Below are 43509 nucleotides of genomic sequence, written 5' to 3' on the forward strand. Positions count from 1 at the left end.
GCTTTCCAGTGGCGCGGGAAACAGCAGCGGCGCTGGAACCAGCCGCAGCCGCAGCCTGCTCCCAACGCCATCCACTCCGGCGCCGCAGGCCTCGCCCGCGCCGCCGACCCAAGAACCGCCGACCCAAGAACCGCCGACCCAAGAACCGCCGACCCAAGAACCCCCGGTCGCGCAGCAGGACAACAGACAGCCGATGAACGACGTGCTCCGGCAGCTCTTTAACCGGTAGTCGACGACCAACCCGCGAGGCTCCTTGCCGGTCTTCCTCCTTCCGCTTTTTCATCCGAACGGATGAAGCGAAAGCAATGCTTCCTGCGACAATTCACCGCCCTGCCGGCCCGCCATGCGTCCACGGCAGGTAACCACCCCGACCGGTCCACCAGCCCCCTGGCCCAAATTGTGATAGAAGGGCGCCCGGGCCTATGCGGCCCGTAGCGCCGACGTCGGCCGCGGCGCGAGAGGGATCCGGATGGCGGCAGCGAAAGACAAGACAAGGTTTCTGCGCGGGGGCCTGTTCGCCAAATACGTCGTCTCCCTCGTCGGCCTCGTCGTATTTGTCCTCGCCGTCAACGGCGCGATGGAGACCTGGATCTCCTACCGCGCCACCAAGACACAGCTGACCGACGGGCTTGAGGACAAGGCGCAGGCCGCGGCCCGGCAGATGGAACAGTCGATCTCCGAGCTCGAGCGCCAGATCAGCTGGGTGACGCGGGCGAGCCAGGACACGCTCGAGAAGCGCCGCGCCGACTACGCCCAGCTGCTGCACCAGGTCTCGGTCGTCAACCAGCTGTTCCAGCTCAACGGCGACGGCCGCGAGGTGCTGCGCGTCTCGCGCCAGTCGACCACGACCGGCAGCAATGCCGACCTCTCCCGCGACATGCGCTTCACCGACACCGTCGCCCGCGGCGTCAGCTACGCGCCGGCCTGGTTCTCCGACCGGACGCCGTTCATGTCGATCTCGGTGGCGCATTCCGGTTTCAACGCCGGCGTCACCGTGGCCGAGCTCGACCTCAGCTTTCTCTCCGAGTACCTCTCCGACGCCCAGGTCGGCAAGGCCGCCTTCGCCTATGTGGTCGATCCGCGCGGCCGCGTGCTGGCCACGTCCTCGAAAGGGCCCGATGTCGGCAAAGATCTCTCGAAGCTGCCGCAGGTTGCAGCCGCGGTCGCACCGGGCCACGAGCCCGACGATTCGGGCACCGACTTCAACGGCCATGCGGTGCTGAGCGCCGCGAGCACCGTGCCGAAGCTCGGCTGGAGCGTGATCTTCGAGCAGCCGACCACGCAGGCCCTGATGCCGATCCGCGACCAGCTGGTGCGCATTGCGCTTTTGATCGGCATGGGCCTGATGGTCGCGATCCTTGCCGGCACGCTACTGGCGCGCCGTATGATCATTCCGATCACCGCGCTGCGCGACGGCGCTCACAAGCTCGGCGAGGGTGATTTCAGCCACCGCATCGACGTCCACACCTCCGACGAGCTCGAAGATCTCGCCGGCCAGTTCAACCGCATGGCCGGCCAGATCCAGGAGACTTATTCGGACCTCGAAACCAAGGTCGAGGAGCGCACACGCGATCTCGCGCAGTCGAACAACGAACTCAAGGTCCTGGAAGAAGTCGGCCGCGCGGTCGCCTCCTCGCTCGATCTGAACGCCGTGCTGCCGACCATCGCCGCGCGTGCGATCGAAATCACCCATGCCGACGCGGTGCTGATCTACGGCTATGACGCCGAGGCGCGCCGCTTCAATCTGGTCGAGGCCAACGGCATCGACAAATCCGCCGAAGGCGCCCATGTCACCATCGACGAAGGCCAGAACATCCTGAGCGATGCGGCCGGGAGCGGCGAACCGATCGAGATTGCCGATCTCGACCAGGCCTCCGGGCAGCCGCTGCGCGACGTCGCGATCGAGGCCGGCTTCCATTCGGTGCTGGTGGTGCCGCTGGTCGACCAGCAGGGTACGCTCGGCTCGCTGGTGGTGCTGCGCCGCGCCAGCGGCGAGTTCGCCCCAAGCATCATCGGACTGATGCGCACCTTCGCCAACCAGGCCGTGCTGGCGATGCGCAATGCGCGGCTGTTCACCGAGGTCGACCACAAGGGCCGCGAGCTCGCGGCTGCGCACGAAACCGTGCAGCAGCAGGCCGCCAAGCTCCAGGAGCAGACCGAGCAACTACGCAACTGGAACCGCTCGCTGGAAGAGCGCGTCGAGAAACAACTCGGCGAGATCGGCCGCATCAAGCGGCTCGAACGTTTCCTCGCCCCGCAAGTGGCGCAGCTGATCGCATCGTCCGACGGCCACGACGCGCTGCTCGACAGCCACCGTCGCGAGGTCACCGTCGTGTTCTGCGATTTGCGCGGCTTCACCTCGTTCACGGAGGCAACCGAGCCGGAAGAGGCGATGAACGTGCTGCGCGAATATCACGCCGCGCTCGGCGAGTTGATCCACCGCTATGAAGGCACGCTCGACCGCTTTGCCGGCGACGGCGTGATGATCCTGTTCAACGCGCCGATTCAATTCGCCGACCACACCAAGCGCGCGGTGAAGATGGCGGTCGAGATGCGCGACGTGATTGGCCAATTGACCGAGAAGTGGAAGAACCGCGGCCATTCGCTCGGCTTCGGCGTCGGCGTCGCCATGGGCTACGCCACGCTGGGCCAGATCGGCTTCGAGCAGCGGCTCGAATATGCCGCGATCGGCAGCGTCACCAATCTCTCCTCCCGCCTCTGCGACGAAGCCAAGGCCGGCCAGGTCGTCGTCAGCCGCCGCGTCTACGGCATGGTCGAGCCCTGGGTCGAAGCCCGCGCGCTCGACGATCTCGTGCTCAAGGGCTTCAACCACCCCGTGCTTGCGATGGAGATCCTGTCGTGGCGCGAGGAGGTGGAGAACGTCGTGGATGCCGCCGCGGCAAGGCGGCGCGGCTAGCCAAAACAAAAACTGCGAAAACAACCCCATGCACAGTAGCCGGGGCCTGCAAGATCAATGGGTTACGCGGGCACGGAATTGGCCGGAAGCCGTTTGACTCGTCGGGCAAAACACCGGCAGGATGGCATCATCCCCACGAACCACATCTCTCGTCCTCGCGACTAACGATCGCCTCCGCGTCGAGGCGAAAGTCCGGATGGAGCCGACCTGTGGCGCTTGCCTTGCCGTCGCGTGCGTATGATTTGCAGATGCTGGACCGGCCCGCCGATCGCGCGCGTGATCATGGTTGGGTCTACGGCCTGCCGCCGGGCATCACGAGCAAGCAATGGCCGCTCGACCCAGTCACCGGGTTTCCTCTGATGCATGGTTTTACACTTCTGCTGCCGAAGGATTATCGCGTACACGGCGAGGATATCGTCGCGGTGTCGTTCTTCGCGACCGCACCAGATCACAATGACGGCGGGGCAGCCGACGATCCCGAGATTCGCGAGGCCGTGCTGGCGCGACCAGCGCACCCGCGGCTTTCGCGCATGACCGACATCCTTGATTACGAATATGCCGCGCTGCTGCTGACGAAGCATGAGTACGAGGGCCCGTTCGCGACGCCGCCCGCGCCGCTTCCGCTTGCGACGGCGGAGCGGCCGCGCTGGCTCGATGTCGGCGGCGCCAGCGCTTACTTCGAATCCGCCCCGCCCTTCGCGCAGAAGATGTTCGCCGGCCCTCCGCGGGGTGACCTGGCGGAGAACCTCGCGATCGCCTTGATGCCGCGCGCGACCGATCCCAATGCCGGCAAGGCTCCGCAGGACCCGCACCTCCCGCGCAATCCGCCGAGCGACTATCAGTCCTACTACTACTTTATCGACGGCGTCCCGACCACCGAGAATTTCCGCTCGCACGACTGGGGCAAGGACCACGCCCACAACCATCTCGGCGGCACCATGCGGCCCTGCCAGGCGGTGCTTGAGATGAGCCCGTTCTACATCGAGTTCGAGGAATATTTCGGCGGCTACAATTTCGGCAGCGGCAACGCGGAGCTCGACTTCAAGGACATGAAGTTCGAGTGGGCCTGCGGGTGATCACACGCCGCGCTTCGGCCCGATCGCCTCGAACCCCGCCTTCTGCTCGTCGCTTAAGTCGGCCTCGAAATCGTCGAGCGCGTCACTAACGCCGTTCACCGCCTGCAGCATCGTCTCCAGCCGCGCCTTCGCGGCGGTGAGGCGGGCCTGTGGTGTCGGTGCGGCCTGTGACGGACAGGCGCTCAGCGTTTCCATGGTGCGCAGCGTGGTGTCCTGGAGCACGTCGAGGCGGGCGCGGGCGGTGTCGTCGAGCTTGAGCGTGGAGGCGATCTCGGCCGCGGGCCATTGCTGCTGAATGAGCTGCTCGTATTGGCGCTGCAGCTTCTCGTCGTAGCGGGGATCGCTGTCCGCCTGACAGGCCGATGCCGCCTGGGGATTCTTTTGCTGCATCGCTGCAAGCGCGGCGCGGCGGTCCTTGGCCAGGCCGTCGAGCTTGGCTCTCTGGTCGTCGTCGAGGAGATCGACGAATTTTGCCAGCGAAGGTGCGACCGCGTCCGTCGCCTTGATCATGGCCTCGATGCGCTCGCGCATCAGGCCGAGGCGCTCCATCGCCGTCGCGGGAACCTGCGCCGGACAGGCGGCGCGGATGGTGTCGCGCGCGGATGCCCACGCGGTCGCGAGCTCGTCGAGCGCAGTGCGCTGCAATTCATTCGGCTGCACGATAGCGGCAATGCGATCGACCGGCAGGCCGCCGGTGTCGCTGGCATCGCAGACAGTCTCCGCGGTCGGGACTCGCCGTCCGCGCCGTCCTTGCGGCGCGGTGTAGGCGGCAAGCTCGGTGGCCGCATAGGGTGCGAAGATCGCGGCATAGATGTCGCCATAGCCATAGAGCGAGAGGCTGGTCGCATCGCCGAGGATGATCGCGGTGGTGAGGTCGTCATGCGCGAACGGCCAGAACACCGGGCCGACCCAGCCGTAGCTGCCGTCGGGATGACGCCACCAGCCCTGCGGACGGCGGCCGCCGTGCCATCCCGACAGCGCAGCTTGCGCCGTCATTGCGGCACGAAGGACGTAAGGATTCGCAGGCTGGCCGCGCTCTGCGCCGCGAGGATCTTGCGACCTCAACGCTGCGGAGCGGTATCGGCTGCCCCGCACCGTCATGCGGGCATGGCGCAAGCGAGACATGCCGATCATGTGGCCGACGGCAAAGCGCGCAACACCGAGCGGGCCGCCGCGGAAGCCGAACTGCGCCTCGGCGCGACTTGGCAACAGCACCGCCAGAATCACGAGGGTTGCGCCTGATAGCGCCAGCCCCAGCCTTGGCCTGAGCGCCAAGCGTGATCTCGACATGACCACTGACCTGTCCACCTTGGCCCTCCTCCGGCGCCAAGCGCGCATCGCGTCGCATCACAACGACGCGCGAGGGAACCAAATGTTCCGGAAGCGTACAGGGCAAAGCGTCGCAACGCGCAGCGGCAGAGCCGATGCGGTGTTACTCCGCCTTCTGCGGCAGTACGAAAGTCTGGCCGGGATAGATCAGATTGGGATTGTGGATCTTGGCGCGGTTGGCGTTGTAGATCACCGCAAAGCGGGCGCCGTCGCCGTAAGCGAGCCGGCTGAGCGCCCACAGGCTGTCGCCGCGGGAGATCACCCGGCTGCCGCCTGTTTCCGCCGGTGCACCGCTGACGATTTCCGCCGGCGAGGCCGATGCGACGGTCGTGGCCGCGGGCGCCCGCGCCATGACCCCCGACCCGCCCTTTGGTTTCGGTGAGCCCATCAATCTCGGCCGGGCCGCAGGCCTGTCCGATACCGATGCCACGACGTCCGACTTGTCGTCGGGCTTCTCGGCCTTCGCTTCCTGCTTCGTCTCTTGCCTCGCGGCCGGTGCAGGGCGCGCGGGCGAAGGCGCGGCTTCGGCGATCACCACCGGCATGCTGCGGCCGGATTGCGTGACGGTGCCGTCAGGCGATTTCGCCCGCAGGGTCAGCTCATAGGAACCGGCGGGAAGCTGCGGCGGCGTCATCACGAATTGGCCCGACGCATCCGCCACGACACTGTCGATCGGCTTGCCGTCGCGCAGCAGCTCGACCTTGGCGCCCGGCGTCGCCTGGCCCGCGATCACCGCCGCCTCGCCGTGATCGTCGACGCGCGCGACGTCGAAACGGGGGCCGGTATCGGCAACCGCCGGCGGCGGCTTGACCGGTGCAAGATCGGCAAGCGCGGCCGTGACCTGCTTCTGGGATTCAGCCAATGCACCCGCCTTCGGCTCGGGGGCCGGTGCCGGAGATGCAGCTGGCGCCGGCGGCGCGACCGCGGCGAGCTTGGGCTCTTCCGGCTTGAGTTCCGGCTTGGATTCGACCTTGGGCTCGACCTTGGGTTCCGGCTTGGCGGCGATGTCGGTCTTCGCCCCTATCGGCAGCAGGCGACGCAGCTCGGCGGGGCCGATCACCAGCACGGTACCGCCCACCGCGAGCAGACAGAATGCAATGAAGGCCTTGGATGCGGTCACCATCGGAAACGAACCTTGATCAGGAAGAACCTTGCAAATCAATCGAGCCGGCAAGGTGCGCCGTTTTAGCCACGGCAGCAAGACGGTCGATAGGATGATGAGCCGGCGCCGGGGATGAACCGGCGCACCCCCGCCGACGTCAAATGATCGAGGCCGCATCGCGGTATTTTTCTCGAGGAATTTTCACTGTGAACGCATTTTGCCGTCCCGCACAATTGCCGGTACTTGGGCTGGTGGTGGGGCTCACGCTTGCCCCCACGCTGGCCGCAACTCCGGGGCTCGCCGCGTCCGGCCCGCCGCCGGATTACATCCTCACCGGCAATGCCGATCTCGCCTTCACCTCGCCCGACGGCGCCACCGGGATCGAGCAGTACATGAAGGACAGCGGGGATTTCGACGTCAAATGGCAGGCCTGGGCGAGGCGTGGCGAACAGATGACGGAGCTGAAGCCCGAGCAGGGTTACGGCGCCGGCTTCCGCTTCACGCCCGACTCGCAATGGCTGGTGCGGATGCAGAAGACCGGCTCCGGCGAGCAGGACCTCTATCTCTACCATGTCGAGAAAGGCGCCTTCGTCAGCGCGACGAAGACGCCGTTCAGCGACTTGGCCTGGGCCTATTTCCACAGCCGCCCGGACACCGGGAAGATGAAGCTCGACTACCACATTTCGGCCAATCTCGTGAAAGGCACCGAAGAGGCTTATCGCGGCCTCGGCGTGCACTGGCCGGACAACCGTTACCTCGTCATCTCGCTGTCGGGTGAAATGGACAAGCACTCGAAGAACGTCGCCGTGAAGGGGTTGGCCGACTGGCGCTGCCGCTATGATCTCAAGACCGGGACCTTCGACGTGCCGGCGATGTTCGCCAGGACCAATGCGGAAGCGTTGAGATGGGAAATCCGACGCTGAGGGAACCATGGCCCACCGCGCCTTCAGACAGCGATGGAACCAACCCTCTGATTACGCTCCGATTCATGTTTTCCTAACCCTTACTGGTAACGCGGTCTTGTCGGTTTTGCCGCATCTTGCATCCCACGGGAGGGCTGCATGGGCACATCGATCCGATGGAGCGCGCGCATGCGCGCGTTGCTGCGCCGTTGGCGCGGCGCGCCGCTGACATGGCTGATCGCAGGCGGCTTCGTGCTGATGGCCGCAATGGCGATCGGCACCGCGCTTACCGTCGACCGCTTCCGGCAGAATGCAATCGAAAGCGGCCGCGACAGCCTTGAGAGCGCGGTCCGCTTGCTCGCCCGCCATTTCGACCGCGAGTTCGAGGACTTCGCGGTGCTGCAGAAGAGCATCATCTCCGAGCTCGAAAGCCACGGCATCGAATCCGCCGATGTCTTCCGCAGCGAGATGGGCACGCTCGCCGTGCACGAAGTGCTGCGCGCCAGAGCCAGCGGCTGGTCGGACGTTGCCGGCGCCAACGTGTTCGACGCCAAGGGCGTGCTGATCAACTCGTCGCGGCGCTGGCCGGTCGCCGATGTTTCGGTCGCCGACCGCGGCTACTTCAATCGCCTCAAGAACGACCCGGCTTCGCAGGAGGAGGTCGAGGTCGTGCCCGGACGGTTGGGCAGCGGACCGGCGATCGTGTTCGCGCGCCGCGTCTCCGGTCCTCACGGCGAATTCCTTGGGCTGGTGTCGCGCGCGATCGCGCCGGACCAACTCGAATCCTTCTTCGCCTCGAGTGGGCTCGGCGAGGAATCCTCGATCGCGATGCACCACCAGAACGGCCAGTTGCTCGCGCGCGTTCCGCATGTGGACGCGATGATCGGGCAGAATTTCCGCAATGGAACGCCCGAGCAGATGGCGGTGTTCGAGCGCACCTTCGTCACGACCCAGCTCGCAAGTCCGATCGACGGCAAGGATCGCATCGTCGCCGCACGCCTCCTGACCGGCGAGCCGCTGGTCGTGGTTGCGACCAGGTCGCTGGATGCGACGCTGGCGACATGGCACACGCAAACCAAATTCTTCGTGGCCGTAGCCGTGCTGTCGATCGGCCTACTCGTGCTCACGCTCTATTTCATCTTCCGCCAGATGACCCGCCGGCTCGCCGTGGAGAAGCACCAGCTCGACACCGCGATGAACACGATGACGCAGGGTCTCCTGATGTTTGACCAGGACGAGCGGCTGATCGTCTGCAACCGGCGCTACATCGAGATGTATGGCCTATCGGCCGACGTGGTGAAGCCCGGCGCGTATTTCCGCCAAGTGATCCAGCACCGCCACGACACGGGTTCGTTCCACGGCGACGTCGATTCCTATTGCGACGGCATTTTGGGCAATGCCGGGCAGACGCAGAGCACGATCGTCGAGACCTCCGATGGCCGCCTGATCGAGATCAAGAACCAGCCCGGCGCCGCCGGCGGCTGGCTCGCGACCCATGACGACGTCACCGAGCGCATTCGCGCCGACGAGCGCATCGCGCATATGGCGCATTACGACGCGCTGACCGACCTGCCCAACCGCGTGCTGATGCGCGGCCATCTGGAGCGGCGTGTCGCGGAGCTTGCCCAGGGCAAGCCGTTCGCGATCCTCTATATCGACGTCGACGAGTTCAAGGGCGTCAACGATTCGCTGGGACACGAGGTCGGCGACGAGCTGCTGCGCCAGGTCGCGAACCGCCTGCGCGCCTGCATCAGCGGCAACGACATGGTGGCACGGTTGGGTGGCGACGAATTCGCAATCGTCAAGGCCGGCACCCGCGACGTGGCCGAGCTGACGGCGCTGGCCGAGCAGATCCTGAAGGCGCTGCGCGCGCCCGTAAACTACAATGGCCAGGAAATCCCGACCGATGCCAGCATCGGCATCGCGATCGCGCCCGACCACGGCGACAATCTCGACGATTTGCTCAAGCGCGCGGATCTCGCGATGTATGCGGCGAAATCCGAGGGCCGCCGCACCTTCCGCGTTTTCTCGCCCGAATACGACGCCAAGGCGCGGCTGCGCCGCCAGCTCGAGTTCGATCTGCGCCAGGCGCTGGCCCGCGGCGAGTTCGAGGTGCACTACCAGCCGCTGGTCGATCTTGCGGCCAACGTGGTCACCGGCTGCGAAGCGCTGCTGCGCTGGCACCATCCGGAGCGCGGCATGGTCTCGCCCGCCGACTTCATCCCGGTTGCGGAAGAGACCGGATTGATCGGCGAGATTGGCGAATGGGTGCTGAGGCAGGCCTGCACCGAGGCCGCCTCTTGGCCCGGCGACATCCACATCGCGGTCAATGTTTCACCGGTGCAGTTCCGCTCGCGGACGCTGGCGCTGAAGGTCGCAGCCGCGCTCGCCGAGTCCGGTCTCGCACCCGGACGGCTCGAGCTCGAGATCACCGAGACGGTCCTGATCCGCGACGACCAGGAGGCGCTGACGATCCTGCAGCAGCTGCGCGAGCTCGGCGTGCGCATTGCGCTCGACGATTTCGGCACCGGCTATTCGTCGCTGAGCTATTTGCATCGCTTCCCGTTCGACAAGATCAAGATCGACCGCAGCTTCATCTGCGACATCGGCCAGTCTGAAGATTCCTCGCCGATCGTGCAGGCGGTGGTGCACATGGCCGCCGCCCGCCACATGGCGACGACCGCCGAAGGCGTCGAGACGGAAGCGCAGCGCGCGGTGCTGCTCCAGCTCGGATGCAGCCAGATGCAGGGCTGGCTGTTCAGCCCGGCCGTGCCGGCGGCGAAACTGAAGCAGCTGTTGTCGGCACAGGCGGCCGCGGCCTAGCGCGCCCCGGTCATCGCCGTCGCCTCCGTTTGGAGGATTTGTCGCCGAGCCGGGCAAGGCTTGTCCGTCTTGAAATCCAACCGTTCCACGCCACGAGCGTGCCCGATCGCGACATCGATGTGGCGGCCGTGTGGCGGCCTGCGCCCTTTTCTCACAAGCACTTCTCCTCCTCGGCCGCTCACCGTGCGTTCGCGAAAGCGCGGGCCGGCTTGGAGCAGGATCGGACAAAGCATGGCGGGTTCAGGAAATACGCACCGCAACCGCGGCGCATAGAACACGCGCCGTTCCGTACAAATACGGACGACTGATCGAAAGCCCGAGCTGATCAGCAGGAGCCACACCATGACCGGGAACACTGCACTCATGCGCAATCCCTCGCACAAGGGCTTGCCGCCCGCACCCGACGCACAGCCTGACGACCGCTCGACGTCCGAGCGGCGCGCCGCCGACGGGGAGATGGCGCGCGTGCTCAGGACCCAGCCGTTTCGCATGGCGCTGGACTCCTCCGGTGCCGGTATCGCGCACTGGAAGCATGATCCGCTGCACGACGTCGTCGAGCCCATGCGCCACCACGTGATCATGGCGCATAAAGGCGTGATGCAGCGCATGGAGCGGCGCTCGGGAAGATCGATCGCGATCGGCACGTTTCGTCCGGGGGTCGTGAACATCGTTCCGGAAGGGTCGAGCTCCCGATGGGACATTCCGAAGCCCGTCGACGTCGTGCAGCTTTACCTTCCCGACGCAACGCTGCAGCGCATCGCCGGCGAGGCCGGGACCGCCGGGCCCGCCGAATTGATTGAGCGAACGGCGCATCCCGACACGATCACGTCCCGACTGCTCCTGAGCGCGGCGGATTCGCTAGAGAGCCATGGCGTCCTTGATACGCTATTCCGGCATCAGCTCACGGATCTTCTGGCCACGCGCCTTTTGGCTGCGCATGCAGGGTCGCCAACCACGTTCCACCCGACCATGGGCGGACTGGCGCCGAAGGTCCTGCTCCGTGCGATCGAACGATTGCGCTCCGACAGCGAAGCGGACGTCTCGCTCGATGCGCTGGCGTCCGATGCAGGTTTGTCGCGCTTTCATTTCTGCCGGTCCTTCAAGGAGAGCACCGGGCTGTCGCCGCATGCCTGGCTTCGCCAGCACCGGCTCGAGCAGGCCATGAACATGCTGCGGGAGAGCGACGAATCGATCGTCTCGGTCGCCGCGGCGCTTGGTTATTCCTCGCAGACCGCCTTCGCCGCGGCATTCAAGAAGCTGACGGGCGAGACGCCGAGCGATTGGCGCAGGCGCGTGCGTTAGCAGCAATCTCTCGACAGCGACGGCAATCGCGCTGGGGCAACGGCAAATCGGGTCGGCTACATCATCTCCATGTCCAGACCAATCGAGGGAGACCAAAGATGACCTGGAAAAACTTCGTCAGTCGACGGTTGATCTCATCACGCCGCCGGAGCCTCGCAACCGCGACCTTGTACGGACTCTCGCTGGCCGTTCGCTTCACGTCGGCGACGGGCGAGGAAGTGGAAATTCCGGCTTACACCATGCACCCGGCACAGCCGCCCGTTTCCATCATGATCCGAAATGGCCCCGGGCTTCCCTATCAGGACTGGAGTCGAGGTGAGCTTCAGCCCGTCGTCTTGGGCTACGGCCAGCCGCCGAGATCGGTGATGGCACGCTGCATCGGGCCCTAAGCCAGCGACCCAACCCACCCACGCGCCGACGCCGGCCGCTGCCCTGAACGCAGCAGCGCGGTCGCGCGCGGTCTTTCGAACAGCAACCAAGGAGAAAATCCATGCGACTCGTCATCATCGGCGCCGGCTTCGCCGGCATGTACGCCGCCCTTTCCGCAGCGCGACTGCGCGACATCCGGGGGGTCTCGCCGCAAGATCTGCAGATCGCGATCGTCTCCCCGGAGCCGACGCTGGTGGTCCGTCCGCGGCTCTACGAGCCGAAGCCGGAAACCCTGACGGCCCCGCTGCTAGAGGTCCTCAAGGCGATCGACGTCGACTACATTCAGGGCAGCGCCGAGACGATCAACACCGAGGCCCGAACGGTGCAGATCACGCCCGCGAAGGGCCCGCGAAAGACGCTGTCCTACGACCGCCTGGTTGTGACCACCGGCAGCCGGCTATTCCGTCCGAACATTCCGGGCCTCGCCGAGCACGGCTTCAGCGTCGATTCGCTCAACGATGCCGTTGCGCTCGACAAGCATCTGCATGGCCTCGCGGAGCGGCCTGCCGTGAACGGACGCGACACGGTCGTCGTCGCCGGCGGCGGCTTCACCGGGATCGAGGCGGCCACCGAAATACCGGCGCGGCTGCGCGAAATCCTGGGCCCCAATGCCAGGACGCGCGTCGTCATCGTCGATCGCAACACTGCGATCGCACCCGACATGGGTGCAAGCGCCCGCCCCGTCATCGAGGAAGCCTTGCGCAAGATTGGCGTCGAGACACGGCTCGGTGCCGGCGTCGCCGCGCTCGACGAGACCGACGTCACCTTGTCCAGCGGTGAGCACATCGAAACCGAGACGGTGATCTGGGCGGCGGGCATGCGTGCAGCGCCGCTGACCGGGCAGATTCCCGCCGAGCGCGACAATTTCGGACGGTTGCTGGTCGAACGCTGCTTGCAGGTGCCAGGCGTTCAGGGTGTCTTCGCGGCCGGCGACGCAGCACGCGCCGCCTGCGACGACGAGGGCAATTACGCACTGATGTCGTGCCAGCACGCCACGCGAATGGGCGCCTTTGCCGGCAACAATGCCGCGGCCGAATTGCTTGGCGTTCCGACCAGGCCCTACCACCAGAAGGCCTACGTCACCTGCCTGGACCTCGGCGAAGCCGGCGCGCTGTTCACACGCGGATGGGAGCGCAAGGTCGAGCTGGTCGGCGACGTCGCCAAGAAGACCAAGCGTGAGATCAACACCGTCTGGATCTATCCGCCGAAGGCGGAGCGCGCCCTGGCGCTCGCGTCGGCCGATCCGGAACGAGTGACCAGCCTCTAGCGCACCAAGCGATCACGGCTGCGCACTCCCCGGCGGCGCTGCCTGCTCAACCACCAGCCGGAAGCCCCTATCTTTGAAACAGGAGACCAACATGAATCTGCACAACACCTCGTATCCCGTGTCATCGGGACCCGAAGAGCTCGTTCCGTCGCGCTACGCGCTGAAGATCGGCGAGATCGACGTGCTGGTGGTGAGCGACGGCGTGCTGCCGCTGCCGACCACAATGCTCGCGCACAACGCCGACCCGGCGGTGCGAGCGACCTGGCTGCACGACATGTTCCTGCCGCAGGATGCTTTCGACTGGGCGCTGAACGCCGTCATGGTCCGCAGCGGCGGCAAGACCATCCTCATCGACGCCGGGCTGGGCTCGGACCCGAACTTGAACTTGCCGCGCGCCGGGCAGTTGATCAGGCGACTGGCGGCCGCGGGCATCGATCTTTCGGCGGTAACCGATCTGGTGCTCACCCATCTGCACATGGACCACATTGGCGGGCTGCTGGTCGACGGCGTGAAGCAGCAGCTGCGCAAGGACCTGCGGATTCACGTCGCGGCCACAGAGGTCAAGTTCTGGGAAACGCCTGATTTCTCCCGCACTGCCATGCCGGAAGGGTTCCCGGACGCGCTGCGATCGACCGCCAAGCGGTTCCTGAAGGAGTACGGCAGTCAGCTGCGGCTGTTCGATGACGAGCAAGAGATTGCGCCTGGCGTCGTCGCCCGTCGCACCGGCGGTCACACCCCCGGACACAGCGTGGTTCGCATGGCGGCCGGCGACGACGCGCTGACATTCGCCGGCGACGCCGTGTTTGCCGTCGGGTTCGAGCAACCCGACTGGCACAACGGTTTCGAGCACGACCCCGAGGAGGCCGCGCGCGTTCGCATCGGTCTGTTGCGACAGCTTGCCGAGACCGGCGAAATGCTGGTGGCCACGCACCTGCCGTTCCCGTCCGTGGGCCGGGTCGCAGCCGACGGCGACGCCTTCCGTTGGGTGCCGGTGTTCTGGGACTACTGACCGCTTGCCGGGTTAGAGCTGAAGCAGGGCGCGGACTCGATAGGTCCGCGCCCTTGAAAATAGGATCAAACATCGACCCTCGCGGTTATCGCCCCGCTGAGACGGCTGGAACCGGTCGGCGGCGCCAGCCAGCATTGCGTCACGTGCCGCGCAGGCGGCTCCTCGTCTGCGCTCGTGCGCGCGCGAGATCGAGCGAGGCGATATGGCGATCGCGGCATTCAGGATGGTCACTCTCGTAGCGGTTACTGCCATGATCGGCCCATCCGTGCAGGCCCGCGACGACGGTCGCTACGCAAACTCTCCCCTCAAGGGCTGGTTCGAGAGCCTGCACAGCAAGGGCGGCGGTCCCTGCTGCGCCGACGCCGACGGCACCGCGCTGGACGATGTCGACTGGGACACGAGCAACGGACATTATCGCGTGCGACTCCTGGGCGACTGGATCGAGGTGCCCGACGACACCGTCATCACCGAGCCGAACCGCGCCGGCCGCACCATGGTCTGGCCGTATTACGTCAACGGCCGCGCCAAGATCCGCTGCTTCATGCCGGGCAGCATGATTTGAGATTTTGAGTTCTGATGTCCCGGCTCGGCCCAGCATACGATGATGCGCCGCTGAACCGGCCGGCGCGGGCTCACTTGACCTGCTTGGCCGCGTGGATCTCGACGAACTCGGCATCGGGATGCGCGACGATGGTCGCGAACATGATGCCGCTGATGATGAGCGACCAGGCGGTGTCCCAATAAATCCAAAACACTGCCAGCCTCCGTTTCGATCTGCTCCGCCCGCGGGATCAGGGTAACGGCAAGGCGAGGCTGCCGTTCCCAGTGCGCGGGCGGCGCGGGCGAGGTGCTATTTTGGTTTGGTCGGCGCGGAGTTGGGATCGGTTTGGCCGGTGTGGCGCTTTGCCACGACGTCCTCGTCGCGCTCGCCCTGACGCGGGCGCGGCGGCAGCTTGGGCTGGCCGGCCTGACCGCCATGCTTGCCGCCCATGTCGGGCTTACCTTCGAGATCGTTTTCACGGGGCATGCCGGATCAATGCGCTCGCGCGGCATTGGTTCGTTTCGGCTGTGAACGAGTTCATAGGATCGCGGCGATTTGCAGTGCACGATCGCCAGGCCCGCCCCCGGGAGCATTCTCATTCATATGACTGACGGATACGGCCTGATGCGGAAACCACTCGTCGCCTGGACGATCCTGACCTGCGCGCTGCTCGCGGTCACCGTGTGGACCGTGCTCGGGCCGCCCCACACTCCGCCCGGGCCCCATCTGCCCTCCCGCACAGCGGCGATACGGTAGATCTCCCACCGATACCATTACGGCATTGATCGATCCCAATTGGAGTTTGGTGCGGCGGGGCGGCTGCCGCTATCCTCACCGGCAAAACGACAAATGCCGCACCGGCATCCAGGAGGACCCCCATGGTGAGATCGACCCGACGCATCAGATCCGGCGTGCCCCGTGCCGCGATCGCCACCACCCTCGCTTTCCTCACTCTAATTTCTGGAGTCCGCCCCGGCATGGCCGAGACCTTCGCCTATGTCGGCAATGCCGACAGTAACGACATCAGTGTGTTCAAGATGGCCGAGAGCGGCGAGATGACGCCCGTGCAGACGGCCGCCTTCACCGGCGTCGAAAAGCCCGGCTCCTCGACGCCGCTCGCGATCACGCCCGATCATCGCGTGCTGATCGCCGGTGTCCGCTCGCAGCCGTTTCTCGCGGTGAGCTTTGCGATCGATCCCAAGACGGGCCAGCTCAGCCATCTCGGCAACGGCCCGCTCGCCGACAGCATGGCCAATATCGCCATCGACCGTAGCGGCAAATTCCTGTTCAGCGCCTCCTATGGCGGCAACAAGGTCGCGCTGAATCCGCTGCTCGCCAACGGCGTCGCAGGCGAGCCGAAGCAGGTGATCCCGACCGGGCTGAACGCGCACGCCTTCCTGCCCTCGCCCGACAACCGCTTCGCGTTCGCGACCAATCTCGGCTCCGACCAGATCCTGGCCTTCGCGTTCGACGCCACGACCGGCACGCTCACACCGAGCGATCCGCCGGCTCACAAGGTGCCGGAGAAATCGGGGCCGCGGCATTTCGTATTCCACCCCAACGGCAAGTTCGTCTATCTCCTCCACGAGCTGAACGGCGACGTCGCGGCGTTCGCCTATGAGGCCAAGGGCGGCGCATGGGACGAGATCCAGCGCACCAGCGCCTTGCCGGAAGGATTTACCGGAAAGCCCTGGGCCGCCGACATCCACGTCACCCCCGACGGCCGCTTCCTCTACGCCTCCGAGCGCACCACCAGCACGCTCACCGCCTACAAGATCGATGCGACAAATGGCAAGCTGACCACGATCGGCAGCGTGCCGACCGAGAAGCAGCCACGCGGCTTCCACATCGATCCCGGCGGGCGCTACCTTGCCGCAGTGGGCGAGCTCTCCGACAGCATGACGGTCTATGCCATCGACCAGAGCAGCGGGGCACTCGCCAAGCTGAAATCCTACGCCACCGGCAAGAAGCCGAACTGGGTGGAGTTCTTGAGCCTGCCGTGAGGGGGCTCCGCTGCGAGATGAGTTCGGCCTGCATGGTTCGAGACCCCCGCTTTGGCGGGCTCTCCTCACCATGAGGGCCTGACATCCCGTCGCGAAACACGACCTCATCCCGAGGGCCCGCCGCAGGCGGGCGTCTCGCAGGATGGCCGCCGGGACGGTGGAAGACAGCGAACCTTGGCGCCGGTCCCGAAGACTAAATCAACGGGCGGCATCGCGCCGCCCGTGCTGCGGCGGCATTCTCATCCGCCGGCCCTGATGTGCCATTGGCTCGCAGCGATCACTTCTGCTAACGATGAGGCCGTCAAGGCCCCAACCGGAATGACCCATGCGTTCATTGCCTGCGCGTTCTGTTTCCAGACATCTCGTTGCGCTCGCCGGACTGCTGTTGCTGTCGGCCCAGCCCGCTGCCGCCGCCGATGACGACGCGCCCAAGGGGCCGGCGGTCACGGTGCTGAAGGTCGCAAAATCCTGTTTCTCCGACATCGTCGAGGGCACCGGCACGATCATCGCGCGCGAGGCAAGCTCGGTGCGGCCGGAGCGGCCCGGCCTGAAGGTAACGGAGGTGCTGGCGGAAGCGGGCGACACCACCACCGCCGGCCAGGTGCTGGCGCGGCTCGCACTGCCCGAGGGCGGCACGCTTCAGGTCACCGCCCCCGTGGCAGGCGTGATCGCGACGTCGACCGCGCAGATCGGCAACCTCGCCTCCGCCAAGGGCGAGGCGCTGTTCACGATCGTGGCGCGCAGCGAGTACGATCTCGTCGCCCTCGTCGCGACCAGCGATATGCGCAAGCTCGCGGTCAACCAGATGGCGACCGTGCGCATCGCCGGCGCCGGCGATATCGACGGCAAGGTGCGCCGCATCGGCCCGACGGTCGAGCCGAACATCCAGCAGGGCATGGTCTATATCGGCATTTCCGCGCAGAAGCGGCTGTTGCTGAATGCGAGCGGCCGTGCGCTGATCAAGTCGGGCCAGAGCTGCAACGTCGCGGTGCCGCTGACCTCGGTGCAGTATTCCTCCGCCGGCACCGTCGTGCAGGTGATCCGCCGCAACCGCGTCGAGACCAAGCGCGTCGAGGTCGGACTGATGTCGGGCGGCAATATCGAGATTCGCGACGGCCTCAACGAAGGCGATATCGTCGTCGCCCGCGCCGGCGCGCTGCTGCGCGAAGGCGATCCGGTGCGCACGGTGATGGCCGCAGAAGCGGCGAAGTAGTCCCCGCGATCGTCATTGCGAAGAGCAAAGCGACGAAGCAATCCGCTCGCAATGACGGTGGAGAGGCAGATGTACGTTAAACACGCGGATCGTAGGGTGGGCAAAGCGAAGCGTGCCCACGTCTTCTATCGACCGCGTCTTCTATCGAAATGTTGGAAAGATGGTGGGCACGGCGCGTTGCGCCTTTGCCCACCCTACAAGACCTAAGAAAAACTAGCCGCCGGCTTCGCCGAAATGGACGTCCTCGAGCAGCGAGGAGGAGACGGTCGGGACCTGGTCGCCTTCGCTGGCGCGGGAGATCGCAAGGCGGGTCTTGTTGAAGACGCTCTCGGCGCTGCCCTGCGCATTGAGGTTGTTGAGGAACTCGCTGACCAGCACGCTGTGCTCGCCCTTGCCGTCGTCGACGACCTTGCCGGGCGAAGCCGAGGAGAGGATCAGCGCGTTGTCGGTCGCGCTGATCGGCGCGAGGCCGTGGCTGTAGGAGCGGAAGCGGCGCTCATAGGGATTGCGGCGGGAGGCGTCGACCACGACGAGCTTGGCCTTGGCGCCCTGCTCCTTCATCATGTCGAGCACGCCCTCGATGGAGACGCCGTGACGGCGGACATCGCTTTCCTTCCAGATCACGGCATTGACCGGCAGCATGTAGCTCTCGCGGCCGGCCTGCACGCCGTAGCCGCCGAAGAACAGCATGACGACGGTGTCGCGCTTGATCCGGGACTTCAGGCGATTGACGGCGCGGACCATGTCGTCCTTGGTCGCGTCTTCCACCATGTCGACGTCAAAACCGTTCTTGCGCAGCGACGAGGACAGCGCGCGGGCGTCGTTGATCGACTGCGTCAGCGGCGCGTTGGCGTCGGGGTAGTGCCCATTGCCGATGACGAGGGCGAGACGCGAGGCCTGGCCGATCGAGCCGGTGACCTGGTCGGTCGAAACGGCCTTGGCGGCATCGAGCGCCCGCATGTTGAGGGCAGCATGGGCGCCGATCACGAGCGAGACCGTGCCGATGAGGGCTGCGGCCACCGCGATCGTGCGTCGGGAAATGTCGAGCTGCGTTACATTCATCTCGCGTCATTCCTGTCAGTGCCAAAGACCAGCCAAGCACGCGCACACTGTTTGAGTAGCGCGATAGCGTCTTTGGGTTTGAGGGATTGGCCGGGGGTGTGCCCCCGAATTGCGCGCAATTTGCGGCGCCGCACCAAACAAAGCCTTAACCGGATATCGCCTCCCCCGCAATAGATCGCCGAAAATTTGACCTAAGTCTCTGGAAACGTGGATTAATTTTCATCGCCCAATATGTGATTTTTTTGCGTCCCCGTAGCCTTCCGGAGCCCGATTATGGAGGCTCCGTGCCGGCTTTTTCTGTGACTGTCATCACATTTGTATTTCCTGCGAATCCGGGTAGCTTTTTCAACGACTTGCAGGGGGTGGCACGCGGCTGGGAGCGTGCCGGCCGGCCCCCCGGCCAATTCCCGCGACCAGGTTATTTCATGAGCTTTCAATATTTTGCCGGCGCCGCCTGCCGGGCGCTGACGGCGCGGAAGGACGGCCCCTCGCTTTACGACGTCTGCGATCCCGTACTGTCTGTTGCGGCCAGCGGCGATCCGCATCTGGCCAAGTTCTACAAGACGGCGCTTGGCAATCCCGCACTGCGGGTGCTGCTCCGCCGGGCCGGACTGCCCGAGCTGCGCGACGAAGGCAAACTGGCCCGGCTGCGCGAGGCGCTGGTGCGCGCCCGCGACGAGGCCGAGCCTGATTGGGCGGCGGTCGGCCAGCCCGTTGCCGATCTCGTCGACAGCATCGCGCTGGATCATCCCAAGCCGCCGCCGGCCATGTTCACCGGCGCCATACCGCAACCATCGCAGATCGACAGCGTGATCCGCGATTGCGCGCAGCATCTGCTGGGCTCGTACCGCAAAAATGGCTTTCTGCCGACCTACGCCGCGTTCAACCTGATCGGCGATCCCGATTTCCGCGGGCGCGAGCTGACCATGGCGCTCACGGGCCTCAACGCGCGCGGCTACAAGAACTCCTCGCTGCTGTTCAACCTCGCCCGGGTCTTCATCGCGCGGTCACCGGCGCGCGCTGTCGTCAATCCGCCCTGGCGAGGGGTTGCCGAACCGATGTGGGAGCCGGTGCAGATCCGCCACCGCTCGGCCTATTACGACGCGTTCTTCATCGAGGCGCTGTTGAGCTACGTCGAGACCGGTCTGGCCTCGTCCGCCGACAAGATGTCGGCGGAGCGCGCGGTCGCCGACATGGTCGATTTCTGCGTCAACATCAGCCGCGAAGAGGTCGAGGGCATCGACGGCGCGCGGTTCAACGTCATCACCGCGCTCGCGCCCGCGCCGCATCCGCGCTTCTCGCGCTACTTCGCCCAGATCAAGCAGGACCTCGGTTTCGGCGTCTACGTGCCGGATTGCGACACCACGGCGTGCTCGATCTCCGCGGCGACGCAAGCCGGCTGCACCGATCCGATCCTCGACCAGCCGCTGCTGGATTTCTACGCGGGCTATCAGGTACAGGCGGGCGTCAACGAGCTGCACGTGACCGTGCCGATCAACGACAATATCGACTACGAGGGCGGGGTTGCGACCTGGATCGACAATCTCAAGGGCGAGCGGCCCTATGGCAATGACCTCGATCCGACGCTCAATCTCGACATTCTCGAGGTCAGCTTCCGCAACCTCGCGCGCTGGAAAGTATTGGAGACGCCGGCGCGGCTTGCCACCGTTCATCGCATCATCGGCTTCCAGAAGCGGCTTGCGGCGAGCGGCGCCTTCGCCAATCCGCGCTCGCACATCTATTATTTGCCGGAGCTCTACAGCGCCTATTTCGGCCGCTGCTACGCCGCCTTCCTGGCGCTGCCGCTGGCGGCGCAGGCGATCATCGATCCCGACGGCGATTTCGATTTCATACGCCACCGCGTGCTCTCCTACGTCAAGGGCGAGCTGATGGCCGCCGAGATGAACGTGTTCGACGCAGCGCTCGCCCTGATCGCGCTCGGCCATCTCGGCGCCGACCCGCGCGCCTTTGCGCCGGCGCTGAACGTGATCGTCGCGAGCCTCGGCGAAGGCGGTCGCCGCGGCCCGTTCCGCGCTTATGAATGGAACAAGATGAAGACGCCGACGCGGATTTTGGTCGGCGGGCCTGAGGTCACGTCGGCGTTCGTGCTGATGGGGTTGGCGGTGGCCAAGCGGGCGATGGCGCGGGGATAGGTTTCGTAGGGTGGTTAGCGAAGCGCACCACTTCCGCCACCGTGGAGATGAAAGAGGTGGGTTACGCCTTCGGCTAACCCACCCTACAAACTTCGTTCGATGACAGTAAGTTGAAAGCCCAATTGACAGGCATATGCTGGCCGGGCGGACAAAAGCCGACCACAATTGCGAGGTCTATCGCAATTTTCATCACACGCGGGCCGGCATGTTGCGAAAATTCCTGATTGCGCTGTCATTGCTTGGCTTCTCCTTGCCTGGCTTGCCGTCGCCGGCTGAGGCCGCCGACATCACCGGCACCGCTAAGGTTCGCGCCGGCGACGCCGTGATGATCGGCAACACGCGGATCAGGCTCGGCGGCATCGACGCGCCCGCGGTCGACCAGCTCTGCCTCAACAACAAGGGCGAACGCTGGACCTGCGGCATCGCGGCCCGCGACGAGCTCGCCAAATACGCCGACGGCAAGAACTGGGTCTGCCATGCGAGGTCGATCGACCGGCGCGGCCGCACCGTGGCGCGCTGCGATGTCGGCGGCGAGGATATCCAGAAATGGCTGGTGCGCGCAGGCTGGGCGCTGGCCTACACCCGCATGTCGCACGACTATGAGGCGGACGAGAAGGCCGCGCGGGAGGCCAAGGCCGGTATGTGGCAGGGCGCCTTCATCGCGCCCTGGGACTGGCGCGAGCGCAACAAGAAGACCACCATCCTCGGCGCCACCAAGCCGCCCGACGGCGCGCATGCGATCCTGCTCGCTTCGGCCTCGGGCCCGGTCGCGCCCTCGCCGGACTGCACCATCAAGGGCAATGTCAACTCCGCCGGCGAATGCATCTATCACCGGCCGACCAGTCGCTGGTATGCGCAGATCAAGATGAAGATCAGCAAGGGCACACGCTGGTTCTGCTCGGTGGAGGAAGCCGAAGATGCGGGCTGCCGCGAGACTAAGAGATAGCCCACGTCAGACCTGCGTTTTCCGGCCTTTTCTTGCACCGCAGCGCCGCGTAAAAGTGTGAATCAGCGACCCACCATCCTGTTCTCAGGCAACAAGGACCAACAGCAATGACCGTTCGCGCGGGCCGGGAATTTCTGGCCATCCCCGGGCCCACCAATATGCCCGACGAGGTGCTGCGGGCGATGCATCGTCCGGCGATCGACATCTACTCCAAACAGATGACCGATCTGACCGAGAGCCTGCTCAGCGACATCTCGAAACTGTTTGCGACCAAGGGCAAGTCCTACATCTACATCGCCAACGGTCACGGCGCCTGGGAAGCAGCATTGAGCAACGTGCTGTCGCGCGGCGACAAGGTGCTGGTGCTCGAAAGCGGACGGTTTGCAATCGGCTGGGGCCATGCCGCAGCGCTGATGGGTGCCGAGGTCGAGGTGCTCAAGGGCGACTGGCGCCGCGCGGTGCGGCCGCACGAAGTCGAGGAGCGCCTGCGCCGCGACAAGGATCACACCATCAAGGCCGTCGTCGTCGTCCAGGTCGACACGGCGTCCGGCGTGCAGAACGACATCGAGGCGATCGGCAAGGCGATCAAGGCGAGCGGCCATCCGGCGCTGTACATGGTCGACACTGTGGCCTCGCTCGGCTGCATGCCGTTCGAGATGGACAAATGGGGCATCGACGTTGCGATGTCGGGCTCGCAAAAGGGCCTGATGACGCCGCCCGGCCTCGGCTTCGTCGCGGCCAACGCGCGTGCGCTCGAGGTCCAGAAGACCGCCAACATGAGCACGCCCTATTGGAGCTGGAGCGAGCGCGAGGGCAGCGAGCATTATCGCAAATATGCCGGCACCGCGCCGGTCCATCTGCTGTTCGCGCTGCGCCAGGCGATCGACCTGCTGCACGAGGAGGGACTGGAGAACGCCTTCCGCCGCCACAGCCTGCTCGGCGAAGCCGCACGCCGCGCCGTCGGCGCGTGGTCTGAAGGCCAGGTGCTCGGCTTCAACGTCGCGGAAGCCAGCGAACGCTCCAACACCGTGACCACGGTGACCATGAGCAACGGCCACGATCCGGCAATCCTGCAACGCTATTGCAAGGAGAAGTGCGGTGTGGTGCTCGGCACCGGCATCGGCGATCTCTCGGGGCAAGCCTTCCGCATCGCCCATATGGGCCACGTCAACGCCCCAATGCTGCTCGGCACGTTGGGGGTGATCGAGGTCGGGCTGAACGCGCTGAAGATCCCGCACGGCAAAGGCGGGCTTGAGGCAGCGGTTGCGTATCTCGGCGAAGAGGTGGCGGTGTAGGCGCAAGCCGGAAACTCCGCTGTCGTCCCGGCGAAGGCCGGGACGACGGCGGACTGTTTGGCTACGCTGTGGCCTCATATTGGCAGAGGCCAACGCTTCACCGCGGCAAGCGATACGCCTCGACCTGCGCCTTCAACGCCTCCAATGACGCAAGCGGCGCCTTCGGATCGACCCGATACTGCTCACGCGCCAGCCACGACAGCACCTTCGCATCGATGACCGGCGAATGGTGGATGACGTCACTGTAATTGTCGAGGTTGTGCGTCACGTCCTTGATTGACCGAAAATCGTACAGGCGCACATTGGGAAGCTGCGTCAGGCGCTGCGCCATGACAGCGGTGAGGTCGGTGACGATCTTCAGCGTCGCAGGCGAAGCATCACGCATCGCGACGAATTGCAGGATCGAATAGGGCGGGAAGTAGATGTCGAAGGTCACGTCCGGATGGCGCGCGATCAGGCCGACGGCGTCACGCTCGAAATGCCGGACCATCGCGTCATGACGATAGCCTTCGCCGAGAAAGCGGCTGCGTACGGGATCGGTGATATAGGCGAAGGCCGCGAGCGTCCTTTTCGCATTGTAGGCGCGCGCCACGTCGATATCGCGCGGCAACGCATAGATGTCATCGACATCAGGCAGCGCGAACTTGATCGGCAGATAAGGCGCGGCCCGGGTCAGCGGCTCTCGCAGCGGGGGAAACGACCGCAGCAATGCAAACAGGGATTCCTTCGCCATCGCCGCGCTGAACAGGTAGGACGCGATGCCTTTTGCCGTCCCGCGATAGAGATCGGCGGAGAGATAAGGATCGGCCTCGATGTCGGCCGCATCGACAAAGATGAAATCGTCCATCGCCCAGATCACGCGCTTTGCGCCGCGGTCGATGGCCTGCTCGAGCACAAACCCCTGCTGGCGCGAATTGGAGCCGGTCATCGCCAGCTTGAGCGAGTGCACGCCCAGCGTATGGTCGATATCGCTCTGGCGGAAATGGATCGCGAGCGAGGTGCCCATGAAGGCGGTGTCGAACGACTGGCTGCGGATCAGCCCGGCATTCTGCACCCGCGTGTCGTCGGAATAAAAAGGTGCGACGAGGCGCGAGGGGCGAAACAGTTGCAGGGGATCGATGACATAGGTGAGCGCAGCCGCGCCCAGCACGCACGCGACGCTCGCGAGGAGAAGACGCCCTGGATGTGTGAACGCGCCTTGCATCAGAACCGGAAATAGATGAATTCGCTGTGGCTCTGGATGCCCAAAATCCCGAACGCAAGCACCAGCGACGCACCATAGAGGACCAGCGGCCGCATCCGTCCGGCCATCAGGCCCTCGCCGACCCTGCGATTGGCGTGGTCGTACCCCATGATTCCTTGCGTGTTCGGTGCCAGCCACACCAGCGTGGCATAAATTGCGACCATCACCGACGCCGCAATCTCCTCGCGCCCGAACACGATGTTCGAGGGATCGGCCATCGCATTCAGAATCCGCATGGCCCAATCGACCCGTTCGGCACGGAAGAAGACCCATGCGACAACAACGGCAAGGAATGTCAGCACGGCCCCGGTGACGCGAGCTGGGCGCGCGAGCAGTTTTGGAACATCCGGCACCAGCGCGTTGAGAGCGTGATTGATACAGAGATAGGCGCCATGCAGCGCGCCCCAAATGACAAACGTCCAGGCTGCGCCATGCCAGAGCCCGCCCAGCAGCATCGTGAGCAGCAAGTTGACGTAGCGCAGCACGCGGCCGAGCCTGTTGCCGCCGAGCGGGATGTAAAGATAGTCGCGCAGGAAGTGCGACAGCGTCATGTGCCAGCGCCGCCAGAACTCGACGATGCTGGTGGCCTTGTAGGGCGAGTTGAAATTGACCGGCAGGAAGATGCCGAACATCAGCGATATTCCGATCGCCATGTCGGAATAGCCCGAGAAGTCGAAATAGAGCTGGAACGTGTAGGCGAGCGCGCCAAGCCATGCCTGGTCGAAGCTCGGCGCGCGCGCATCGAAGGCGAGTGCGACCAGCGGCTGGATGCCGTCGGCGAGGCACGTTTTCTTGAACAGCCCGATGGCGAAGATGATGATTCCGCACAGGATCAGATGCGCGTGCGGCTGCTTGGTTTCCTCCCGTTCGAATTGCGGGATCATGTCCTTGTGGTGAAGGATTGGTCCCGCGATCAGATGCGGAAAGTAGGTCACGAACAGCGCGTAATGCGGGAGCGCATAGGCCGCGACCTGCCCGCGCCAGGCATCGACCAGGAACGCGATCTGGGTGAACGTGTAGAAGGAGATGCCGACCGGCAGCAGGATGTGGGCCGCGAAGTGCGTGCCGGTCAGTACATTGATGTTCTCGGCGACGAAGCCGGCGTATTTGAAGATGCCGAGCACCAGGAGATCGCCGGCGACGCCGAGAGCAAGTGCCGCCTTTCGTTGCGACGGAGCAAGCTTCGCCACGATGAGGAGGTGGCCAATGCCGTAGTTGAAGGCGATCGATATCAACAACAGGGCCACGAACTGCCAATTGCCGATGGCATAGAAGGTGAGCGAGGCCACCGCCAGCCAGATCACCGGGGCCAGATTACTGCGCCGCCCGAGCCAGAAATAGCCAGCCAGCGCGGCCGGCAGGAACAGCAGGATGAACGGGTAGGAATTGAACAGCATCAGGCTGGACCGGCGGCGGGGATTAGGAAGCCTAAAGCATAGAAGGGACCGATCAACAACCCGGCGACTGGCGCAGTCCTTGCCGCAGTGGCGCTGGCAATTCGAGGAATCGGGGCGATATAAGGTGAAACACGCATCTGAGTGAGGATCGAGTGACACAGGCCAAAACACCTTCCCAGCCCCCCGTCGCCCCGCGCCGGCCGCATTCCTTCACGCGGCACGGGATCACCGTGACCGACGACTATGCCTGGCTGAAGGACGAGAAATGGCAGGAGGTGCTGCGTGACCCCGCGGTGCTCGATCCCGACATCCGCAAATATCTCGACGCAGAAAATAGCTACACCGAGAGCCTGCTCGGCCATACCGCAGCCCTCCAGAAGACGCTGGTGCGCGAGATGCGGGGGCGGATCAAGGAGGACGATTCCAGCGTCCCGTCGCCGGATGGTCCCTTCGCCTATTTCCGCAAGTTCCGCGAAGGCGGCCAGCACGAGCTGTTCGGCCGCATGCCGCGCGATGGCGGCGAGGGCCACATCGTGCTCGACGGCGATGCGCTGGCCAAGGACCACACCTATTTCAAATTCGGCGGCAGCCGGCACTCGAACGACCACAGGCTGCAGGCCTGGAGCGCCGACACCAAGGGCTCGGAATATTTCTCCATCCGCGTGCGCGACTGGGCGACCGGCAAGGACCTCGACGACGTCGTCGAGGAGACCGACGGCGGCGTGGTCTGGAGCAAGGACGCGACGTCGTTCTTCTACGTGAAGCTGGACGACAATCATCGCCCGATGCAGGTGTGGCGGCACAAGCTCGGCACTGGGCAGGCCGACGACACGCTGGTCTACGAAGAGCAGGATTCAGGCTGGTTCACCCATCTGCAAGAGAGCACCAGCGGCCGCTTCTGCGTGATCGCGGGCGGCGACCACGAGACCTCCGAGCAGCGGCTGATCGACCTCGCCCATCCCGACGCACCGCCGCGCCTCGTCGCGGCTCGCGAGGAAGGCGTGCAATACTCGCTCGCCGACCGTGGCGACGAACTCTTCATCCTCACCAACGCCGACGACGCCATCGACTTCAAGATCGTCACCGCGCCGCTCGCATCACCCGAGCGCAAGAACTGGCGCGATCTGATCCCGTATCGTCCCGGCATCTACATCATCGACCTCGATCTCTATGCCGGCCACATGGTGCGGCTGGAGCGCGCCAATGCGTTGCCGTCGATCGTGATCCGCGACCTCGCGACCAAGGACGAGCACGCCATCGCGTTCGACGAGGCGGCCTATTCGCTCGACACGATGGGCTCCTACGAGTTCGAGACGACGAATTTGCGTTTCGCCTATTCGTCGATGACGACGCCGTCGGAAGTCTATGATTACGACATGGTCAAGCGCACGCGCACCCTTCGCAAGCGGCAGGAGATCCCGTCGGGCCATAATGCGGCCGACTACGTCACGACGCGGATCATGGCGAAGGCGCAGGACGGCGCCGAGGTGCCGGTCTCGATCCTCCATCGCCGCGGGCTCACGCTCGATGGCGCGGCGCCGCTGCTGCTCTACGGCTACGGCTCCTACGGCATGGCGATGCCGGCTTCGTTCAGCGCCAACCGGCTGTCGCTGGTCGACCGCGGCTTCGTCTATGCCATCGCCCATATCCGCGGCGGCGCCGACAAGGGCTGGGGCTGGTACCTCGACGGCAAGCGCGAGAAGAAGACGAATTCGTTCGACGACTTCTCTGCCAGCGCCCGCGCACTGATCGATACGAAATACACCAGCGCAAAGCGCATCGTCGGCCATGGCGGCTCGGCCGGCGGCATGCTGATGGGCGCGGTGGCGAACCGCGCCGGCGAATTGTTCGCCGGCATCGTTGCCGAAGTGCCGTTCGTCGACGTACTCAACACCATGCTCGACGACACGCTGCCGCTGACGCCGCCGGAATGGCCGGAATGGGGCAACCCGATCGAGAGCGAAAAGGATTTCCGCACCATCCTGTCGTATTCGCCCTACGACAATGTCGCGGCGAAAGACTATCCGGCGATCCTGGCGATGGGCGGGTTGACCGATCCGCGTGTCACTTATTGGGAGCCCGCCAAATGGATCGCGCGCCTGCGCGCGACCATGAACGGCGGCGGCCCGGTCCTGCTCCGCACCAACATGGGCGCCGGCCATGGCGGCGCCTCGGGACGCTTCAATCGGCTCGATGAAGTCGCGATCGTCTATGCGTTCGCGCTGTGGGCGGCGGGGATGGCGGAGGCCGGGGTGTAGGCCCAGCGTCGTCCCGGCGAAGGCCGGGACCCATACCGCGTGATTGATCGATGAAGCACGATATTCGTACCGTGGAATCTCTTAATTACGAATCTTCGCGAAACTCCGCCCTGTGGTTATGGGTCCCGGCCTTCGCCGGGACGACATCGAAATTGAGGCGCCAACTATCGCCCCACAAAACCTATACCGCCCCGTGCGCTTCCACATACAGCGCATACACCGAGTGGCTGCTGGCCATATACAAGCGATTGTTCTTCGGGCCGCCGAAGCAGAGGTTGGCGCAGCGTTCGGGCAGCTTGATAAAGGCTAGCGGCTTGGCGTCCGCGTTGAACACCATCACACCATCGAGATCCTCCGACTTGCCCTTGGGCTGATACACCTTGCGCCCGGCGATGTCGGTCGGCTCGGATTGCAGCGCACCGTTGGAGCCCCAGCCGCACCATAGATTGCCGTCGCGGTCGACGCGAAAACCATCCAGCGAGGCCTGGTCGGCGGCGTCGATCAGCTTGGTCTTGCCGCTGAGCGAACCGTCGTCACCGACATTGTAGCTCCAGATGCTGCGGTTGGGCGTCCCCTTCCACTCGACGACGTAGAGCTTCTTCTCGTCTGGCGAGAAGGCGAGGCCGTTCGGATTGACGAGGTCGGTGAGAACAGCGGTGATCTTGCCGTCCTTGGCGATGCGGTAAACGTTGGTGGTGGCCTGCTCGGCCTTCTCCTTCTTGCCCTCCCACTCGCCGTTGATGCCGAACAGGGGATCGGTGAACCAGATGCTGTCGTCGGATTTCACCACGATGTCGTTCGGCGAATTCAGCCGCTTGCCCTCGAACTTGTCGGCCAGCACGGTGATCTTGCCGTCCTTCTCGGTGCGGGTGATACGGCGGGTCACCGAGTGCTCGCAGCTGACGAGGCGGCCCTGGCGGTCGCGCGCATTGCCGTTGGCGTAGTTCGCATTGGCGCGGAACACGCTGGTCTGCCCGGTCTTCTCGTCGAACTTCATGATCCGGTTGTTGGGAATGTCCGAGAACAGCAGATAGCCGCCCTCGGGAAAATAGGCGGGGCCTTCGGCCCAGCGCATGCCTGACGCGACCTGCTCGACCGTCGAGGAATAGAGCCGGTATTTTCCGAAGCTCGGATCGAGGATCTGGATGGCGGAATCGGGATAGCGCTGGTTCGGCGTGAACGGAAACGACTGGGCACCGGCGGCGCGGGCGAGACACGTGGAAGCCGCCGCCGCGCCAGCGCCAGCCAAGAGATTGCGTCGTGTGAAATTCATGGAATCCTCCCCGGGTGATTTAAGGCCGGCGCTTGCTGCGGCCGGTCTGTTTGCTTGGTGCTGCCGGCGCGCGGGCTTATCGGCCGTTCGCCTTCCGCCATGCGGCGAAGTCGGTGAGCGTCTGCGGGTCCGTCGCCGGATAGAGACCGAAAATGCCACGGCCCTTGTTGACTTCCTCGGTGACGAAATCCTCGAACGCCGTCATCTCGAAGGTCTCGTCGGCGATCTCCTCGGCGAGATGCGCGGGGATCACGATCACGCCGTCGCTGTCGCCGAGAATGACGTCGCCGGGAAACACCGGCGCATCACCGCAGCCAATGGGAACGTTGATCTCGATGGCGTGATGCAGCGTCAAATTGGTCGGCGCGCTCGGACGGTGGTGATAGGCGGGGATACCCAGCTTGGCGATCTCGGCCGAGTCGCGAAAACCGCCGTCGGTGACGACACCGGCAACACCGCGCTTCATCAAGCGGGTGACGAGGATCGCACCGGCGGAAGCGGCGCGCGCGTCCTTGCGGCTGTCCATCACCAGCACGCTGCCTGGCGGGCAATCCTCGACCGCCTTGCGTTGCGGATGGGAGCGGTCCTTGAAGACCTCGATGGTGTTGAGATCCTCGCGGGCCGGCATATAGCGCAGCGTGAAGGCTTCACCGACCATGGTCGGCTGGTCGGCACTGAGCGGGTGCACATCCTGGATCATCTGGATGCGCAGGCCGCGCTTGAACAACGCGGTGGCGACGGTGGCGGTGGAGACGGATTCGAGCTTGTTGCGGGTGGCTTCGGTAAGTTTGGTCATGTCACGCTCTCTAGTAAATCGAGGGCTCGCCGATCGGCGCGCCGAAATCGGTCTCGAGGAAGTCGAAGTCGCAGCCGTCATTGGCTTGCTTGATGTGCTTGGTGAACATCCAGCCATAGCCGCGCTCGAAGCGGCGTTCGGGCTGCTTCCAGGCGGCGCGGCGCTTGTCGAGCTCGGCCTCCGACACATCGAGATTGATGGTGCGGGCAGCGACATCGAGCGTGATGCGGTCGCCGTTCCGCACCAGCGCCAGCGGTCCGCCGACATAGGATTCCGGGGCTACGTGCAGAATGCAGGCGCCGTAGCTGGTGCCGCTCATGCGCGCATCGGAGATCCGCACCATGTCGCGGACTCCCTGCTTCACGAGCTTGGTCGGGATCGGCAGCATGCCCCATTCCGGCATGCCCGGTCCGCCCTGCGGCCCCGCATTGCGCAAGATGAGAATGTGGTCTTCGGTGACGTCGAGATCGGGATCATCGACCGCCTTTTTCATCGACGGATAATCGTCGAACACCAGCGCAGGCCCGGTGTGCTTGAGGAAGCGCGGCGCGCAGGCACTCGGTTTTATGACGCAGCCGTCGGGCGCGAGATTGCCCTTGAGCACGGCGAGCGCGCCTTCCTTGTAGATGGGATTGTCGATCGAACGGATCACGTCGTCATTGTGAACCTCGGCGCCATCGATGTTCTCGCCCACGGTCTTGCCGGTGACGGTGATGCAGTCGAGATGCAGATGCGGCTTGATCTGGCCCATCAATGCCGGCAAGCCGCCGGCATAGAAGAAGTCCTCCATCAGATAGGCAGCGCCGCTCGGCCGCACATTGGCGATGACGGGCACCTTGCGGCTCGCAATCTCGAAATCGTCGAGGCCAATGTCGAGACCGGCGCGGCGAGCCTGCGCGATCAGATGGATGATCGCATTGGTCGAACAGCCCATCGCCATCGCCACCGCGATCGCGTTCTCGAACGCCTTGCGGGTCTGGATCGTCTTCGGCGTCAGATCTTCCCAGACCATCTCGACGATGCGGCGGCCGCATTCGGAGGCCATGCGGATATGGTTGGCGTCAGCGGCGGGAATCGAGGAGGCGCCCGGCAGCGTCATCCCGATCGCCTCGGCAATCGCGGTCATGGTGGAAGCCGTACCCATGGTCATGCAGGTGCCGTAGCTGCGCGCAATGCCGGCTTCGATGTCGAGCCAGTCCTTGTCGGAGATCTTGCCGGCGCGGCGCTCGTCCCAGTATTTCCAGCCGTCCGAGCCCGAGCCGAGCGTCTTGCCCTTCCAATTGCCGCGCAGCATCGGACCTGCCGGCAGATAGATCGCCGGAATGTTCATCGAAGTGGCACCCAGCAGCAGCGCCGGCGTGGTCTTGTCGCAGCCGCCCATCAGCACCACGCCGTCGGCGGGATGGCTGCGCAGCAGCTCCTCGGCGTCCATCGCCAGCAGATTGCGATAGAGCATCGTGGTCGGCTTGAGCAGCGATTCCGACAGCGACAACGCCGGCAGCTCCAGCGGCAGGCCGCCGGCCATCAGGATGCCGCGCTTGACGTCGTCGACCCGCGACTTGAAGTGCATGTGGCAGGGCTGCGCGTCCGACCAGGTGTTGAGGATCGCGATCATCGGGCGGTCCTTCCACTCCTCCGGCGCGTAGCCCATCTGCAGGGTGCGGGAGCGGTGGCCGAATGAGCGGAGATCGTCGGGTGCGAACCAGCGCGCGCTGCGGAGCTGGTCGGGCGTTAGTTTCTTCTTGGTCATGATTGGGTGCCCCATTTCTGCACGGTGTTCCGCTCGATGGCGCGGAAGATCAGGTTCTCGACAAAAAGCCCGATGATGATCACCGTCAAGAGGCCGGCGAAGACCGCAGGTATGTCGAGCAGGTTGCGGTTTTCGAAGATGAACCAGCCGAGCCCGCCCTGCCCCGAGGACACGCCGAACACCAGCTCGGCCGCGATCAGCGTGCGCCAGGCAAAGGCCCAGCCGATCTTGAGGCCGGTCAGGATCGAGCCGAACGCCGCGGGGATGAGGATTTTCGCCACGTAAGGCAGCCCGCGCAGGCCGTAATTGCGACCGACCATGCGCAGCGTGTTGGACACGCTCTTGAAGCCGGAATGGGTGTTGAGCGCGACCGGCCACAGCACCGAATGGATCAGCACAAACACCAGACTGCCGTTGCCGAGACCGAACCAGATCAAAGCGAGCGGCAACAGCGCGATCGCCGGCAGCGGATTGAACATCGCCGTGACAGTCTCGAGGAAATCGGTGCCGATGCGGGTCGAGATCGCGAGCACGGTGAAGATCGCGGCGAGCGCGATGCCGGCCGAATAGCCCATGAAAAGGACCTTCAGCGAGGCCCAGGCGCGCATCGGGATGGTGCCGTCCTTCACACGCTCGAACATCGTGATGACGGTGTCGTGCAGCGTCGGAAACAGCAGGGGATTGTCGAGCGTGAGGCCGTAGGCCTCCCAGACCGCCGCGAGAAACAGGATGATGACGGTCTTGCGGACAAAACCATCGTTCCACAACAGCTCGGGCACGCTCAGCTTGCGCTCGACTTCGGCTGCGCTGCCGGCGACCGGCGCCTCACGTAGCAGGATCCTGGCTTCGCCCATGAGAGGCTCCCTCAATGCGCCGTTGCTTCGGAGGCGAACAGGAGATCGTGAATCTCCTTCTCGAGCCGGCCGGCACTGCCGTCCTCATTGGAAACCTTGTCGACGTCGACCACCTCGGCCTTGACGCGGCCGGGATGCGGCGACAGCAGCAGGATGCGGTTGCCGATGCGGATCGCTTCCGCGATCGAGTGGGTCACGAACAGCACGGTGAATTGGGTCTCGCTCCAGAGCTGGAGCAGCTCGTCCTGGCAGGTCCGGCGCGTCAGCGCGTCGAGCGCGGCGAACGGCTCGTCCATCAGCAGGATGTCGGGCTCCATCGCCATGCCGCGCGCGATCGCGACGCGCTGCTTCATGCCGCCGGAGAGCGTGTGCGGATAAGCATCGACCACACGGGTCAGGCCGACCTTCTCGATATACGCCCGCGCCCGCGCTTCGGCGTCCTTGCGCGACAATTTTCGCGCGGTCAGCAGCGGAAACATCACGTTGGCCAGCACGCTCTTCCAGGGCAGCAGCTGGTCGAACTCCTGGAAGATCATCATGCGATCGGCGCCGGGACCGTGGATCTCGCGGTCGTTGATGGTCATGCGACCTTCGCTCGGCGCCATGTAGCCGCCGACGGCCTTGAGCAGGGTCGATTTGCCGCAGCCGGACGGCCCGAGCAGCACGAAGCGATCGGACCTGTCGACGGTGAAGCTCACCCTTTCCGTGGCGGTGACGACGGCGCTGGAGGTCTTGTAACGCAGCGTCACGGAGCTGACGTCGAGCAGCGCCATCAGTTGCCCTTCAGATCGTGGGCGACGGGGAGATAGTAATCGGTCCAGGCCTTGGGTTGAGTCTTTAGTGTACCGGTCTTGAACAGATGCGCGGCGAATTTCATCGTGCCCTGCGGCTCGAGATTCCACTCCATCATGCCGGGCTCCTTCAGGAGGTCGAGCAGCTCTTCCACCGAGGTCTTGTCACCGGTGATCTCCTTGTAGATCTCGACCGCCTGTCTGGTGTCGCTGCGGATCAGATCCTGCGCTTCCTTGGTCGCATCACGCACGGCCTGGATGATTTTCGGGTTGGCATCGGCGAACTTCGTGGTGGTGAAGAACTGCGCCTGGCTGAGCGGGCCGCCCATTACGTCCGGCGACGACAGCACGACATGCGCGCCCGGCACGTTCTTCAGCTCGAGGAAGGTGAACGGCGGGATCGAAAAATGGGTATGCACCTCGTGCTTGGCGTTGGACAGTGCCGCATAGGCGTCGGGGTGGCCGAGCTGCACCGTGTTGACGTCCAGCTTCGACCATTGGTCGGCACCAAAAGCCTCGGCGGCGGCGATCTGGAGCACGATCGCCTGGGTCGAGACTTTCACCGTCGGCACGGCGATCTTGTCGCTGGGGCCGAAATCCCTGATCGACTTGATGTTGGCGTCGCGGCTGATCAGCGTCATCGGCTGCGCCGAGGTCGCGACAATGCCCTTGACGCCGCCGCGCGTGCGATCCCACAGCAACAAAAGATTGCCCGTGCCCGTGTTGAGAATATCGACGCCGCCCGCGAGCAGCGCATCGGTCTGCGCACCGCCGCCGGAGAAGGTGACCCATTTGGTGGTGACACCGGCGACCCCGAGCTGGGCTGCGTGCTTTTCGATCAGCTTCTGCTTTTCCATGATGTGGCTCGGCATGTAGAAAATGCCGGGCTGGCGCGACAGCGAGATCTCGGATTTTTGCTGCGCTGACGCGGACGAAACCGTCAGCGCCGTGGCGGCGATCAGGGCGACGGCCGTGAGGCCACACTGCAATTGCTTGATCATTGTTGTTCGTTTCCTCCGGCCGCCATTGACGAGCGATCTTACTGATGCACTAATGCATTAGTGCCTCAAAGGCAAGGCCGGCCGGAGCCCTTCGCATGGAAACAGCCCAACCCGCATCCCGCGCGGCCGTCCGCCCCGGCGCGCGGCTCGACCGGGCCCGGCAGGCCGCACCGCAAGTGTTCGAGCGCCTGCGCAACGCCATTCTCGCGCTCGAACTGCCGCCCGGCTCGCCGCTGTCGCGCACGGATCTCGCCGCACAATTCGGCGTCAGCTCGACGCCGATCCGCGACGCCTTGATGCGGCTGGAGGAAGAAGGTCTGGTCGACGTGTTTCCGCAGCACGCCACCGTCGTCAGCCGAGTCGACGTCGGCCGGGCCGAGCAGGCTCATTTCCTGCGCCAGGCACTGGAACTCGAAATCGTCCGGCTGCTCGCGGAGCAACATGACGACGCTTTGGTCATACGCCTCGACCACACGATCGCGCTCCAGCAGCAATTCGCCAAGGCCGGAGACTTCGAGAGCTTCATCGCCGGCGACAATGATTTCCACGCGCAGCTTTATGCCGCGGCCGGCAAGCAGGAACTCTGGACGCTGGTGCGCAGCCGCAGCGGACATATCGACCGGCTGCGCCGGCTGCATCTGCCCTCACCGGGCAAGGCCCAGAACATCGTCCGCCACCACAAGCTGATCACGCGCGCGGTCGAGGCCGGCGACGCCGATGCTGCGCAACAGCATCTGCGCAAGCACCTGTCGGGCACGCTGAGCGAGCTCGATACGATCCGGAGCCACTATCCGGAATATTTGACCGACTAAGCCTATGGCGCGTCGCGAGCAGTTGTGCACGTCACCGTGCATAAGTTGACGCAACCGATTCGCCTTTCGCGAGCAATCGTCGGATCGATGGCGAAGTGCTTGCAGGCCGGATGCAATCCGCGCAACAATTTCAGAGTTGATGGTTTGATTTGCGGTCGCTGGGAAATCCCATCCGGCCCGGAGGATACCAGACGTGGCCAACATCCTGATCGTGGATGACGACCCGGCCGTGCAGATGACGATTCGGCTGCTCCTGGAGAGGGCTGGTCATCACATCACCGTCGCCGGAGACGGCCGCAAGGGACTTGCGCTGTTCGAGGCCAGCCAGTTCGACCTGCTGTTTCTCGACATCTTCATGCCCGGCATGGACGGCCTGGAGACGATGCGCCACATCCGGGCGCTGCAGCCAGCGATTCCGATCGTCGTCATTTCCGGCCGTTCGTTCACGCCGGACGCCGATGCGGAGCCGGACTTCCTCAAGATGGCGACCAAGCTCGGCGCGGTGGCGAGCTTGCAGAAGCCGTTCCGGGCCGACGCGCTGCTCGCCGCGGTCGCCGGCTGCCTGGACGCGGCGCGGACGGCATCGGTGAGGAATCCGGATGTCAGCACCGGCCGCCGATGACAAGAACCTTCATTCTATTCCAACCGAGCCCGGGCACGGCCATTCAGGAAGCGGTGTAAATTTCCCCATGACCCTCGCTACGCGGCTCGCCATCGCGATGATCCTGCTGGTGGCGGTCACCGTGGCCGCAGTCGGCTGGCTCGGCTATCGCAACATCACCCAGGCCGTCATTCCGCGGGTCCTGGAACGGATTGAAGCCCAGTCGAGCCTGCTGGCCACCCATCTTGAATCCTACGTTGCCGGCGCCCGTGGCGATCTGCTCGGTTATCGCTCCGCCGCTGCCATCAATGGCCTGATCCGCGCCCATGTCGGTGGGGGCATCGATGCAGTCGACGGCGTTTCGGAGCAAACCTGGCGCGAGCGCATCGCAGCGCGGTTCGCAGCCGAGATCGACGCGAAACCAAGCTACGGGCAATTTCGAATCATCGGCCTTGACGACGACCAGCGCGAACTGGTCCGCGTCGATCGCGCCGGCCCGAACGGAGCAGCACGAATTGTTCCCAACGGCGAACTCGAACGCAAGAGCGAACGAACCTACTTCCAGGAGACGATTCGACTGGCGCCGGGCGAGATCTATGTTTCGCCCATCGATCTCGCCACCCGGCAGGGAGGAACCACGGACCCTCACATTCCGACGTTGCGCGTCGCGACGCCGCTGTTCACGCCTGATAGCAAGCCGTTCGGCATCATCATCGCCAATATCGACATGCGTCCCGCGCTCGACCGCGTTCGTTCAACCGCGAGCGCAGGAGGAGAAATCTATGTCGTGAATTCGCGTGGCGACTATCTCGTCCATCCCGATCGCGCGCGGGAATTCGGTGCATTGCATGGCAACGCCAACGATTGGCGCCGGGACTTTCCTTTCTTTGCAGCCCGGGCCGGCCAGCCGCAAGGATCCACGCAGCTCACGAGCGACCGGTCTGGCCGGCCGAGTGGAGCGGCGATCGCACCGGCGCTGCTTGCTGGCAAGGAGTGGTTGGCCATCATCGAGACGGCCCCCGCATCCGTGTTCAGCCGCGTTCCGGCGGCCATTCAAAAAACCTCCTCGCTGGTCGGTCTGCTTGCTGTCCTTGCCGCAGCTTTGCTTGCGGTGCTGCTGGCGCGCTCATTAACGCGGCCGATCGGGCGTTTGACCGCGGCGGTGGAGGCGATCGGCAGCGGGCGGCGCGCCGATATTCCCGTCGATGCGAGCGGAGAGACAGGCGTGCTGGCGCGGGCATTCGCCCAAATGGTCGAAGAAACCAGAGCGAAGACGGCCGCTCTCGAACGCGAGATCGAGGAGCATCGCCGCACCGAGGCCGCGCGAAGCCATCATGAAGCGCGCGAGCGCTTGTTCAGCGCCGCCGTCGAATCCTCCGACGACGCGATCGTGATGCAATCGCTCGACGCCATCATCACCGGCTGGAATGCCGCCGCCGAGCGTCTCTACGGCTATTCGGCGAATGAGGCGATCGGGCGATCCACCTCGATCATCGTCCCACCCGACCGACGCGAGCAAGGCAAGGACTATTTGTGGCGGATCGCCGGAGGAGAACCGATCGAACGCTTCGAGACCGTGCGCCTGCGCAAGGAAGGCACGCCGGTCGAAATCTCACTCAGCCTGTCGCCGATCAGGGGCCCGTCAGGCGAGATCGTGGGCGCCTCCGGCACCGCGCGCAGCCTCACCGAGGCGCGGCGTGCCGAGCGGGCGCTGCAGCAGCAGCTCGAGGAACGGCGACAGATCTTCGAGACCTCGCAGGATCTGATCATGGTGATGGACGCGCGCGGGCACATCGCGCAGATCAGTCCGAGCAGCGAGGCCATTATCGGCTACCGGCCGGAGCAGATGATCGGCCGCAGCGGCGCCGATTTCATTCATCCCGGCCATCTCGACCAGTCGCGCGACGAGATGCGCGCGCTCAGGCGCGGCGAGCGGCTGAAGCTCGCCGACACCCGCTGCTTCCACAAGGACGGTCGCGAGGTCTGGCTGTCTTGGCTCGGCAGCTGGTCCGACCAGGCCCAGCGCTACTTCTTTGTCGGACGCGACATGACGGAGGCGAGGCTTGCACAGGAGTCCTTGCGGGAGAGCGAACAGCTTGCGCGCAACATCGTCGAGACCTCGCTCGATGCTTTCACCCAGACAGACCACACCGGTGCCATCCTGAGTTGGAATTCGCAGGCCGAGAAGCTCTTCGGATGGACGCGTGAGGAGGCGATCGGCGAGAATGCGATTGAGCTTTTCGTCGCCCCCAGCGAGCGCGAAAGCGTCAGGGCCAGACTGAAGCTCTTTCTCGAATCCGAGCAACAATCGCTGGCCAATCCACGGCGCGAACTTTTGGTACGGCGGCGCGACGGCAAGGAGTTCAGGGCCGAGCTCAGTGTCACGGCACTCCGGCGACGCGAAGGCGTTCTCTTCAATTCGTTCTACCGCGACCTGACCGACAAGATCGCGGCCGACGAGCGCATCCGCCAGGCCGAGAAGATGGAGGCGGTCGGCCAGCTCACCGGCGGCGTAGCGCACGACTTCAACAACATCCTCACCGTCATCACCGGGACGATCGAGATCCTGGCCGACGCGGTGGCCAAGGAGCCGGAGCTCGCCGCGATCGCGAAGATGATCGACGAGGCCGCCGGGCGTGGCGCCGAGCTGACGCAGCACCTGCTGGCGTTTGCGCGCAAGCAGCCGCTTCAACCGCGCGAGATCGACGTCAACGCACTGATCATCGACACCGCGAAGCTATTGCGGCCGACGCTGGGCGAGCAGATCCACATCGAATCGGTGTTCGAGGACGAGAACTGCGTCGCGATCGTCGATCCCAGCCAGCTCACCACCGCGATCCTCAACCTCGCGCTCAATGCCCGCGATGCCATGCCAAGCGGCGGCAAGCTGATCGTGGAGACGGGGGCGGCCTATCTCGACGAGGTCTATGCCAGCGTCAACGACGTCCCGCCGGGCCACTACGTGCTGATCGCCGTGAGCGACACCGGCAGCGGAATTCCCGCCAACATGCTGACCAGGGTGTTCGACCCCTTCTTCACCTCGAAGGGACCCGGCAAGGGCACCGGACTCGGACTTTCGATGGTCTACGGCTTCATCAAGCAGTCCGCGGGCCATATCAAGATCTACAGCGAGGAAGACCACGGCACCACGATCAAGATGTATCTGCCGCCCGGCAAGACGCCGACGGTGGCCGGCGAGGTCGTGACGCCGGCGACCATCGAGGGCGGACACGAGACGATCCTGGTGGTCGAGGACGACCGGCTGGTGCGCGACTACGTGCTGGCGCAGCTGCATTCGCTCGGCTATGTCACCTTGCAGGCTGCGAACGCCGCGGAGGCGCTCGCAATCGTCGCCGCCAAAAAGCCGTTCGACCTCCTGTTCACCGACGTCATTATGCCCGGCAAGATGAACGGACGGCAGCTCGCCGACGAACTGCAGAGAACGCGCCCCGATCTCAGGGTGCTCTACACGTCCGGGTATACCGAGAACGCGATCATCCATCACGGTCGGCTGGATTCGGGCGTTCTGCTGCTGGCGAAGCCCTATCGCAAATCAGATCTGGCGCGGGCCATCCGCAAGGCGTTGAGCAGTTGATAGCGTCGGGCTGGGTGAGAGCCCGTAGCCCGGCTGAGGGAAGCGATACCCGGAAACACTCCGAGCCAAGTCCCGGATGTCGCTTCGCTCATCCGGGCTACGAAATGTCACCTACGGAATTTACGACGCGCGCTGGGCCGCGGTCATCACGATGCGGATCAGATCGGCGGCATTGCGCGCACCGAGCTTCTTCATGATGTTGGCGCGATGGTCCTCGATGGTGCGCGGGCTGATGCCGAGCGTGCGGCCGGCCTCCTTGTTGGAGGCGCCGGCGGCAAACTGCTCGAGCACCTCCCGCTCCCTGCGCGTCAACGGCTCGCGCCCGGGGAAATGCAGCGAGCCGAACTTCGGCGCCGCGTTCTCTGACTGCCTGCGTGCATAAGCACCGATCGCCTCGTCGAGCCGGCCGACGATCTCGCTGCCGCGGAACGGCTTCTCGATGAAGTCGAGCGCGCCGCTCTTGATGGCTCCCACCGCCATCGCGATATCGCCCTGTCCGGAGATCATGAAGATCGGTGCCGGATAGTCTTCCCCGTGCAGCTCATTGAGAATATCGAGGCCCGACTTGCCGGGAATGTGCACGTCGAGCAGGACCGCTGCAGGTGTGCGGCTTCGCGCGACGGAGAGCAATGCTGCGCCGTCCGCAAAACAGATCACCTCATAGCCCGCCGCCTTCAACACCATCGACAAGGTGTCGCGAACGGCAGCGTCGTCGTCGACCACGAAGATTTCACCGCGAGAGCTTTGTTCGGCCATGTGCCACACATCCGGTTGGCATGAAGGACTCGCGTCCGCCCCAACCGTTATGGCGTTCGGCGCGGATTCGGCCCACCGTATTTGTACGGGACATGGACTTAACGCACAAGTAGCGGCGAGGCGCCTAATTGCAGGGGACGGAGAATATCCATGCTAATTTGGCCGCTATGCCGCCTCTCGTGGCAATGCCCGAGGTCGAGAGCCGTGAGCTGATTGCGGCTGACCTTCGCATGCTGATCTCGCAGATCGAGACCAGCATGCGCCGGACCGCCACAGCCATGGATCAAGAACACGGGAGCGATCCGGAAGGTTCCGCCGACGTCTTCGTGCTCGACGATGTCACACCGCGGTATCCACGGCGATCGCCGCTCTCGACGCCTGCCGGGCCGGCCTTGGCCATGCCGTTAACTGCCTGTCGGAAACCGGCAGCACGGTATAGATCGCGGTTGCTGCGGCGCGACGACCGCATTTCACTGCATGGCAGGCACGCGGCTCAGGCGCGGTGCCGCTCCACGATCGCGTCGGTGGCGACACCACCCCAGGTGTGGATCGCCGGCAGGCCCATCGCGGTCTTGCCAAGATTGGCGAGGCTGATGCGCAACGCGGCGAGATCCAGCGGCTTGGGCAGGCTCTGGAGCTCGATCCCGACGGAACGGGCGAAGCTGCGGGCGGCGCTGCGGCGCTTGCCGTCCATGCCGCTGATGACGATCACGGCGCCGCCAAATTTCGCCTTCGCCATCTCGCCCAGCACGTCGATGCCGTCGCCATCCTCCAGCACGAGATCGAGTGTCACGCAGTCGAAGCGCGCGGTGCGGAGCTTTTCGATCGCTTCGGCCACGGACGGCGCCACGCTGACTTCGTGGCCGGCCTGCTTGGCCGCGACCGTGATCAGGCTGCGCTGCGTGGCGTCGTCATCGACCACCAGAAGCTGAAGCGCACGCCGCTCGGCGCCGTCGGGCAGGTTTGACGGGAGAGGTGAGAAAGAGCTTCTGGGCATTGCGGTATCCTGAGATAGAGACCGGCAATGGATACACGGTTCGCGCTTAGGCGACGTAAAGCCGCGACGGCAAATTCAGTCGGTTGTTTCAGCAAATGTGAACCAACCTCGCGGCAAACGGCGACGAGACCAGGTGAAGATCACGCCGCTTCGTCACGGCCACCGGCGGCCCGCTTCTTCCGATTCTTGCCACGTAGGAATTGGATGTCCATTTCGACGCCGTTGACGCGCACCAGTTCGCAGCGGCGGTAGGCAAGGCCGGTGGACGACAGCAGCAGGAAGAACTCTTTCAGGTTCAGGCCCTGAATCGAGCCTTCCACCGTCAGGACGGCGTCGGTGTCGGAGATCGCGTTGAGCTTGCAGTCGCGGCGCCAAGTGCCGTCGATGGCCATGATGCAGACATCATAGCCGCGACTGAACGTCACGCGTTCCGCGCCCTTGCCATCCTCGGCCATGCCTATCGTCCTGCCATGACCGCTATGCGCGGCGCGGCGCCGGCAAGAGCCGGCTTGGCGGCCGCGGCACGCGAGTCGTTCGGCTTGTAGAGACCGCGCTTCTCCGGAATCGGCTTGAACGTATCGGTCAGTCCGACCACCGTTTCGGCCGCGCCCAGCACCAGGAAGCCGTCTCCCTCGATCTGGCGAGCCAGGCGGTTGAAGATATTGATCTTGGTGTCCTGGTCGAAATAGATCAGCACGTTGCGGCAGAAGATGACGTCGAAGGTGCCGAGCTGAGCGAAATCGTGCAGCAGATTGAGCTGCCGGTGCTGGATCATCGCCCGCAGCTCGGGATTGATCTGCCAGGTCTCGCCGGTCTGCTTGAAATATTTCATCAGCATCTGGATCGGCAAGCCACGCTGCACTTCGAACTGGCTGTAGATGCCGGCCTTGGCCTTCTCGAGCACCTCCTGCGACAGGTCGGTCGCGATGATCTCGACGCGCCAGCCGGTCAGGGCCGCCCCCATCTCCTTCAGGCTCATCGCCAGCGAATAGGGCTCCTGCCCGGTCGAGCCGGCGGCGCACCAGATGCGCACGCTGCGGCGGCCGGCGCGAGCCTTGATGATCTCCGGCATGATGGTGTCGCGGAAATGGTCGAACGGGACCTTGTCGCGAAAGAAGAAGGTCTCGTTGGTGGTCATCGCCTCGACCACGCTGGTGACGAGCGCGCCCGAGCCAGCGCCTTGCAGCTTCTGCACGAGCTCGCCGATGCCGGAGATCCCGGCCTTTCGCGCCAGCGGCAACAGCCGGCTTTCAATCAGATATTGCTTGTCTGCGGACAGATCGAGCCCGGAATGATCCCTCAGGAACTTACGCAGATACTCATACTCGGTCGGGGTCACTGATAGGCCTCTCGGAAGCTGTACTGGGAACACTCTGGCCGGAACACTCCGGCAGATAACTCAGACCATGGCTTGTCCGACCGGGATCAAGCCGACTTCAGCGAATTTGTCGGCGATGATGTCTTTGTCGAAGGGCTTCATGATGTACTCGTTGGCGCCGCCGCTGAGCGCCTGAGCGATATGAGCCACGTTGTTTTCGGTGGTGCAGAACACGACCTTGGGCTGGTCGCCGCCGGGCAGTCGGCGCATGTGGCCCATGAACTCGAAGCCGTCCATCACCGGCATGTTCCAGTCCAGCAGCACAGCGTCGGGCAGCTTGCGCTGACAGACTTCAAGCGCCTTGGAGCCGTCCTCGGCTTCCGTGACTTCGAATTCCAGGCCTTCCAGGATCCGGCGTGCGATCTTGCGCACGACGCTGGAATCATCGACCACCAAACACGTCTTCATTTTGGTTCTCCGGCTTCGATGTTTTTGGGGCTCACGCAGCCATTTGCACTTCGGTCTTGAGCTCGAGGACGCGATCGACGTCGAGGACGACCATGAGCTGGCCGTCGAGACGGTGGACACCGCCGGCGAGTTTGGCCATGCGGGGGTCGAGATTGACGGGGTTTTCTTCCATGCCGTCCTCGGCGAGCCGCAGCACTTCGCCGATCTGGTCGATCAGGAGGCCATAGGAT

At 64.7% G+C, this 43509-nt stretch carries 38 protein-coding genes and 2 pseudogenes; 20 read left to right on the forward strand and 20 right to left on the reverse strand.

The window, feature by feature from the left end:
• A pseudogene (locus IVB48_RS41270) lies at nucleotides 1-240 on the reverse strand (hypothetical protein); the annotation flags it as partial.
• A gap of 229 nt (nucleotides 241-469) precedes the next feature.
• On the opposite strand from IVB48_RS41270, the gene IVB48_RS35280 reads away from it, so the two are divergent.
• The gene (locus IVB48_RS35280; RefSeq protein WP_247407555.1) at nucleotides 470-2917 is read left to right on the forward strand and encodes an adenylate/guanylate cyclase domain-containing protein; all 2448 of its coding nucleotides are present in this window, start codon (nucleotides 470-472) and stop codon (nucleotides 2915-2917) included.
• A 248-nt stretch (nucleotides 2918-3165) separates the two neighbouring features.
• Nucleotides 3166-3993, forward strand: a complete 828-nt coding sequence (locus IVB48_RS35285) for a hypothetical protein (RefSeq protein ID WP_247407557.1) — start codon at nucleotides 3166-3168, stop codon at nucleotides 3991-3993.
• Here IVB48_RS35285 and IVB48_RS35290 read toward each other — a convergent pair whose 3' ends face one another.
• Together IVB48_RS35290 and IVB48_RS35295 are read right to left on the reverse strand one after the other, a co-directional pair.
• On the reverse strand, nucleotides 3994-5283 hold the full coding sequence (locus IVB48_RS35290) for a Spy/CpxP family protein refolding chaperone (protein WP_247407559.1): 1290 nt from the start codon (nucleotides 5281-5283) through the stop codon (nucleotides 3994-3996).
• Between the two features lie 142 nt (nucleotides 5284-5425).
• Nucleotides 5426-6445, reverse strand: a complete 1020-nt coding sequence (locus IVB48_RS35295) for a LysM peptidoglycan-binding domain-containing protein (protein ID WP_247407562.1) — start codon at nucleotides 6443-6445, stop codon at nucleotides 5426-5428.
• 185 nt (nucleotides 6446-6630) lie between these two features.
• Here IVB48_RS35295 and IVB48_RS35300 point away from each other — a divergent pair, with 185 nt between their 5' ends.
• The 7 genes from IVB48_RS35300 (at nucleotide 6631) to IVB48_RS35330 (ending at nucleotide 14718) form a co-directional block, all read left to right on the forward strand.
• Nucleotides 6631-7347, forward strand: a complete 717-nt coding sequence (locus IVB48_RS35300) for a hypothetical protein (protein WP_247407563.1) — start codon at nucleotides 6631-6633, stop codon at nucleotides 7345-7347.
• Between the two features lie 138 nt (nucleotides 7348-7485).
• Nucleotides 7486-10149 (forward strand): EAL domain-containing protein, encoded by a 2664-nt coding sequence (locus IVB48_RS35305; RefSeq protein ID WP_247407565.1) that lies wholly within the window; start codon nucleotides 7486-7488, stop codon nucleotides 10147-10149.
• 342 nt (nucleotides 10150-10491) lie between these two features.
• The gene (locus IVB48_RS35310; RefSeq protein ID WP_247407567.1) at nucleotides 10492-11451 is read left to right on the forward strand and encodes an AraC family transcriptional regulator; all 960 of its coding nucleotides are present in this window, start codon (nucleotides 10492-10494) and stop codon (nucleotides 11449-11451) included.
• A gap of 98 nt (nucleotides 11452-11549) precedes the next feature.
• On the forward strand, nucleotides 11550-11840 hold the full coding sequence (locus IVB48_RS35315) for a hypothetical protein (protein WP_247407569.1): 291 nt from the start codon (nucleotides 11550-11552) through the stop codon (nucleotides 11838-11840).
• A 101-nt stretch (nucleotides 11841-11941) separates the two neighbouring features.
• Nucleotides 11942-13147 (forward strand): FAD-dependent oxidoreductase, encoded by a 1206-nt coding sequence (locus IVB48_RS35320; RefSeq protein ID WP_247407570.1) that lies wholly within the window; start codon nucleotides 11942-11944, stop codon nucleotides 13145-13147.
• A 91-nt stretch (nucleotides 13148-13238) separates the two neighbouring features.
• Complete coding sequence (locus IVB48_RS35325) at nucleotides 13239-14156, forward strand: MBL fold metallo-hydrolase (RefSeq protein ID WP_247407572.1); 918 nt, start codon at nucleotides 13239-13241, stop codon at nucleotides 14154-14156.
• Nucleotides 14157-14358: 202 nt separating this feature from the next.
• Nucleotides 14359-14718: a hypothetical protein gene (locus IVB48_RS35330; RefSeq protein WP_027568354.1), complete on the forward strand. Its 360-nt coding sequence runs from the start codon at nucleotides 14359-14361 to the stop codon at nucleotides 14716-14718.
• Between the two features lie 70 nt (nucleotides 14719-14788).
• On the opposite strand, the gene IVB48_RS41235 is transcribed toward IVB48_RS35330, so the two are convergent.
• Together IVB48_RS41235 and IVB48_RS35335 are read right to left on the reverse strand one after the other, a co-directional pair.
• A complete protein-coding gene (locus IVB48_RS41235; protein WP_256379023.1) occupies nucleotides 14789-14911 on the reverse strand; it encodes a hypothetical protein in 123 nt (40 codons plus the stop codon).
• A 95-nt stretch (nucleotides 14912-15006) separates the two neighbouring features.
• Entirely contained in the window at nucleotides 15007-15183 is a 177-nt protein-coding gene (locus tag IVB48_RS35335; RefSeq protein WP_155809827.1) for a hypothetical protein, read from the reverse strand.
• 138 nt (nucleotides 15184-15321) lie between these two features.
• Here IVB48_RS35335 and IVB48_RS41240 point away from each other — a divergent pair, with 138 nt between their 5' ends.
• The 3 genes from IVB48_RS41240 to IVB48_RS35345 all read left to right on the forward strand — a co-directional run bounded on the left by IVB48_RS41240 (nucleotide 15322) and on the right by IVB48_RS35345 (nucleotide 17913).
• On the forward strand, nucleotides 15322-15453 hold the full coding sequence (locus tag IVB48_RS41240; RefSeq protein ID WP_256375641.1) for a hypothetical protein: 132 nt from the start codon (nucleotides 15322-15324) through the stop codon (nucleotides 15451-15453).
• Nucleotides 15454-15575: 122 nt separating this feature from the next.
• Nucleotides 15576-16700: a beta-propeller fold lactonase family protein gene (locus IVB48_RS35340; protein ID WP_247407575.1), complete on the forward strand. Its 1125-nt coding sequence runs from the start codon at nucleotides 15576-15578 to the stop codon at nucleotides 16698-16700.
• 325 nt (nucleotides 16701-17025) lie between these two features.
• Nucleotides 17026-17913 carry an HlyD family efflux transporter periplasmic adaptor subunit gene (locus IVB48_RS35345; protein WP_247407577.1) on the forward strand — a complete coding sequence of 296 codons (888 nt, stop codon included), beginning with the start codon at nucleotides 17026-17028 and terminating at the stop codon, nucleotides 17911-17913.
• 213 nt (nucleotides 17914-18126) lie between these two features.
• Here IVB48_RS35345 and IVB48_RS35350 read toward each other — a convergent pair whose 3' ends face one another.
• A complete protein-coding gene (locus IVB48_RS35350; protein ID WP_247407579.1) occupies nucleotides 18127-18975 on the reverse strand; it encodes a caspase family protein in 849 nt (282 codons plus the stop codon).
• 425 nt (nucleotides 18976-19400) lie between these two features.
• Between IVB48_RS35350 and IVB48_RS35355 the strand changes: the two genes are divergently transcribed.
• The 3 genes from IVB48_RS35355 to IVB48_RS35365 all read left to right on the forward strand — a co-directional run bounded on the left by IVB48_RS35355 (nucleotide 19401) and on the right by IVB48_RS35365 (nucleotide 23369).
• Nucleotides 19401-21128, forward strand: coding sequence for a hypothetical protein (locus IVB48_RS35355; RefSeq protein ID WP_247407581.1), 1728 nt, complete (start codon nucleotides 19401-19403; stop codon nucleotides 21126-21128).
• A 205-nt stretch (nucleotides 21129-21333) separates the two neighbouring features.
• Complete coding sequence (locus IVB48_RS35360; RefSeq protein WP_247284752.1) at nucleotides 21334-22074, forward strand: thermonuclease family protein; 741 nt, start codon at nucleotides 21334-21336, stop codon at nucleotides 22072-22074.
• Between the two features lie 107 nt (nucleotides 22075-22181).
• Nucleotides 22182-23369 carry an aminotransferase class V-fold PLP-dependent enzyme gene (locus tag IVB48_RS35365; protein ID WP_027568361.1) on the forward strand — a complete coding sequence of 396 codons (1188 nt, stop codon included), beginning with the start codon at nucleotides 22182-22184 and terminating at the stop codon, nucleotides 23367-23369.
• Nucleotides 23370-23466: 97 nt separating this feature from the next.
• Here the strand turns inward: IVB48_RS35365 and IVB48_RS35370 are convergent, their stop codons facing one another.
• Entirely contained in the window at nucleotides 23467-24573 is a 1107-nt protein-coding gene (locus IVB48_RS35370) for a hypothetical protein (RefSeq protein WP_247407583.1), read from the reverse strand.
• Nucleotides 24573-26009 carry an MBOAT family O-acyltransferase gene (locus IVB48_RS35375; protein ID WP_247407585.1) on the reverse strand — a complete coding sequence of 479 codons (1437 nt, stop codon included), beginning with the start codon at nucleotides 26007-26009 and terminating at the stop codon, nucleotides 24573-24575. Before IVB48_RS35375 ends, IVB48_RS35370 begins: the two co-directional genes overlap by 1 nt.
• Before the next feature lie 152 nt (nucleotides 26010-26161).
• Here IVB48_RS35375 and IVB48_RS35380 point away from each other — a divergent pair, with 152 nt between their 5' ends.
• On the forward strand, nucleotides 26162-28267 hold the full coding sequence (locus IVB48_RS35380; RefSeq protein ID WP_247407587.1) for a S9 family peptidase: 2106 nt from the start codon (nucleotides 26162-26164) through the stop codon (nucleotides 28265-28267).
• 181 nt (nucleotides 28268-28448) lie between these two features.
• On the opposite strand, the gene IVB48_RS35385 is transcribed toward IVB48_RS35380, so the two are convergent.
• The 6 genes from IVB48_RS35385 to IVB48_RS35410 form a co-directional block, all read right to left on the reverse strand.
• The gene (locus IVB48_RS35385) at nucleotides 28449-29540 is read right to left on the reverse strand and encodes an SMP-30/gluconolactonase/LRE family protein (RefSeq protein ID WP_247407589.1); all 1092 of its coding nucleotides are present in this window, start codon (nucleotides 29538-29540) and stop codon (nucleotides 28449-28451) included.
• A 76-nt stretch (nucleotides 29541-29616) separates the two neighbouring features.
• Nucleotides 29617-30336 (reverse strand): ribonuclease activity regulator RraA, encoded by a 720-nt coding sequence (locus IVB48_RS35390; protein WP_247407591.1) that lies wholly within the window; start codon nucleotides 30334-30336, stop codon nucleotides 29617-29619.
• Between the two features lie 10 nt (nucleotides 30337-30346).
• The gene (araD, locus tag IVB48_RS35395; RefSeq protein ID WP_247407593.1) at nucleotides 30347-32086 is read right to left on the reverse strand and encodes an L-arabinonate dehydratase; all 1740 of its coding nucleotides are present in this window, start codon (nucleotides 32084-32086) and stop codon (nucleotides 30347-30349) included.
• Nucleotides 32083-32940, reverse strand: coding sequence for an ABC transporter permease (locus IVB48_RS35400; protein WP_027568368.1), 858 nt, complete (start codon nucleotides 32938-32940; stop codon nucleotides 32083-32085). Before IVB48_RS35400 ends, araD begins: the two co-directional genes overlap by 4 nt.
• An 11-nt stretch (nucleotides 32941-32951) precedes the next feature.
• Nucleotides 32952-33713, reverse strand: coding sequence for an ABC transporter ATP-binding protein (locus IVB48_RS35405; protein WP_247407595.1), 762 nt, complete (start codon nucleotides 33711-33713; stop codon nucleotides 32952-32954).
• Nucleotides 33713-34732, reverse strand: a complete 1020-nt coding sequence (locus tag IVB48_RS35410) for an ABC transporter substrate-binding protein (RefSeq protein WP_247363181.1) — start codon at nucleotides 34730-34732, stop codon at nucleotides 33713-33715. Before IVB48_RS35410 ends, IVB48_RS35405 begins: the two co-directional genes overlap by 1 nt.
• Before the next feature lie 95 nt (nucleotides 34733-34827).
• Here IVB48_RS35410 and IVB48_RS35415 point away from each other — a divergent pair, with 95 nt between their 5' ends.
• The 3 genes from IVB48_RS35415 (at nucleotide 34828) to IVB48_RS35425 (ending at nucleotide 39740) form a co-directional block, all read left to right on the forward strand.
• Nucleotides 34828-35544 (forward strand): GntR family transcriptional regulator, encoded by a 717-nt coding sequence (locus tag IVB48_RS35415; protein ID WP_247284743.1) that lies wholly within the window; start codon nucleotides 34828-34830, stop codon nucleotides 35542-35544.
• Nucleotides 35545-35737: 193 nt separating this feature from the next.
• Nucleotides 35738-36166 (forward strand): response regulator, encoded by a 429-nt coding sequence (locus IVB48_RS35420; RefSeq protein WP_247407596.1) that lies wholly within the window; start codon nucleotides 35738-35740, stop codon nucleotides 36164-36166.
• Nucleotides 36144-39740: a PAS domain S-box protein gene (locus IVB48_RS35425; protein WP_247407597.1), complete on the forward strand. Its 3597-nt coding sequence runs from the start codon at nucleotides 36144-36146 to the stop codon at nucleotides 39738-39740. Before IVB48_RS35420 ends, IVB48_RS35425 begins: the two co-directional genes overlap by 23 nt.
• 120 nt (nucleotides 39741-39860) lie before the next feature.
• Here the strand turns inward: IVB48_RS35425 and IVB48_RS35430 are convergent, their stop codons facing one another.
• Nucleotides 39861-40496 carry a response regulator gene (locus tag IVB48_RS35430; RefSeq protein ID WP_007604420.1) on the reverse strand — a complete coding sequence of 212 codons (636 nt, stop codon included), beginning with the start codon at nucleotides 40494-40496 and terminating at the stop codon, nucleotides 39861-39863.
• 185 nt (nucleotides 40497-40681) lie between these two features.
• On the opposite strand from IVB48_RS35430, the pseudogene IVB48_RS35435 reads away from it, so the two are divergent.
• Nucleotides 40682-40935: pseudogene (locus IVB48_RS35435) on the forward strand (hypothetical protein).
• A 54-nt stretch (nucleotides 40936-40989) separates the two neighbouring features.
• Here the strand turns inward: IVB48_RS35435 and IVB48_RS35440 are convergent.
• From IVB48_RS35440 to IVB48_RS35460, 5 genes are all read right to left on the reverse strand, one after another.
• The gene (locus IVB48_RS35440; RefSeq protein ID WP_027568374.1) at nucleotides 40990-41493 is read right to left on the reverse strand and encodes a response regulator; all 504 of its coding nucleotides are present in this window, start codon (nucleotides 41491-41493) and stop codon (nucleotides 40990-40992) included.
• Between the two features lie 140 nt (nucleotides 41494-41633).
• Nucleotides 41634-41948 carry a hypothetical protein gene (locus IVB48_RS35445; protein ID WP_027568375.1) on the reverse strand — a complete coding sequence of 105 codons (315 nt, stop codon included), beginning with the start codon at nucleotides 41946-41948 and terminating at the stop codon, nucleotides 41634-41636.
• Between the two features lie 2 nt (nucleotides 41949-41950).
• Complete coding sequence (locus IVB48_RS35450; protein ID WP_247407598.1) at nucleotides 41951-42832, reverse strand: protein-glutamate O-methyltransferase CheR; 882 nt, start codon at nucleotides 42830-42832, stop codon at nucleotides 41951-41953.
• Between the two features lie 60 nt (nucleotides 42833-42892).
• Nucleotides 42893-43279 carry a response regulator gene (locus tag IVB48_RS35455; RefSeq protein ID WP_027568377.1) on the reverse strand — a complete coding sequence of 129 codons (387 nt, stop codon included), beginning with the start codon at nucleotides 43277-43279 and terminating at the stop codon, nucleotides 42893-42895.
• Between the two features lie 31 nt (nucleotides 43280-43310).
• The coding region (locus IVB48_RS35460) for a chemotaxis protein CheW (RefSeq protein ID WP_247284739.1) at nucleotides 43311-43509 on the reverse strand (199 nt) is incomplete at its 5' end.

It is taken from the genome of Bradyrhizobium sp. 76, from assembly GCF_023073025.1.
In the GTDB taxonomy this organism is placed as follows: domain Bacteria; phylum Pseudomonadota; class Alphaproteobacteria; order Rhizobiales; family Xanthobacteraceae; genus Bradyrhizobium.

Coding starts and splice junctions, on each gene's coding strand:
- IVB48_RS35295 (WP_247407562.1), bottom strand. CDS start 6,445: ATGGTGACCGCATCCAAGGCCTTCATTGCATTCTGTCTGCTCGCGGTG.
- IVB48_RS35280 (WP_247407555.1), top strand. CDS start 470: ATGGCGGCAGCGAAAGACAAGACAAGGTTTCTGCGCGGGGGCCTGTTC.
- IVB48_RS35355 (WP_247407581.1), top strand. CDS start 19,401: ATGAGCTTTCAATATTTTGCCGGCGCCGCCTGCCGGGCGCTGACGGCG.
- IVB48_RS35410 (WP_247363181.1), bottom strand. CDS start 34,732: ATGATCAAGCAATTGCAGTGTGGCCTCACGGCCGTCGCCCTGATCGCC.
- IVB48_RS35335 (WP_155809827.1), bottom strand. CDS start 15,183: ATGCCCCGTGAAAACGATCTCGAAGGTAAGCCCGACATGGGCGGCAAG.
- IVB48_RS35445 (WP_027568375.1), bottom strand. CDS start 41,948: ATGGCCGAGGATGGCAAGGGCGCGGAACGCGTGACGTTCAGTCGCGGC.
- IVB48_RS35320 (WP_247407570.1), top strand. CDS start 11,942: ATGCGACTCGTCATCATCGGCGCCGGCTTCGCCGGCATGTACGCCGCC.
- IVB48_RS35350 (WP_247407579.1), bottom strand. CDS start 18,975: ATGAATGTAACGCAGCTCGACATTTCCCGACGCACGATCGCGGTGGCC.
- IVB48_RS35285 (WP_247407557.1), top strand. CDS start 3,166: ATGCTGGACCGGCCCGCCGATCGCGCGCGTGATCATGGTTGGGTCTAC.
- IVB48_RS35345 (WP_247407577.1), top strand. CDS start 17,026: ATGCGTTCATTGCCTGCGCGTTCTGTTTCCAGACATCTCGTTGCGCTC.
- IVB48_RS35340 (WP_247407575.1), top strand. CDS start 15,576: ATGGTGAGATCGACCCGACGCATCAGATCCGGCGTGCCCCGTGCCGCG.
- IVB48_RS35425 (WP_247407597.1), top strand. CDS start 36,144: ATGTCAGCACCGGCCGCCGATGACAAGAACCTTCATTCTATTCCAACC.
- IVB48_RS35400 (WP_027568368.1), bottom strand. CDS start 32,940: ATGGGCGAAGCCAGGATCCTGCTACGTGAGGCGCCGGTCGCCGGCAGC.
- IVB48_RS41240 (WP_256375641.1), top strand. CDS start 15,322: ATGCGGAAACCACTCGTCGCCTGGACGATCCTGACCTGCGCGCTGCTC.
- IVB48_RS35290 (WP_247407559.1), bottom strand. CDS start 5,283: ATGTCGAGATCACGCTTGGCGCTCAGGCCAAGGCTGGGGCTGGCGCTA.
- IVB48_RS35385 (WP_247407589.1), bottom strand. CDS start 29,540: ATGAATTTCACACGACGCAATCTCTTGGCTGGCGCTGGCGCGGCGGCG.
- IVB48_RS35440 (WP_027568374.1), bottom strand. CDS start 41,493: ATGCCCAGAAGCTCTTTCTCACCTCTCCCGTCAAACCTGCCCGACGGC.
- IVB48_RS35305 (WP_247407565.1), top strand. CDS start 7,486: ATGGGCACATCGATCCGATGGAGCGCGCGCATGCGCGCGTTGCTGCGC.
- IVB48_RS35315 (WP_247407569.1), top strand. CDS start 11,550: ATGACCTGGAAAAACTTCGTCAGTCGACGGTTGATCTCATCACGCCGC.
- IVB48_RS35365 (WP_027568361.1), top strand. CDS start 22,182: ATGACCGTTCGCGCGGGCCGGGAATTTCTGGCCATCCCCGGGCCCACC.
- IVB48_RS35455 (WP_027568377.1), bottom strand. CDS start 43,279: ATGAAGACGTGTTTGGTGGTCGATGATTCCAGCGTCGTGCGCAAGATC.
- IVB48_RS35430 (WP_007604420.1), bottom strand. CDS start 40,496: ATGGCCGAACAAAGCTCTCGCGGTGAAATCTTCGTGGTCGACGACGAC.
- IVB48_RS35310 (WP_247407567.1), top strand. CDS start 10,492: ATGACCGGGAACACTGCACTCATGCGCAATCCCTCGCACAAGGGCTTG.
- IVB48_RS35390 (WP_247407591.1), bottom strand. CDS start 30,336: ATGACCAAACTTACCGAAGCCACCCGCAACAAGCTCGAATCCGTCTCC.
- araD (WP_247407593.1), bottom strand. CDS start 32,086: ATGACCAAGAAGAAACTAACGCCCGACCAGCTCCGCAGCGCGCGCTGG.
- IVB48_RS35405 (WP_247407595.1), bottom strand. CDS start 33,713: ATGGCGCTGCTCGACGTCAGCTCCGTGACGCTGCGTTACAAGACCTCC.
- IVB48_RS35360 (WP_247284752.1), top strand. CDS start 21,334: ATGTTGCGAAAATTCCTGATTGCGCTGTCATTGCTTGGCTTCTCCTTG.
- IVB48_RS35330 (WP_027568354.1), top strand. CDS start 14,359: ATGGCGATCGCGGCATTCAGGATGGTCACTCTCGTAGCGGTTACTGCC.
- IVB48_RS35375 (WP_247407585.1), bottom strand. CDS start 26,009: ATGCTGTTCAATTCCTACCCGTTCATCCTGCTGTTCCTGCCGGCCGCG.
- IVB48_RS35370 (WP_247407583.1), bottom strand. CDS start 24,573: ATGCAAGGCGCGTTCACACATCCAGGGCGTCTTCTCCTCGCGAGCGTC.
- IVB48_RS35415 (WP_247284743.1), top strand. CDS start 34,828: ATGGAAACAGCCCAACCCGCATCCCGCGCGGCCGTCCGCCCCGGCGCG.
- IVB48_RS35325 (WP_247407572.1), top strand. CDS start 13,239: ATGAATCTGCACAACACCTCGTATCCCGTGTCATCGGGACCCGAAGAG.